Origin of the sequence: Pollutimonas subterranea, assembly GCF_002849655.1 — a bacterium.
In the GTDB taxonomy this organism is placed as follows: Bacteria; Pseudomonadota; Gammaproteobacteria; order Burkholderiales; family Burkholderiaceae_B; genus Pollutimonas; species Pollutimonas subterranea.
Genome location: NZ_PDNW01000008.1, coordinates 1 through 57,671, shown reverse-complemented (window position 1 = coordinate 57,671; position 57,671 = coordinate 1). Strand labels below are relative to the sequence as shown.

Genomic DNA, 57,671 nt, shown 5'->3' with positions numbered 1-57,671 from the left:
CGCTGGCCACTGAAAGCTGTTGACCGCAAACGATGCGGGCAAGCCCTGCGAATCCGGGTTGGCTGATGCGCGGCGAGAAAGGCCCGGCAATATCGTGCACCTGGCACAGTCGCGGGTCGAGCCGCAACAAAGACTGCAATTGCTGCGCCAAAGCTTCTTCGGAAGCAAGGCGATTGTCCGGACGTTTAGCAACCATGGCCGCAGGCACCCGTCATCGCGCGTTACGACGCTTGCGCTGGAGACTTTGCCGGAAGCTTCCAGTCGGGCCGGACGTAATGGCAGGTGTAGCCATTCGGATAGCGCTCCAGATAGTCCTGGTGCTCCGGCTCGGCTTCCCAGAAAGGTCCGGCCGCGGCGACTTCCGTCACCACCTTGCCAGGCCATAAGCCGGATGCATCCACGTCGGCAATCGTTTCGCTTGCAATGCGCTTCTGCTCATCATTGGTGTAGAAAATCGCCGACCGGTAGCTGAGCCCGCGATCGTTACCTTGGCGGTCTTTGGTGCTGGGGTCGTGAATCTGGAAGAAGACCTCCAGAAGGGCCCGGAAGCTGAGCGATTGGGGCTCGAAGATGATCTCTATGGCTTCAGCATGCGTGCCATGATTGCGGTAGGTGGCATTGGGCACGTCGCCGCCCGTGTAGCCGACCCGCGTAGAGATGACACCCGGGTGCCGGCGCAATAAATCCTGCATACCCCAAAAACAACCGCCGGCGAGGACGGCGCGTTCGGTAGAAGCTGACATATCTTTACTCCTGGTTTTGGTATTCGGACAGTTTAACGCCGTATCCGTGCACACCACGAGATGATGGCATCTTGAGTGTAGCGTGCCAGGTATTGAGCCAGCGCTAGTGCCGGCGCCAAATTTCGATCTATGATGCAGTTGTCGTCTTACGATAATCCAGGCAGTGTTCAGGAGGTCACGATGAAAATACTGATGGTGCTTACTTCGCATTCCAGGCTGGGCACTACGGGCCGCCAGACGGGTTTCTGGCTCGAAGAGTTCACAACGCCTTACTACGTGTTCAAGGACGCCGGCGCCGATATTACTTTAGCCTCTCCATTGGGCGGCCAGCCACCCATAGATCCATCCAGCGACGAGCCGGGAGCGCAAACCGACTCTACGCGTCGCTTCAAGGCTGACACCGAAGCGCAAGCTGCATTGGCAAATACCGTCAAGTTGTCGGGCATCGCGGCCTCGGATTACGATGCCGTCTTCTACCCCGGTGGGCACGGACCCTTATGGGACCTGGCCGAGAATGCCTTTTCCATCGGTATTGTTCAATCGACGCTTGCCCACGGCAAGCCCCTGGCAGCCGTTTGCCATGCACCCGGTGTGCTGCGTCACGTAAAGGCGCCCAACGGTAGTTCGTTGGTACAAGGAAAGAACGTAACCGGTTTTACCAATACGGAAGAAGAGGCCGTTGGCTTGACCAAGGTCGTGCCTTTCCTGGTCGAAGATATGTTGAAGGGTAACGGTGCCAATTACTCCAAAGCCGGAGACTGGGAGCCGCATGTGGTGGTGGACGGCCTGCTTGTCACCGGTCAGAATCCCGCTTCGTCCGGGCCGACGGCAGAGGCCTTGCTGGACCTGCTGCGCAAAGGCAGGCAAGCCGCGTAGTCACACGAGGAGTGCGAACATGCCTTATCGATTTCTATCTGGAATGACGTTATGCCTGGTTATGGGCAGTGCCGCGGCGCATCACGGCTGGAATTGGGCCGACGAAGAGCAGACTCAGCTCACCGGTATTGTCAAGGCGGTGCAGCTTGCGCCGCCGCATCCGCGGCTTGACGTCGAAACGACCGATTCAGGCGTCTGGCGTATCGAGCTGGGAAATCCTGGTCAAACGCGGGCGTCCGGCTTTGTCGAAGGCTCCGCGAAGGTGGGCGATCACATCTCGGCAACCGGAAATCGCGCGAAGGATCACAGCGAAAAGCGGATGAAAGCGGTGCAGATAACGGTCGGCGATAAAACCTACGATATTTATCCCGACCGCATCCAGAAGCCGCGCTAAGTACCATGCTGGAATGGCTGGAGGGCGCTCCGCATGCCGTGCTGCTGCAGCGGTCAGGCACGCTCTATTTATTCGTGAATGCCGCCCATATCGCCTGCATGGGCTTGTTGATCGGTGCGATCGTGTCACTGGATCTGCGCATGCTGGGCGGCTTTCGCACTGTGCCATTCCCGGTTATCGGTCCGTTCCTGTCCCGCATGGCCGGCGGCGGCCTGGTGCTGGCCATGTTGACCGGTTTCTGGTTGTTCTCGGTAAAACCGACTGAGTATGCGGCAAATCCGGCGTTTCTGATCAAGCTTGGTGTCATCGGGCTGGGCGTCGTGAATGCGTTGTGGCTGCATGCAGGCCAGCACTGGCCAAAGGCATTGTCCGATACACCAATGCCACGGGCCGCACGGGCGCATGCCGTCGCATCGCTGCTTATCTGGTTGGGTGCCGTATTGGCCGGCAGGTGGATAGGCTTTCTATAGCGCTTGAATACTGGGCGGGAGTTCGCGCCACTGGCCTGGCAACAGGTCATCCAGGGTCCAGGGGCCGACTTGCACCCGAACCAGGCGCAGTGTCGGCAGATCGACCGCGGCGGTCATGCGTCGCACTTGCCGGTTCCTGCCTTCCCGGATGACCAGCTCGAGCCAGGCGGTCGGTATGCTCTTGCGAAAACGCACCGGTGGATCGCGCACCCATAGCTGGGGTGGTTCCAGCAAACGGGCTTGCGCGGGAAGGGTAAGGCCGTCGTTCAATTCGACACCATCGCGCAAGCGTTGCAATTGCTGTGCGTTCGGCTCGCCCTCTACCTGCACCCAATACGTTTTTGCCATATTGTTTTTCGGGTCGGTGATGCGCGCTTGCAGGCGGCCGTCATTGGTCAGCAGCAGCAAGCCTTCGCTATCGCGATCCAGTCGCCCCGCCGGGTAGACGCCAGGCACGTCCACGAAGTCCTTGAGCGTTGCTCGGCCGGCTTCGTCACTGAACTGCGTCAAGACGCCGAATGGCTTGTTGAACACCAGAAGGCGAGGGTCGGCGGGTGGCACGTTGGCCGTCCGCCGCGCTCCCGGCTTGCGGTGATGGTACGAGGCTGCGAAGCGAAATGGAGACGGCATACATGGATTACCGGCGAATAGAGAAAAACAGTGTAACGCGGGGGACGCACGACGCCATCAGGTCTTAGCCCCTTCGCCGTGGAGAGTCCTGTGCTTCCAGCCCCGGCGCCAATGAGAAGCCAGTGCAATGACGATCAGGGCAAGCCCTGTCAGGTTGGACACGGGGCCGGGATAGACCAGTGCAAACCCGGCCACAATCAGCAGCGTTCGCTCGACGGCGGTGGCGCGCACCAGCAGCCATCCCTGGAACCCCACGGCAAGTGCGAAAATGCCCGCCGCGGCCGTAATGGTCACCCGCGCTATATCCCATGGGTTTGCCGCAGCCAGGGCTTCGGTCGACCCCATGAGCAGCAAGCCCTGGCCGCTGGGATCCAGGACGAAGATGAAGGGCACCAGGAAAGCGGGTATGGTGTATTTCCAGCATTGCATGGTCGTCTTGTACGGATCGCCGCCCGTAATGGCCGAGGCGGCAAATGGAGATAGCGCCGTTGGCGGCGACACTTCGGACAAGACCGCATAGTAGAAAATGAACATGTGCGCCGCAAAATCGGGTACGCCCAGCTTGATCAGCGCCGGTGCCGTAATGACGGCGCAAATGATGTAGGACGCCGTCACGGGCACGGCCAAGCCTATGACCCATACCACCAACGCGGTATAGATGGCAGTGAGCAGCAACGACCCCCCGGCATAGTCGATGACAATGCCGCTGAACTTCAGACCCAGTCCGGTCAATGTGACCACGCCCACAATAATGCCTGCGCCGGCGCAGGTAGCACCCACACCCAGCATCCCGACGGAGCCTGCTCTGAGGGCCTGGATCAGCGGCGACTGGAAGAAGTGCTGCGAGATGGACCCTTTGCCCTGGAACAGGTCATAGGAAATCATGGCGGTGTCGCGGCGCAGGAAGCTGGTCAGGAAGGACACGACGGTCGCCCAGAACACCGAGAGCACCGGCGAGAAGCCCCACATCATGAAAACAATGATGGAAATCAGCGACAGGAAGTGGAACCAGTAGTGTCGCGTCAGGTTCCATACCGTATCCACTTTCTTGAATATCGTCTGCCCCATGCCGTATTTGCGCACGTCTATTTCCACCATTAGAAAAAGCGCAAGATAAAACAGGGTGGTCGGAATGACTGCCATCAGCAGGACATCCAGATACGATATCTTCAGGAACTCGGCAATGATGAATGCCGCAGCGCCCATGACCGGAGGGGAAATGATGGCGCCCAGGCCACCGGCGGCCAGCAGCCCTCCGGCGGCGTTGCGTTCGTAGCCCACTTTGGAGAGCATGGGCCAGGCGACTGTGCCCAGCGTAACGGTGGTCGCTACGCCGGAACCGGACGGTCCACCCAGCAGGAACGACGACAGCACAACGGTGCGCCCGGCGCCGGCGGGCTTGCCGCCCATGGCCGAAAAAGAGAAGTCAATGTAAAACTTTCCCGCGCCCGAAAACTGCAGGAAAGCGCCGAAAATGGTGAACAATATGATCAATGACGAGGACACGTCGACCGCCACGCCATATATGCCTTCCAGCGTCATGTACATGAATCCGACCACGCGCCCGATCTCGTAGCCCTTGTGCGTCCAGGGAGCCGGGAGATAGGCACCCAGGAAAGCGTAAAGCAGAAAACAGATCGATATGACAGGCAGGATCCAGCCTATGGTGCGCCGCATTGCTTCGAGCACCAGCAGGATCAGTGCCACGCCGAAGGCAATATCCCAGGAATTGGGCATGGTATTGCGGTCGGTGAAGTCGTCGCCGCCGAGTATCAAGTACACCACGATGGCGATGGACAGCAGCGATGCCAGCCAATCCCACCACATGATGCGATGCCGTAAGCGCCTGCTCGCGGGAAACAGCAAAAATGACAGGAACAGGACAAAGCCTACATGCACCGGGCGCAGTGTTTGGGTCGGCACGATCGCATACGCGGCAAACATGTGGAACAGGGACATCACGACGGCTACCGTCGTCAGGAATACGCCCAGCCAGCCACTGAGGTGGTTGGCCGCGCCTTCTTCTTCCTCGATGTATTGCTCGGCCTTGAGCAAGGCCTCTTTACTTACTGTTGCGTCCCGTTCCGATTGGAGGATATCGCTCATGGTGGAGTCTCATAAATGTAGTCCGGCATCTATGTGCCGTTGCCGTTCGCCTGCGAAAAAAAGCCCCAGCCGATCAATCAGCTGGGGCGCTGCGTTGCGTTAATTGAGCTTGACGCCGCGTTCTTCGAAATACTTGACCGCGCCTGGGTGGAAGGGGATAGGCGAGGCAGCGGCCTTTTGATTTTCAAGTTTGAACTCGGCCGTGTCTTTATGCACGGCGATCAGGTCGTCCCTGCTTTCAAAGATCGTCTTGACAATGTTGTAGGCCGTCTGGTCATCCATTTTCTCGCTGCCGACCAGGATGTTCATGACCGTTGCCTGTTTGTTGTCGGCGTCCATGCCTCGGTAGGTCGCTTGCGGGATCATGTCCTGGATGTACAGATTGCCGTATTTCTGGTTCATGCTCGGCACCAGCTCGGCATTGTCGATAAGCTTGATTTTCGTGCCGGGTGTGTTGGCCAAGTCAGTGACTGCGGCGGTAGGCAAGCCCCCGACCCAGAAGAAGGCATCGATCTTGTTGTCTTTGACGCCGTTGACCGATTCAGCCACGCTGAGGCGTTCGCGTTTTACATCCTTGTCCTTGTCAAGACCGGCCGCTTCGAGCTGACGGAATGCCATGACCTCGGTGGCGCTGCCGGGGGCGCCGGTTGAAATATGCTTGCCCTTGAGATCGGCAAAGCTATTGATACCGCGCCCGTCGACGGTGACCACATGCATGCGGTTTGGATACAGGATCATCAGCGTGCGCAGGGGTACCTTTTGGCCCTTGAACTTGTTTTCGCCCTTATAGGCGTCTTGCGCGGCGTCGGACATGCTAAGGCCGATGTAGGACGCGTCGCCGTCGATAAGCTTAAGATTGTCGACCGAACCGCCCGTTACTTCCGCTGTTGCCTGCATGCCCGGTACTTTCTTGGAAAGCATCGAGGCAATGCCTCCACCGATCGGGTAATAGACGCCACCTGTGCCACCCGTGGCGATAGAAATATTTTCCGCCATGGCGGGCTGCATCGCCGCCAATGGAAAGCACAGCATTAATGCGAACCGTTTTACCGAGATTTTCATTTTGTCTCCTCCTGCGTTAGCTATAGAGATATGGCGCCGTCATGGGCAACACGTTTTTATATGGGCGATCCGGTCAGGCAAGGATGCGCCCGGTTCGGGTGTAACCTGCAAGAACCGTAGACGTCAATTGGCGTTTATAGGTAGCACACAGCGAGGCAACCGGGGTCGTCCCAGTCAAGGCCATAGTTAACTGGCTCATGCGGTCGCAAATCAGCGCCGGCATACTGGTTGCTGTCTGTACTTCAAGGAGATGCCCATGAATCGAAATTTAGCTGTGCCCAAACCAACACGCCAGCGATGGCCGCTACTTATTGCCACCGCCCTTGCGATCGCGGCCTTGTCAGCCTGTGCCAGCAACACGGCAAAGAATCCGCCGCTTCCTACACAGGCGAATGTCGACCTGGAACGCTATGCGGGCGTCTGGTACGAGCAGGCGCGATTGCCCAATCGTTTCCAGAAATCGTGTGCGGGCGACGTGCAGGCCACATATACCGTATTGCCTGACAGCAAGATGCGGGTGGTCAATCAATGCCGGAGCGTAGATGGCGGTACGAAATTGGCTGAAGGCATGGGCCGACTGGCGGGGGATGGGGCAGATGCCGATCCTGCACGACTTGAGGTTCGCTTCGCGCCGGGCTGGCTTTCATGGTTGCCGCCGGTTTGGGGCGATTACTGGATAATCCGGCTGCAAGGCGACTATCAGTATTCGCTGGTGGGCACGCCCGATCGCGAATATCTATGGGTGTTAAGCCGGGATAAAGCGGCAGACGCATCCAAGGTTGACGCGCTGCTCGATCATGCGCGAACCCTGGGATTCCCTGTGGAGCAAGTGATACGAACCACGCAGGACTGAATTCGGCGCCCACCGCCCGCCGCCAACCTTTTGATGCATCCTCGTGTCAGAATGCGGCGGGTTTTGCCACCATCAGGTAGAAGATGGCGACGAACGCGAAAAAGGCGGGGATGCCGAGCGCCACCCACATTCGAAAGTAATGCCAATAGTCGGCCGACAGGCTGGTGCCGTCGCGTACCGCGGCCTGGGCCAGGTCGCGCAACTTCATTTGTATCCAGACAACAGGCAGCCAGCAGGCCACGGCAATGACATATAAAACGATGGACCATTTGAGCCAGCTCGCAGACCACGGGAAGCCGGCCAGTTTGACCAGCCAGTAACCGGTCAAAGGCTGGGCTATGACCGTGGTGGCGGTGAAAAGCCAGTCTGCAATCACCACGATCCGCGCGACGATGGCGACGGCGCGCGGATCGCGTGTAATGCTGGCCATCAGCAGATAGAAGGCGCTGCCTATTCCCGTCCCGAACAGCAAGGTAGAAGCCAGCACATGCAGCCATTTTGTAATCATGTATTCCATGGGCGTTCTTCCATTTCATAGAGTATCCACAGGCCGGCCAGAAACGGCAGATTTTTCAATACCGGTCCATAGGGGTGCAGCCAGAACTCCGGCAGCTTCCAGGAAATGATGACGGTATAAGCGAGTACCAGGGCGGCTTGGCCGGCCCAAAGCCATCGTGATCGCCTGGGCAGCAGCGTTAATATGCCCAGTGCAATATCTAGCGCGGCGGCGCCATACAGAAACAAAGCCATCAGCGCTTCAGGTGTGCCGGTTCGCGCCAGAAGCGCGTAGCTCGACTCGACCGGATACAGGCCTAAGGAAACGATGCCGGTCACCACCCACACCAGGCCTATGCTGATACGCAAGATAGGCAGCAGCCATCGCATCCTTGCCTGAATACCGGTCGGGCGCGCGTAGGCAGCCGGTATGAATTGCTGGGGCGCCCGGGGGGCGCGACCCAGCAAATTGCGGATATCGTCAGGCGGCGCTGTGTTGCCTCGTTCCAGCATATCCAGCGTGTCGTTGTCCAGAAAGCCACTTGGCAATCGGCTCCCGGCGCGAGCTATAACGCGCATTAAGGGCATGGGGATCGGCACGAAGCGCGGACGCCGTGTTATGCCCATCGCCTCGCGCAAGATGCTGTAGAAATCTCTCAGCGTGATCGCTGCAGGACCCACCATGGCAATGCGGCCTGATTCGCCCTGTGCAGACTCGATAAGCGCCTTGAGCGCCTGGACGAGGTCGTCGATGTGCACGGGTTGAATCCGCTGACCCCCACCGCCAGGCAGCATGGTGATCGGACTACTGGCGAACAGTTCGAACAAGGCGGCGCTTGCGCCGCCAGGTCCGTATACCAGCGAAGGCTGCACGACGCTGGTTCTTACGGGTAGTCGAAGCAAGAATTCGTCGGCCGCCTTCTTGCTTAAATGGTAGCCGCTATGTGCATTCTCGTCGGCGCCCAGGGCGGATATTTGCACAATATGCTTCACGCCGGCCTCGGCCGCTGCCGAGAATAACGCCGTGGGGGCCGCCCTATGAATCAGGTCGAAGCTCTGCTCGGGCGTTTCACGCAGAATCCCGACTGCATTGATGACAACGTCCACGCCCTCGAGCGCCATGCTCCAGGCTCCCGGGGTCACCGCTTCGTTGAAGTCTATGCCGATATACGAAACGTTTGCATGACTTGAAGTTTTCGGCGGCGAGCGAAGGGCGCAGACCACAGTATGGCCTGCGGGCAAAAGGGCATTGACGAGATTTCGTCCGATGAATCCGGAGGCGCCAGTCAGTAATATTTTCACGTCGACCTCGTCATGTCGCGTCGAGCATAGTGTGATGCAAGGGTTCGTAAATTGCTATTCTAGGTTGAAGCGTATTGGGCACGGAGGCAAAGATGAAATCATTCGTAAGGCTTTTGAAGCGGGCCCTGGTGTCCGGCTCTTACGCGAGCGTGGTTTCCAGCCTGGCATTGCTGCACGGCGGGGTACGCGATAGCCGCAGCGCCATCGCGCCGGTCAATGCAGTAAGCCATTGGCTATGGAAAGACAAGGCCTTGCGGCAGCATAAGGCGACGTTGCGCTATAGCCTCACCGGCTACGTCATCCATCACATTGCTTCAATATTCTGGGCGACCGCCTACGAAAAATTGGCATTTCGACACGGAACTGCACCAACTAAGCCCCAGGCACTCGCCAGCGCCTTGACGGTTGCAGGGGTGGCATGCGCGGTGGATATGCAGTGCACCCCCGAGCGTCTTACGCCCGGCTTCGAGCACAAGCTAAGCAAAAAATCGCTTCTTGTCGTCTACGTTGCCTTTGGGATCGGCTTGGCGCTGCACACCCTCCTGGATCGAAAAACTGATTAGCGGGTCGGGACCATACCTTGACCCGTGACGATGCCGATGCCGCGGGACCGCAAATTGCTAGGTTCGGAACACGATCCATTTTCGACAGGAGACTTGCATGAACCTACGTACAGCAATCATCAGCACCTTTGCCTCTGGCTCCCTGACCCTATGCGGTGCACTCATGGCGCAGGCTGCGCCCACCACAGCCGCGCCAGCAGGGCAAAACGCAGCCACACAGCTTGATGGCAACGATGAGGACTTTCTGGAAGCTGCGGCACATGCGGGCCATACGGAAATCGAGGGTAGCAAGCTGGCGCAAACCAAGGCCACCAACCCCGACGTAAAGGCCTTCGCCGAGAAAATGATTATGGATCACACCAAGGTGGGACAGGAGCTCCAGACGCTGGCTAAAAGCAAGGGGTACACGCCGCCTGCCGAGCCATCGCTGGTTCAGAAAACCAAGCTGAAAGCCTTGAGCGTCATGGATGACAGTTTCGACAAGCGATACGTCAACCAGATTGGCGTGGCGGCTCATGAGGACGCTGTGGAGTTGTTCCAGGAGGCGTCGGCCGACGCCAAGGATCCAGAAATCAAGGCGTTTGCCGCCGAGAAATTGCCGGCGCTTCAGGAACACCTGGAAATGGCCAAGGCATTGAAGCAGAAAGTGGATCCTGCCAAGTGAGGAATACCCATGACCGACAACACTAACGGTAACGTCGACAGGACGGTTCAGAAGCAGCGCGGCATCCAGGAAGAGCAGGATCGCCGCGATGCCGCCAAGCAGCAGGAAGGTGAACGGCCGGGCAAGGAAAGCGTGCCGCAAGCCGGCGCGCGTGACCATCCGGTGCCGCCATTACCGGCCCAGCACCTGGAGAAGCCCGGCCTTGAAAAGGACCTGGAACTGCAGCCCCAGTTCCAGGCTCCGTCGTACAAGGGTAGTGGCAAACTTGACGGGCTTTCAGCCATTATCACGGGGGGCGATTCAGGTATTGGCCGCGCGGTGGCCGTGCTCTTTGCGCGTGAAGGCGCTGACGTAGCTATTGTTTATCTGAATGAACATGAGGATGCGGAAGAAACCTGCCGCCATGTCGAAGCTGAAGGCAAACGGTGCATCCGGATACCTGGCGACGTAAAGGATTCTGCCTTCTGCCAGGATGCGGTCGAAAAGGCAGTCAGAGAACTTGGCAAGCTGGACATCCTCGTGAATAACGCGGCCTTTCAAGAGCACGCCGATTCCTTGCTCGACATCACGGACGAACGCTTTGATGAAACCATGCGCACCAATGTGTATGGATACTTTCATATGGCACGCGCCGCATTGCCTCATCTCAAGGAAGGCTCGTCCATCATCAATACGGGATCAGTCACGGGCTTGCAGGGCCAAGGGCAGTTGCTGGATTATTCCACGACGAAAGGTGCGATCCATGCATTCACGATGTCGCTGGCCTCCAATCTGGCAAAGAAGGGAATACGGGTCAATGCCGTGGCTCCCGGGCCCGTGTGGACGCCGTTGAATCCCGCCGACAAGCCGGCCGACAAAGTGGCGGAGTTCGGCGCCAAGACGGCATTGGGACGGCCTGCGCAGCCGGAAGAGTTGTCGCCCGCCTATGTGTTCCTGGCATCGCCGGCATGTTCCAGCTACATCACGGGGATCGTGCTGCCTATAACAGGCAGTCCTGGTTCTTGAGTTGTTTCGGTTGTGTCAGTCTGGCGCCGGCCTTGGCGCTGTGCAACAATGAGCTAATCATATGTAGCCAGTCGGCGTCCTGGAAAGGGCGTTGGCTGCAAGATCAAGGCAGCCATGGAAAGCAAAGCAAACATAGCGACAGATGAGCAGATGCTCATCGCTTCCAGTGGCCTAGATTTTCCTGTGGTGGGGCTTGGCGCATCGGCCGGCGGAATTGAATCGCTGTTGCGATTTTTTGAGAACATGCAGGCCGATTGTGGCATGGCATTTGTGGTGATACTGCATTTGTCTCCCCAGCATGAAAGCAGCGTAGACCAGATCATTCAACGCGTCACACGCATGCCGGTCAGGCAGGTCGATGCTCCCGTCGCCATTGAAAAGAACCACATATACGTCATCTCGCCGGCATTGCACCTGGTAATGGCCGACGGCCATCTCCAGGTAAGTGCGGCCGAGCGGCCGCGCGAACGACAGATAGCCATCGACTTGTTCTTTCGCACGCTTGCCGATGCGCACCAAGCCAGGGCGTTTGCCATCGTCTTGTCGGGAACTGGTGCGGATGGCGCCGTTGGCATGGCGCGTATAAAAGAGCGGGGCGGATTGACTATCGCCCAGGCGCCCGGCGATGCGGAATTCGATGGCATGCCGCACAGTGCCATTGAGCAAGGCGTAGTCGATTTCGTACTACCCGCCGTGGACATGCCGCAGAAGCTGCTCGAGCTCTGGGACAATGCCCAGCGCATCGAGCTGCCGTGTGTAGACAAGGTTGCAGACATCTCCCACTTGCCTACCTCCAAAGAGAAGGCCGAGGCAGCGGAAGCCGCCCTGGCCAGGGTGCTGAAACTGCTGGCCCAGCGTACCGGCCACGACTTCCAATACTACAAACGCGCCACGGTACTCAGGCGCATAGAGCGCCGCATGCAGGTCACGGCGGTCAGCGATATGCCCAGCTATGTCGCGCTGCTTGAACAGCAGCACGACGAGACAGCCGCCCTGCTGGGCGACATGCTTATCGGCGTCACCAATTTTTTCCGCGATCGCGAAGCCTTCGAAGCACTGGAGCGCGATGTTGTGCCGCAAATCGTCCAGCACGCCGCCGCCGAGCAATCGGAGGTACGCATCTGGGCGCCAGCCTGCTCGACAGGCGAAGAGGCTTATTCGCTGGCCGTGATCTTTGCCGGCGAAATTCAACGGCAACATGCGGCATCAAAGATCCAGATATTCGCCACGGACGTCGATGACCGCGCAATAGCCGTCGCACGAAAAGGGCTATACCCCGAGACGATCGTCACAGACGTCCCTCCAACTTATCTACGGCAGTATTTCACTAAGGAAGGGTCCCGTTACGGAATTGCAAAAATCATCCGTGACAGCATATTGTTCGCGCCACACAATGTGCTTCGCGACCCACCTTTTTCCCGCCTGCAATTGATAACCTGCCGGAACCTGCTGATCTATCTGGATCGCCACGCGCAACACGAGGTCCTGAAGATTTTTCATTCCGTGCTGAGCCCGGGCGGATACCTGTTCCTCGGGTCATCGGAAACTCCGGACGCCGCCGAAGGCTTGTTTACGGTGGTCGACAAGAAGAATCGAATCTATCGCAGTGCTCCGACTGCCGCATCGGTAAGTCCGACTTTCCTTACCAGAAGGCATGAGCCCGCCGCGCCGGCCTCGCGGCCCACGAACCTGGCACGCCCCATTCACGACAAACGCCAGTCTTATTCGGGTGCACATCAGCGCGCCCTGGATCTATACGGCCCACCCACCATCCTTATCGACCCGTCTTTCCAGATCCTGCATCTGTCACACACGGCGGGACGGTTCCTGCGCCATGTAGGAGGCGATCCGTCGCATAACGCGCTCTCGCTGGTTCACCCCAAATTGCGGGCGGAACTCCGGACCGCTGTGCTTCAAGCGCTCAAGACTCAGCGTCGCACTTGCACTCGCGCGGTGCCGATTCGGCAGGACGAGAAAGATACTTCCGTGAAAGTCGGTGTGCAACCTTTCGAGGACACGGAATGGCGCAAACAATTGGTGCTTCTGGAGTTTGATGAAACCGAAGTTTTAACAGCAGAGGCCGAGGGCCGGTCTGCGGGTGAGCTCCATAATAAGGCGCTGCAGACGCTCGAACACGAGGTGCAGGCGCTCACCGAGCAGCTTCAGCAGACCATCGAGCATTCCGAGACGTCTACGGAAGAATTGAAAGCGTCGAATGAGGAGCTCCAGGCGATGAACGAAGAGCTCCGGTCAGCAACGGAGGAGCTGGAGACGAGCAAGGAAGAACTGCAGTCGATGAATGAAGAGCTCATCACCGTTAACGATGAGCTCAAGACCAAAGTCATCGAAACGGTGAAAATAAACGATGACCTCCAGAACCTCATCTCATCCAACGACATCGCCACCATCTTTGTCGACCGCAACATGCGGATCAAGTGGTTTACGCCGAAGGCGACCACCTTATTCAATCTGATCCTTGCGGATAGTGGCCGATCGCTGATGGATATCACGCATCGGCTCGAGTATTCGGATCTAATGGCCGACGCGGCTCAGGCCTTTGAGTCCTTGCGCCTGGTGGAGCGGGAAGTCCATAGTACCGATGGCCGCAGTTACCTGGCGCGCATACTCCCTTATCGCACGGCCGAAGATCGCATCGATGGTGCTGTCTTGAACTTTGTTGACATTACCCAGCTGCGGTGTGCAGAAGCACGTCTGCGTGACAGCCTGGAGCGCATGCGTCTGCTGATCGAAAGTACGACGGAGTTCGCCTTTATCATGATGGATAAGGCTGGCCGGGTAACGGAATGGAACCGCGCGGCCGAGATCATATTCGGCTACGAAGCGGCGCAGATAGTAGGGCGCCCCATCGACATCATATTCACGCCGGAAGACCGGGCTGCCGGCATCCCGAAACAAGAGCGGGATACGGCGCGCGTGCAGGGGCGGGCTCCCGATGAGCGCTGGCATGTTCGCCAAGATGGTTCCCGTTTTTATTGCAGCGGTGTGGTTTACCCCATGATAGACGGGGAACTGATCGGATACGCAAAGATCGCGCGCGACCTGACCAGCGTACGCATACAGCAAGACGAGCAGCAATCGCACCTGCAGAAAACCGAGGCGTCGAATGTGCTGAAGGACGAGTTCATTGCCATCATGTCCCATGAGCTGCGCCACCCATTGAACTTGATCCAGCTGAATGCCGATCTGCTTTCGCGCTCCCCTGGTGTGCTTGCCACGAAAAACGCCGTGAAGGCAGTCGACTCAATTCGCCGTTCCGTAAGTAGTCAGGCGCAGATCATCGCCGACCTCCTGGACCTGTCTCGCGTCAAAACCGGCAAGCTCACCTTGAATCGCAGCCTAGTCAATCTCGCCGATATTGTCGCGACGGCCGTGGAAGCCATGCAAGCGCAGGCATGCGACAGCCAGGTCGCGCTGCACACTGAAGGGATTGAGCAAAATGCGCCATTGCTGATACAGGGCGATGCGACCCGTATAGAACAAATTGTATGGAACTTGCTGAACAATGCGTTGAAATTTACGCCCGCCCGAGGCGCTATAACGGTCACGCTTGGCTGCGAGGATGACGGCTACGTGCGGCTTGATGTTCAAGATACGGGCATCGGCATTGCTCCTGAGTTCCTCGATAGTATTTTCGACATGTTCAAGCAGGTGAGCCGACAGCATAACGAGCGCGCCAAAAGCGGGTTGGGCATTGGACTTGCTCTTGTAGAGCAACTCGCCAAGGCGCATGAAGGTCGTGTCGCCGCTACCTCGGACGGTGAAGGTTGCGGTTCGGTTTTCAGCCTGTGGCTGCCGTTGGCCAGCCATGTTGCCAATTCAGCCGCAATTGCCGCAGCACCGCTGCGACATAGCCTGGAAGGCATGCGTGTCCTGCTTGTGGACGACTCGGAAGAAATACTGGACGTGCTCAGTGCCCTATGCCAAATGCGGGGCGCGTTCGTAATGACGGCAACCGATGGCGTCAAGGCTCTGGCCCTCTTGCAGAGTAACGATGTTGACGTGCTCGTGTCGGATCTGGGCATGCCCAATATGGACGGATACACCCTGTTGGCCAACCTGCGCAGGAGCGAGCGTAATATGGATGTGCCGGCGATCGCCCTGACTGGCTATGGGCACAGTGAAAAGGCGCGGGCGGTGGGATTTACCGACCAATTGTGCAAACCGGTTCCCATGGATGAGTTGATCTCCAAGCTTAGCGCCATCCACAAGCGAAAATCATGATCCGATACGGCTTAGAGGACATTGACAGTGACTGAATCTCCATCGCAGGACCGGGGTAGTGAATCCCACCTGATGCAGCACGCCTTGCGCGCCGCGGGCGTGGGATGCTGGGATCTCGACCTGGCGACTGGCAGCCTTTGGCGATCGCCTGAGTACGACAGAATATGGGGCACTACGCGCACAGACGCCACGATGCCGCTGAACGCCCTTTTCGCGGGAATCATTCCGGAGGACCGCGAGGCCGTCACACAGGCATTTGAACTGGCTTCGTCTCAAGGAGTTATCGCCGTCGAGAAACGCATACAGCGGGTGGATGATAATTCCATACGCTGGATCCGCTTGACGGGACAGGGCTATTACCACGCCGAGAAGCTTGCCGGCATCGCAGGTGTAGTCGCGGACGTAACACCGGAGCACCTCGCTTGCGAAAAACTTCGCCATACGGAAAAAATGGAATCGCTGGGTTACATGGCTCGTGAAGTGGCGCATGACTTCAATAACCTTCTGATGGTTATTGGCGCCAGTCTTGAAATGCTCAGTGACCAGATTGAAGGTGACCGGGCGAACCGGCTTGTTTCCGCGATGAACAACGGCGTGGAGCGCGGTGTGGCATTGACCCAGAATCTTATGGACTTTTCCCGGCCTGCGGGGGCCGAGATAAAGGTGGTGAACATAGACAGGCTGATAGCGTCCGCCTGGCTTGATCTGATCCGTATCGCCGGCGATACGGTCGTTGTCACGATAACGCCGGGGCCATTGGCGTGGTGCTATTGTGCCGATCCTGACCAATTGACAAAGGCGATGACGAATCTTGCGGAGAACGCACGCGAAGCCATGCCCGATGGTGGGCACCTTGTCGTGTCAACGACGGCTCGTCATGTGGACGGCGCCGGCGCCGCCTCCTTCGGCGTCCGAACCGGCGACTATGTGGGTATATCGTTCAGCGATAATGGGATAGGAATAGCGCGGGACCTTATTGCACGGGTTTTTGAACCGCTATTTTCCACCAAACAAGATAAAAAAGGGCGCGGATTCGGGCTTAGCCAAGTCTACGCCGCAGCCAGCAGTTCCGGTGGATTCGTAACGATCGAAAGCCAGCCGGAACAGGGCGCGACGGTGGTCATTTATCTTCCATTGGCCAGCAGCCCCGCGTCGCACTGAAGCATCCGGTTCGTTGGTTACCCGGATGCTTCCCGCTCCAGCAACTGGCGTTTACGGTCTACCCCCCAGCGATATCCCGACAAGCTTCCGTCGCGGCGCACCACGCGGTGACACGGAATGGCAACCGCCAGCCGGTTTGCCCCGCAGGCGCTTGCCACGGCACGTATGGCCGTCGGCATTCCTATACGTAGGGCTATTTCGGTGTACGTGGCCGTTGTGCCCGCGGGAATCTCGAGCAGGGCCTGCCAGACGCGTTGCTGGAATGCGGTGCCTTGCACGTCCAGCGGCAAATTCAGCCCGATGGAAGGGGACTCCACGAAGCCCACTACTTCTGCAATGAGCCGTTCAAAGTCGGCATCACCCCCCACCAGGGCGGCTCGGGGGAATTGATCCTGCAGATCCCGAACCAATCGATCTGGATCGTCACCCATCAAGATTGCGCAAACGCCTCTTTCGCTTTGCGCAACAAGAATGGATCCCAACGAACATTCGCCGACGGCGAAATGGATCTGTGTGTTGGCACCGCCAGCACGGTAATCTTTTGGCCGCATCCCCAGCATTCGATCTGACGCTTCGTAGAAGCGGCTGTTCGATCCAAAGCCCACATCGTAGATGGCATCAGTGATGGAATTGGTGTGACCGAGCTTTACCCGCATCTTCGCGGCGCGATGAGCGTCGGCATAGGATTTTGGAGTCAAGCCGGTTTCGGCCTTGAAAACGCGATGAAAGTGTGGCGGGCTCATGGCCGCACGAGCGGCCAGCTCCGTCAGTGTTGGCATGCTGGGCGCTGTCTCGATATACCTGCACGCATCGGCCACCAGCGTGGCCCGCCGGGCCGCCATCGCCGTATGATCGGGTGATGCCCGGCGGCTGGGACGGTATCCGGCCGCCTCGGCAGCTTCCGGCGTGTTGAAGAATTCGACATTGCCGGCATGAGGGTGCCGCGATGAGCTGCTGGGATGACAATACACGCCGGTAGTCTTGACCGCATAAACGAAACTGCCGTCGGCGGATGGGTCGCGAGCCAGAACGGCGGCCCAGCGCGGGTCCTGTTCAACGACGTGGGTCGAGCTGCGGGCGGAGTGAAGTTGAACGATCATGGCTATATACCTCTCAAGCTGGTGACGGCTCCACTGTAGTCGCAGCCGTTAACCCATACACTCCGGCTCTTGCGATCAAATTCAGAAAATTTTTTCGAGCGCTACGCCCACGTCAAGAATGTGACGATCATGCATGGCCGGGCCCACGATCATCAAGCCTACGGGGGCGGTGCCGTTGGGATGGCACGGTATGGAAAGCGCGCAGCCGTCCAGGAAGTTGATCAGGGTGGGGTTGCGTAGAATCAGCCCATTCGCCGCGAAATAGGCTTCGTCCGAGGCCTGCAGGGCCTCGATGGCCGGTGCAACGATAGGCGCAGTCGGCATCAGAAGCGCATCATAGGGTTTCATGCGCGACTCCACCGACGCGATCCAGTCTTGGCGCGTCTGGAGCAGCTTGATATAGTCGGCGGCCGACATGTCCTTGCCTCGCCTAATGCGCGAGGCGACGCGGGGATCGTACTGGTCGGCATGCTGCTCTAGCAGTTCCTTATGCCATGCCCATGCCTCGGCACATACGAATCCGCCCATACGGTTGATGTAGGCCAACTGTTCAAATTCCGGCAATTCGATGGTGTCGATTCGTGCGCCATGGCTCTGGATGTTGTGCAAAGCGCGTTCGAATACCTCGCGCACATGATCGTCGGCACCGTCAAGCACGACTGAAGATGGCACAGCGAAGCGAAGTTGCGATAAGTCGGGGGCGGCAGGCGCCGTATATGCCTGACCCGACAGCACGGCATCGAGAATGGCGCAGCATGTTACCGAGGCGGCCAGGGGGCCGATGGAGTCCAGGCTGGCCGACAAAGGGATCGCGCCGTCGGCGGGTACACGGCGCGCGGTGGGCTTGAAGCCCGACAGGCCGCAAAACGCCGAGGGTATGCGAACAGATCCGCCGGTGTCCGTGCCTACCGCGGCCACGCACATGCCGTCTGCCACCGATACGCCGGCGCCTGAAGATGACCCGCCGGGTATGCGCCCCGTGTCGCGATCCCAGGGACTGCTGGGCGTACCGTAGTGTGGATTGATGCCCAGGCCCGAAAAGGCGAATTCGGTCATGTTGGTCTTACCCACGATAACCGCGCCCGCATTGATCAGGCGCTGCACGATAGCGGCGTTGTGCCGGGCGGGGGGCCGGTCTTTGAGCGCAACCGAGCCTGCCAACGTAGTTTTGCCCTGCACGTCGAACAAGTCCTTCACGGAGATGGGCAGTCCGTCGATGGCCGAACGCACTATTCCGGCCGCTCGCAGGGTATCGGAGGCACGCGCCGCAGCAAGGGCTTGCTCGCCATACGTATCGGTAAAGGCGCGGCAGCCTTCGCCTTCAGGTGCCGCAATGCGCTCAAGCGCCGCCTTGGTGAGTTCCTGCGCGCTGGTGGCGCCAGTGGCGAGGAGCTGCTGCAATTCAATGATGGTGGCTGGCATAGGGCCGCTCTTGTGCCTCAATCGAACTTCAGGATATCGAAGGTCAGGCGATCGTGTTCATCGCGCGAGATGCTGTAGCCCAGGCGCTCGTTGATGGAATTGTCCGGATTGAAGGTAAGGATGGCTGGCTTGATGTCTTCAATCTCTTTTTCCGTGACATAGACGGAATTGCAGATAATGACCTCGTCGCCGCGCTGGCATGTGCGGGCGGCGGCGCCGTTCAGTATGCAGCAACGGGATCCGCGCACGCCGTAAATGACGTAAGTGCTGATGCGGGCCCCCGAGTTTTTGTTCCAGATATCCACGAATTCCATGGGCAGAATGCCTGCGGCTTCGCAGTGGTCCGGGTCAAGGGTAATGGAGCCATGATATTCCAGGTCGGCACCGGTGACACGGATACCATGCAGTTTGCCGCGGACAACTTTTCTCACGTTCGTTTCTCTATAAGGGATCAGGCGGATATTGTAGTTATTTTTACGTCATCTGCTCTGTTCGTGCCAGGCGCGCTGGGCGGAGGCGTGAAGGAAGGACCAGGCTACGTAGCGGCTTTTTTTCTGTCCCTGGGCCATTTCCACAGTGCGCACGAACGGGGCGCCGACCTTCTTAAGGACGCGCAAGACCTCTGGAAGGTTGCTCTCTTTGGATACCAGGGTGCTGAACCAGTAGACTTGATCATATACCTCGCGGCTTTCCTGGACGAGCCGCCGTATGAACAGGGCTTCACCGCCTTCACACCAAAGCTCAGTGCCGACTCCGCCGAAATTCAATGTGGGTGACTTGCTGCCAGGCCGCGTTTTACCCAGGCCCCTCCATTTGCGTTCAGAGCTATTCCTGGCTTCATAGCCGGAGGCATGAAAGGGCGGATTGCATACGGTAAGATCGAATCGATCACCGGCATTCACCACGCCAAGCAGTATGTGATCGGCCGACTTCTGGCGACGGAGCTCGATGGCGTCCGCCAGTCCGCCATTGGATTCAATGATGGATTTGGCCGAGGCGAGCGCGACAGGGTCGATATCAGAGCCGAGGAACCGCCAGCCATATTCCGCATGGCCGATAAGCGGGTAGATGGCGTTGGCGCCTATGCCTATGTCCAGTACGCGCACCGCTGGGCCACGGGGTATGGTGCCCCCGTTGCTGTCCGCCAGCAGGTCGGCCAGATAGTGGATATAGTCGGCGCGTCCCGGAATAGGCGGGCATAGATAGCCCTTGGGTATGTCCCAGTGCTCGACCCCATAGTGCGTTTTCAGCAGAGCGCGATTCAACGCCTGGACCGCGGCGGGATTGGCAAAGTCTATGCTGGGCTCGCCATACGGGTTTGCGATGACGAAGGCGGAAAGCTGTGGGCTGTTGGAGGTCAGTGCCTCGAAATCGTAGCGGCCCTGGTGGCGGTTGCGGGGATGTAGCACTAAGGCAGGCTTTGGAATAGGGTTCATGAAAAAGGCCGGTATCAAGTCCTTCGTGTAAATCACGCCGGGCTGTCGTAGGCAGCATCCAGTTTACCGTGAGCCGGCATCGCACGCTTAAGCTCTGTCACCAGGCTGCCGGTGCTCGATCTGCAACCGCGCCCGCGCGGTTGCCTGTAGCAATCGTTCCCCCAATACCGCACGCGGGGGCAAGGTGGTCAGGTATTCGGCAACATGGATGCCCGATTTGTCCAGCTCCAGCAACTCGATCTGCTCACGTTTTTTGCCCGTGCAGAGGATGATCCCCAGCGGAGAACCCTCGTCCGGCTCTCGTTCATGCTTGTCGAGCCAGCGCAGGTAAAGCTCCATCTGTCCTTTGTAGGCTGCTTTGAATTCACCAATCTTCAGTTCCACCGCCACCAGCCGCCGCAACTTGCGGTTGTAGAACAATAGGTCAAGATGGAAATCCTCATCGTCGATCTGGATGCGTTTTTGCCGGGCAAGGAAGGAGAAGCCAGCCCCCAGCTCCAACAGGAAGGCTTCCATTTCGCGAATGATCGCCGCCTCCAAGTCGCCTTCCTGCCAGCAATCCCGCAGGCCCAGGAAGTCTAGAATGTACGGATCGCGCATGATCAATTCCGGCGACATGCGTTGCGCATCGCGCAGGGCCGCCAGCTCTTGCGCAATTGTCTCGTCTGGCCTCTTGGACAATGCCGTGCGCTCGTACAGCATCGAGTCGATGCGCTCGCGTAGTGTTCGCACGCTCCAGCGTTCAGCGCCCGTCATCTGTGCGTAGTAGTCCCGTTGCAATGGTTCCTTGAGAGCCAGCAGCAGGACAAAGTGCGACCAGCTCAATTGTCGCGACAGTGTCGCGACAATTGGCTCGTCGGGAAACGTGACAGCGAACTTGACCATCCGACGCAGATTCTTTTCCCCAAAGCCGCGCCCGTAATCGCGGGCAAGCTGCTTGGCCAAAGTTGGCAGAATTTCCTCTCCGTACCCGGCCCGCTGTCCGGCCAGCACTTCGGTGTGGATGCGATGGCCGATGCGCCAGAACAGCAGTGTCAGTTCCGCATTGACTGCCAAGGCGGCGCGCTGCCGCGACGTCTCGATCAGCGCCTGAATGTCGCCTAACAGCGCCTGGGCTTGTGCCGCATCGACGGCGGACTTGCTGCGTTTGACTTTAACCACGATGACTCCTCGGAAGGCTCAGTTTCCATGAGCTTGATGGGAGCCATGATGAAATAAAAAAAGCCCGCTTAAAAGCGGGCTTTTACCAACCTAGTTATATTTAGATAACTTGGATGTTCTTGGCTTGAGGGCCTTTTTGGCCTTCAGCGGCTTCGTAGGAAACACGTTGGTTTTCTTCGAGCGACTTGTAACCTGTGCCGACGATGTCGGTGTGGTGAGCAAACAAATCTTTGCCACCGGCTTCAGGCGTAATAAAGCCGAAGCCCTTTTCGTTGTTGAACCATTTTACAATACCAGTTTCTGTTGCCATTTCTTGCGATCCCTAAAAAGACGAGCGACATGCTCTGCAAAAGACTGTCAAGGCGTGGAGATATGAGCAAAAAAGTACAGTTTTTCTGGTACTGGTTTGTGCTAACTTCAACGAACTTGAAAACCTAAGCAGGAATGTAATCCCTTCAGAGCATAATGTCTACCCAGAAAAGCTACTTTTCGTTACCGTGTCGTAAAAATTACAACGTTGGTCGGCTTTATTGTTATTTGCTCTATGTGGGCGTAACCCGAAATAGCCCATAAAAGCTGGGCTTCCAGCGATTCTGGCGCCGCCATCACGCCAGTGCCCTCCGGACTTCGTCATCGCTGACTTGGGGAAACTCCTGATACCACAGTCCCACAGCGCGAAATATTTCCGGCGTGGCCAGGCAAACGACGTCGTCCGCCTCTTGCCGGATCATTTCACAGGTTTCGCTGGCCCCGACGGGAACGGCTACCACAACAGCACGCGCCGATCGGCCTTTGACGCTGGCGATGGCGGCGCGCATGGTTGATCCGGTCGCGAGGCCATCGTCCACCAGTATCACGGTGTGGCCTTCAATGGTTTTAGCAGGACCCTTGCGGCGATAGGTCGCTTCCCGTCTGGCGAGCTCTTTTCGTTCTGCCGCCATGACAGCATCGAGCGCGCGCTGGCTGACAGCCATGGTACGCAGCACCTCCTCATCCAGCACGATGACCCCGCCGCTGGCGATGGCTCCCATGGCATATTCCGGTTGTTGCGGCAGGCCGAGCTTGCGAACAAGTAAGACATCAAGGGGCGCACTCAACAAGCTGGCTACCTCATGCGCGACGGGCACGCCGCCACGGGCTAGGCCCAGAACCAGCACATCGTCCCGTTGATCATAACGGTCGAGCAGTGCCAGCCCAAGTTGGCAACCTGCATCTTTGCGGTCTTTGAAGGGTACGTACATAGGTGTACTCCGACTTTGGGCCATGGTGTTTCTGCTTGGGTAGACTTAAAGCATAGCACCGCAGTCCATAGTGAGCGACATGCGCGTGCCGTTCGTGCGCAAGAACGGCTTTAGCCTTTATTAGCTTGCCGTTCGGCGATACGCTGCCGATTGATGGCCATCGCCTCTTCCGTGGGCGTCCAGTCTTCCCATAATTCCACAGGGATGTCGGCATGAGACTCGTGCAGGGAGGCGGTGAAGTTGGGCGTGTATCCGCGACGCTGCATTTCACGAACCAGTTCCGCGTGGCGACGTGCCAGGTAGGCCAGGCGCGTGTAGAAAAACAGGACATGTCCTTTTCCGAGCGTGTAGTGCTCCATACGCCTGATGTCGTTACGCTCAGCGGCCTTCCGGGCGAGCGAGAAGACACGTGGCAACTCGCGGTATTCCGCAACGAGATGTTGTCGGCTCAGTTCTTCCACCGGAACGCAATTGATACGGGTCATGTCGTTCTTCGGGCTTACTGCAGCACGGGGTCCGCGCATCGTCCCCGGCCGACCTTGCTCCACAAACGGTCGTGCAGGGGCAACAGCAGTACATTGCAGATCGGTTCCAGCACCGCAGCCAACCCGCCGGTGGCCAAGGAGCCGGTAAACGCATAAGTAACGCCAAAGGCGACCGACATGTGCAACATGACTTGGCTGGTCTTTTGGGCAACTATCAACATAAATGACTCCACAATCAATCAAGTATTAATGATAATGATTATCGTTAATTAGGCATAGTTGATTATGTGCATCATGTTAATAGTGTTGAGCTATGGTGCCGCTATTTCTGAATGGCTTCGATCTGGACCAGCAAACGCACGCTGTCAGGCACGCCCATATCTATGCCCCAGTTCATTCCCCATTCGCTGCGTTTGATGTCGGTGGAGAAATCCCCGCCGCAGACATGCACCTTCAAGACCGGCTGGTCATAGCAGTTGAAGCTGCTTGCGGTGAGCGTCACCGGGGCCGTCTTGCCGAGCATGGTAAGTTCGCCGGTGACTGATTCAAGCTTGTCGCCGTTATAGCGGAAGTCGGCGCCGACGAACCGGGCCTGGGGAAATGACGAGACATTGAAGAAGTCGGCACTTTTCAAGTGTCCGTCGAAGTCGGGGACTCCCGAGCTGACGGAACCTGTGTCGATATTGATCTCGGCTTTACCCTTGCCTGCCTGGCGATCCAGCTCGACGAAACCGTCGACTTTATCGAAGCGGGCGCGCACGGTAGATGTATTGAAGTGCCTGACTTCGAAATTCACGAAGGTGTGCGTGGGTTCGATGTCATAGCGCACCGGTGTGGCGGATGCCATGCCGGAATGGGTGGCGGCAATGGCTACGGCCATTGCAATAGCGGTCTTCGAAGGGAATGCGTGCATGTCGGTCCTTGGCAAGAAAACAAGTGTCAGGAGTGCGCGTGTTGCAGGTACTGCAGTTTGTCTTTTACAGCAGCCCATCGTTCATGGTCCGGCATCGGCTCCTTGACGCGGGAAATTCGTTTCCACCCGGGGTTTTGGGATAGTTCGCGGTTGATGTCGATGAAGTGCTTTTGATCATCAGCGATTTCGTGATCGCTGACAATGGCATTCACCGGGCATTCGGGCACGCATATCGAGCAGTCGATACACTCGTCGGGATTGATTACCAGGTAGTTTGGGCCTTCCATGAAGCAATCCATAGGGCAAACGCTGACACAATCGGTGTACTTGCACTGTATACACGCCTCGGTAACCACGAACGTCATCTTGTTTCCTATAGGTAGATACCCTAGGATAACATTACTGTGGACCGAGGTTTACCGCGCATACGTGATCAGGTCAGGATGGTCGGCATTAGCCAGGATCGTTCCGACCCGTTCTTGCCAGTCGTTGGCGAACTGCCTGTTTTCATCGGGGCGGGCTTCACCGGCCAGAATTTTTTGCAGCATTGGCATCAAGCCGGGTTCGGCCGGAACCACGCTTGCGTTGAAGTCTACGGCTACCTTGGTTCCTGTATCGCGCCGCTGGAACTGGATTTCGCCGCCGATAGGCGCATTGAAGGACATGAGGTTGCGGCGGTCGTACTTGCCCGCCAAACCTTTGAACCCGCTGTCGGTAGTGGCGCCGGTGATGAAGCCGACGACGTTGGCCATGACGCCCGTGACATGGTGCAGCTGGTCGTCCCGGAATTCGACATTTATGTCGCCGCGTTGCGGGTGGTCGTCGCCGTACAGATGTTTGAGCGCCTTGACGGTCATGAGGTAGGCACCGGCCACGGTCGGGCACGAGTGCCCAGCCAATTTGACGATATCGGTGTAGGTGTATTCGATCAGGCCATTGTCGGCCGCGCCTAATAGTTCGGCGAGGGGGTCGTACATGGTCAGGCTGACCGCGGTCTGGAAGAAATGAGGGTGGCTCATGAGTGCTCCGTAGCATGAAGATTGGGATTGCCGCCCAATATGCGGCGGTTTTCCCCAATATAACGACTATGGCCGCCCGCTTGCTGATTGGCCGGACGAGCGGTGTGGGCAATTGCGGGTTCCATGCAGACTGCGCATGCGATCCTGTTGGTCTTCGGCATTCCTCGTGATAAGGTGAATGCTGGTCCTGCCCCTGTACCGGGCAGACAACTTAACTACAGGAGATTCATCATGGCTAGTGTGAATAGTTTCGGGTCTCGCGGCACGCTTGACGTAAACGGCAAGCCCTACGAAATTTACCGGCTCAATGCCATCGCAGGCCCTGGACTGAATGTGGCTAGCCTGCCGTACAGTCTCAAGATCTTGCTGGAAAACCTGCTGCGTACTGAAAATGGCGGCGACATCACGGCCGACGACATCCGGGCGCTGGCCGCCTGGGATGCCAATGCGGAACCCAATCGGGAAATTGCCTTCACACCGGCGCGCGTCGTCTTGCAAGACTTTACCGGTGTGCCGGCCGTCGTCGACCTGGCCGCGATGCGTGAAGCAATGCATGCACTTGGCGGCGATGCCACCCGGATCAATCCGCTGGCGCCGGTCGAACTCGTCATCGACCATTCGGTAATCGTGGACGCCTTCGGCTCGAAATCAGCATTCGAACAAAACGTGGACATCGAGTATGGACGCAATTTGGAACGCTATCAATTCCTGCGATGGGGGCAAAGCGCGTTCAACGATTTCAAAGTCGTTCCGCCAGGAACCGGCATTGTCCACCAGGTCAATCTGGAACATCTTTCGCGAGTCGTCTTCACGCAGGAAAATGACGGCGTGTCTAGCGCTTACCCCGATACTTGCGTAGGAACCGACTCGCATACACCCATGGTCAATGGCCTTGGTGTCGTGGCGTGGGGCGTGGGCGGAATCGAAGCCGAAGCCGCCATGCTGGGCCAGCCCATTTCCATGCTGATTCCGCGGGTCGTCGGGTTCAAGCTGACTGGCTCGTTGCCGGAAGGATCCACTGCGACCGACCTGGTCTTGACCATTACCGAACGCTTGCGTCAGCATGGGGTGGTGGGAAAATTCGTTGAATTCTACGGCCCAGGCGTGGCGGCGGTGCCCCTGGCCAACCGCGCCACGATAGGAAACATGAGTCCGGAATACGGCTCCACGATTGCCATTTTCCCGATCGACGATGTGACCTTGCGTTATCTCGAACTGACCGGGCGTTCGCCCGAACAGGTCGCCCTTGTCCAGGCATACGCCAAGGAACAAGGCCTTTGGCACGATGCGCAGGCGGAGCCCCGCTATTCCGAACGGCTCGAACTGGATCTATCCACCGTGGTTCCGTCCATCGCCGGTCCCAAGCGGCCCCAGGACCGGATATCGCTGTCGGAATCCCAGCAGGCTTTCCGTGGTGCACTGGCCGCCTTTGTGGGTGAACCCAAGCAAAAGCCGCAGGGATACGACAAAGAGGTTGCAGAGTCCTTTCCCGCTTCCGACACGCCGTCGCGCAGCGAGTCCGACGCTGGGTCACCTCAGCCTACCGACCACGTGCAAGAGGCGCCGGCCAGCGGCCTGCGGGCGCGCGATCCCATCTCGATCACATTGCCCGACGGCTCCCATGGCCAGCTAGACCATGGTTCGGTGGTCATTGCGGCCATCACCTCGTGTACCAATACGTCGAATCCGACGGTCATGCTGGCTGCGGCCTTGCTGGCCAAAAACGCCGTCAATAAAGGCCTCAGTCGCCGCCCGTGGGTCAAGACCAGCCTGGCGCCGGGATCCCGGGTAGTCACCGACTACTACGACCGCGCCGGACTGACGCCCTATCTGGAAGCACTGGGATTCAACCTGGTGGGGTATGGCTGTACGACATGCATCGGCAACTCGGGCCCACTGATTCCGGAAGTCAGCGCAGCGGTGAACGAGCACGATTTGTCTGTCGTGTCGGTGCTCTCGGGTAACCGCAACTTCGAAGGCCGCATCCATGCCGAAGTAAAAATGAATTACCTGATGTCGCCACCGCTGGTGGTGGCATATGCCTTGGCAGGTACCATGGACATCGACCTGTTCAACGATCCCCTGGGTACCGATCAGGATGGCGAAAAAGTCTACCTTAAGGATATCTGGCCGTCGGCGGCCGACGTGGCGGCGGTTGTCGAGTCTTCGATCGTGTCCGATATGTTCAAAAGCGGCTACGCCGATGTCTTTGCCGGCGACGAGCGTTGGCGCCAGCTGCCGACGCCCAAGGGCGATATTTTCGAGTGGGATGCTACGTCGACCTACGTGCGCAAGCCGCCTTATTTCCGCGACATGCCTCGCAATCCGGAGCCGGTGTCCGACATTGCCGGCGCGCGCGTGCTGGCCAAGTTGGGCGATTCGGTAACGACCGATCATATCAGTCCGGCAGGCTCCATCGCCCGCAATTCGCCGGCCGCCAAATACCTGACTGACCATGGCGTGGCGCCGGCCGACTTCAACTCCTACGGGTCGCGTCGGGGCAACCACGAGGTGATGATCCGCGGTACCTTTGCCAACGTCAGATTGCGCAATCAGCTGGCGCCGGGCACGGAAGGCGGCTACACGCGCGATTTTACGCAGCCTGGCGGCCCCGTGGTCACCATTTTCGAGGCCTCCAGCGCCTACCTGGCGGCGGCTACGCCCCTGGTCATTCTGGCGGGCAAGGAGTATGGATCGGGCTCATCCCGCGATTGGGCGGCCAAAGGCACTGTCCTGCTGGGCGTGCGCGCCGTCATCGCCGAATCCTACGAGCGTATTCACCGCAGCAACCTGCTGGGGATGGGCGTGCTGCCGCTGCAGTATGCACCGGGCCAGAACGCACAATCGCTAGGGCTGACTGGTGAAGAGGTGTTCGATATCGTTGGCATAACCGCCCTGAATGAAGGCCGCATACCCACCACGGTTAAAGTCCGGGCGGGTGGCCTCGAGTTCGACGCGATGGTGCGTATCGATACGCCAAGCGAAGCTTCGTATTATCGCCATGGCGGCATCATGCAATACGTGCTGCGCAACTTGCTGGGCAGGTAAGGCCGGGCACGCAGTTCCCTACACTGGACTTGGTCTGGCCAAAAAATAGATCAAGTCCAGCTCGGGGCAGTCGTGGCCATAACGCGTTAATGCCGCGGTGATTTGACCGCGGTGGTGGGTGGCATGGTTGAACACATGAGCCAGCGCCCCCAGCCAGGGACGTGTGGCTTCAGGCCCCGCAGTCGTGGTGTAGCGCAGGTCGCCGGCCATCACATCATCCGGCGTGCGCGCAATAAGCGTAGACCAAAGGCCGCGCCGCTCGGCCAGTGCGCCGACCAGAGGCGCCCTTGCGGATACCAGTTCCAGGTCAAGACGGGCAAAGCGTTCAGGCTTGCCGGCAAACCTTCCATACCACGCCCGGTCGGCAAGCAGAATATGGTTGAGCGTGCCGTGAACTGATTTAAAGAAAAGTCCCGCCGGCGCAAAGTAGTGCTCATCCTGAATGCCCGCGACGTGGCCCGACAGCAGGGTATTGGCCCAGTCATGGTAGTCGGCAAGCGTTTGCAAATGCTGGCGGAGTAGCGATTCGGTGCTCATCATCGGGCCTTTCGGGATATGTTCCTTCCTGGACTATACCTGCACCACGCTTAACGGTGCGCCGGTTAGAATGGCGCGTTCCATGCTGGAGGGCAAAAGTATGAGTATTGAAGAACGCCTTATCGAGATTGAAATCAAGCTGACCGGCCAGGAAGACTTGACGCAGGAACTGAACCGTCTGGTTTATCAGCAGCAAAAGCAGATCGACGAGTTGCGCATGCTCTGCACCGCATTGGTAAAACGCCTGGGCGAGGCGGGCGGTGACCAGGGCGACCCCGACCCCGACACCGGCCTCTACACACAAGAAAAACCACCGCATTACTGAACCGGCGAAAGCCCTGGATCGTCCGGCCGCTACACGAGTCATTTCGCTTCTATGCAAACAAAACAGGCAGCATCCTGGTCTGAACTACTGTGGGGCCGCAACGGTTTGCGGTCGCTGGCGTTGGCAGGCGGCGTAGCGTTGCATGCCGTCAATGTCTACATTGTCACTACAATCCTGCCCTCTGTCGTCCAGGATATTGGCGGCCTGGAATACTATGCATGGAATACAACGCTGTTCGTAGTGGCATCCATCCTGGGTTCAGCATTGTCACCCAAGGCGATGGATCTGTTCGGCCCCCGGCGGGCGTTTCAGTTGGCCATTCTCATGTTTGCCATCGGCACAGCCGGATGCGCGTCGGCGCCGTCCATGCCCTGGATGCTGCTGGGCCGCAGCGCCCAGGGCATGGGCGGTGGTCTTCTGCTGGGATTGAGCTATTCGTCGGTACGCCTGGTTTTCGAAGAGCGCCTTTGGTCGCGCGCCATGGTGCTGGTGTCCAGTATGTGGGGCGTGGCGACGCTGTCGGGACCGGCCATCGGGGGAATCTTCGCCCAGACAGGGCACTGGCGCCTGGCGTTCTGGGTGGTGTTGCCCATTGCGGCATTGCTGGGTTGGCTGGTTTCTACGCAAGTTGCGGCGCATGCGCCGGCCAAGGGCAAGCCAGTCCAGGCGCCGCTGGGCAAGATCGCTATGCTGGCCGTATCGGTGCTGATGGTGTCTGTCGCCAGTCTCTCGTCCACGCCTGGCTGGAATGCAGCTGGAATTGTGGCGGGCTTGCTGATGACTGTCCTGATTGCATGGGCCGACAGGCGCGCTCGGGTTCGGCTTTTTCCAACCGGAACATATTCCATGCATTCGGCATTGGGCAGCCTCTATGCATGTATCTGCCTGCTGAGCGTGGGCGTCACCACCGAAATTTATATTCCCTATTTTTTGCAGGTAATACACGACAAGACGCCGCTGATCGCGGGCTACTGGACGGCCTTGATGTCGGCGGGGTGGACGCTGGGCTCATTCATCAGTTCCAGCAGGTCCACGGCGACGGCAAATCGACTGATTCTGGTCGGTCCTGTTGTATCGGCGTTATCCCTGTTCACCCTTGCCTTTGTAATGCCGTCGGACACCCTGTCACTGGGCAGATACGGTTCCACCTGGCTGATTCCGCCGTTATTGGGTGTGGGGCTGGGGGTAGGGCTTTGCTGGCCCAATCTGTTGACGCGGGTGTTCAAGTCGGCGCCGCCGGGTCAGGAAAACATTGCCTCTTCAGCCATTACTACCTTGCAGCTGTACGCCATGGCGATGGGAGCCAGTTTAGCGGGCATGGTAACCAATGCAGCCGGGTTCATAGACCCTGGCGGTGTGCAAGGCGCACAGCGCGCGGCTTTCGCGTTGTTCGTCGTATTCGGATGTGCGCCCGGGCTGGCCGCGTTGTTCAGCCGAGGCGCGCGCCGGGCGGCAAGCGGATAGCGTTCGCTTGCTTGCCCGCACAACTGCATCGGATCAGGCCTGCGGCAGGCGAAAGAGTTCCGGGTCGGGGCCTTCGCGGCCGTCAGGCCTGTCGAGGGTTGCGATGGCTGCCATGTCGTCGTCATCGAGGGTGAAATCGAATATCCGCCAGTTTTCTTCCAGGCGGCCGGCGTTGACCGACTTTGGAATGACCATATTTCCAAGTTGTGTATGCCAGCGCAGCATTACCTGCGCCACCGAACGCTGATGCTTGCGCGCGATGCCGTTCAGGATGGGGTCGTCCCACATGCGGCCACGGCCCAGGGGACTCCAAGCTTCGGTGATGATGTCGTGTTCCGCATGAAATTCGCGTAGCTCGGCCTGTTGGAAGTGGGGGTGCAATTCGATCTGATTCACCACAGGCAATACGCCGGTTTGGTCCAGCAGTTGCTCCAGGTGATTGACGTTGAAATTGCAGACACCTATGGACTTGGCTCGCCCTTCATCGCGAAGCTGGATCATGCATTCCCAGGCCTCGACAAACAGGCCGACCTTGGGTACCGGCCAATGGATGAGATAGAGATCGACATAGTCCAATCCCAGCTTTTCCAGGCTCTCATTGAAGGCGGCTTTGGTGCTATCGTGGCCATGGCGATCATTCCAAAGCTTGGTGGCGATAAAAAGGTCTTCACGCTTGACCGATGATTCGGCAATGCCGCGGCCTACGCCTGCTTCGTTGCCATAAATGGCTGCTGTATCAATGGAACGGTAGCCGATGTCGATGGCGGTTTTTACGATTGAGTGGGCAATATCGTTTTCGACTTGCCATACGCCCATTCCCAGCTGAGGGGCACTGCGCCCGTCGTGAAACGATACGGTGGTCGGGCTGCTAAGCATGTTAACTCTCCATGGTTGCTTGCGAAGCATGGCGCTGTAATCGCGACGAAGGCGCGATGCCATGCTTTACGGACAGGTCGGACTGGCCAGCCGGCGATTTGTTCTTTAGTTGATTCTGATCGATTATACGGTGCTTATCTTGCGGCAAACCCTCCGGGTCTTATCGCTTTTAGTGTTTCAATTTCAGGGAGTAAAAAATGAGTGTGCATAGTCAGGCGCGGCGTATCAGCGTGCCCCAGCTTATGGCATATAAAGGCCAGAAAAAGATTGCGGCACTTACCGCCTATATGGCGCCTTTCGCGCGTTTGCTCGACGACGCGCTGGACATGATCCTGATAGGCGATTCGACGGCCATGGTGGGATATGGTTTGCCCAATACGCTGTCGATCACGGCAGACCAGCTGGCGGCGCATGCGGCGGCGGTTGTCCGGTCGACAAGCCATGCCTGCATTATTGTGGATATGCCCTTTGGCAGCTATCAAGAGTCGCCGCAGCAGGCATTTTCAAACGCCGCAAGAGTGCTGGCGGCCAGCGGCGCCGACGGTATCAAGATGGAAGGCGGCGCCGCCCTTGCCGACACCACACGTTTCCTCGTCGACCGCGGAATCCCGGTGTTGGCGCACGTAGGCCTGATGCCCCAGTATGTGAACACCATGGGCGGATTCAAGGCGCAAGGCATGAACGATGAGTCGGCCGACCTCATCATGCAGGATGCCTTGGCGCACGAGAAAGCAGGGGCATTCGGGGTGGTGCTTGAAGGCGTCGCCGAGGCACTGGGACGGCGCATTACGGAAGGTCTCGGTATTCCTGTCATTGGGATCGGCGCGTCGCCTGCCTGCGATGGCCAGATATTGGTCACGGAAGACATCCTGGGCTTGAGCGGCTCGCGCATCCCCAAATTCGCGCGACAGTATTCCGATGTGGGTTCAGTCATACGGTCGGCGGTGGAACAGTATGCGGCCGATGTTCGGGGTGGCACGTTTCCTGCTATGGAAAATTGCTTCGGCGTTAAGAAAATGTAGCGCATATAACCACTTAGAGCTTGTGGGTATTTTGTAAAGTAAACATAACAAAGGTTTCAAAAAGTATAATATACGTTTATCGCAACCCGCAATTACCCTTCCCCGACTACTCGCCTTATGGAAATTCGCCAACTCGAGGCATTCGCCGCCGTCTATTCCGCCGGTAGCGTAACGTCGGCCGCGCGCTTGCTCGATCGCTCGCAACCTGTCGTCAGCCGGCAGCTACAAGATCTGGAACACGAACTGGGTTTCGTGTTGTTTACACGTACTCGTCCCCAAGTCACGCTCACCGACCAAGGGCGCGAGTTCTACGAAGAAGTGCGCAATGTGCTGGCAGGCCTGCAGCAGCTCGACAGCCGGACGCGTGAAATTGCACGGGGACGGCCACGACCACTGCGCGTGGCTGCCAATATGTCTCTGTGCACCTCCCTGGTGGCGGAGGTTTTAGGTCGGCTCGAGCGCAGCAAGCCGATCTTCGCGGACAAGATGCAAATCGAGATAGCGCACCCCGGCGAAGCCGCGGGCCTGGTGGAAGACGGCTTGGTGGACATCGGCATTTCCAGTCTTCCAATAGATCTCGGTCGTTGCCATTTGCATTGGTCGGGGCAGGCACCTTGCCTGATTGCACTGCCCGCCGATCATCCCCTGGCCGGGAATGAAATTATCAGGCTGGCCGACCTGGCGACCTACACCGTCATCACCATGTCCAACGTTTCCGGCCTGCGTCATCGCCTGTCGACGGCCCTGTTGCAAAACACTGAAACCAGTCCGCGCCGGCATATTGAAACGTCGTCATATATGAATGCTCTGGCATTGGTTCGCGCCGGCGTAGGAATAGCGCTTATAGATCCATTCACCGCGGCGGCTTTTGCGCCGGTGGGTGTGGTGTACCGGCCCTTCGATGCGCACATTCCCTACATGATAGGTGTCATCACGCATCGCGACCGCGTTTTGCCGGACGAAGGCAAGCGCCTTATCCAGGCCATGTGGGACTACGCCAATGAGCAGATCCCCCACTTTACACCCGGCGATCTCAGTGGTCTTCCCACGATCCCGCAACCGTTCGCTGTGTCTTCCGGGCAGGTTAGTGATACGCTTTAGGCCGTAACAGCACTATCGCCTTCTCATGACCAGCCTTATCTCATCAAGCCCAGACGGCTTGCTCGCCCTGGAACAACGCCTGGCTCAGGATCTCGCCTGGCTCGACCTGCCGGCCAAGGCCTGGGTGCCACCGGGTACCGTAAACGGTCAGCGCCTGCTTGATGTGGCCATTGTCGGTGCCGGCATGGCAGGCCTGGCCGCCGCGGCCGCGCTGGCCAACATGGGTATGGTTGCGCGCGTATTCGACAGCGCTCCCGAAGGCTTTGAAGGGCCGTGGGCCACCACTGCGCGCATGGAAACTCTGCGCTCTCCCAAACAGCTGGTCGGCCCGGCGCTTGGCCTGGCATCGTTGACGTTTCGCGCCTGGTTCGAGGCGCAATTCGGTACGGTAGCCTGGAATGACCTGGACAAGATTCCGCGTCTTCAATGGATGGAGTATTTGCGCTGGTACCGCCGTGCCATGAAGGTCGATGTCCGCAACGACCATGTGGTGACCAACATTGTGCCGCATGCCGACTACGTCGAGCTGCATATGCAGACGCCGTCAGCAAAACAGTATGTCTATGCGCGCCGCGTGGTGCTTGCTACAGGCCGTGCAGGGCTGGGCGGTGCAAGCATTCCGGATTTTGTTCAGGCGGTCTCGCGTGACCGCTGGGCGCATTCATCCGATCCGCTGGATTATTCCACGCTGCGCGGTCGACGTGTTGGCGTCGTGGGCGCGGGCGCTTCCGCCATGGACAGCGCGGGTACGGCGCTGGAACATGGTGCGGCACGTGTCGACGTGCTGATACGCCGTAGCGATATCCCGCGTATCAACAAGGCCAAGGGAGCGGGGAACCCCGGTTTTATCCAAGGGTATGTCGACCTTCCCGATGATTGGAAATGGCGCATACGCCATTACATCAATATTCAACAGGTACCGCCTCCGCGCGCAAGCGTGTTGCGTGTGTCGCAGCACGCCAACGCTCATTTTCATCTGGGTTCACCTGTGCTGCGAGTCATTGACCAGGGGCGGGCCCTGCGCGTCGAAACGCCTCGACAGGCCTTCGAGCTGGATTTCCTCATTCTGTCCACCGGCTTCATGATCGACTGGCATAGCCGGCCCGAATACGCAACCATTGCACCACATCTACGAGTTTGGGCCGACCGCTACACACCCACAGAGGGCGTCAACGACAGAGAATTGCTCGATTCACCTGATCTGGGCCCCAGTTTCGAGTTTCAAGAAAAGCGCGAGGGTGATCTGCCCGGCTTATCGCGAATACATTGTTTCTGCTACCCGGCAACGCTGACCCACGGCACGGTATCGGGCGATATCCCGGCCATCAGCGATGGCGCCGTACGCTTGTCCCAAGGCATAGCCAGCTTGCTTTATGGCGAGAATATCCAGGAACACTATGCGCAGCTGCTGGCCTTCGACGAACCGGAAGTGTTTGGAGACGAATGGCATGTTGCCGGATAAGCTGGTACTTTTTTGTTTTTCGCAGCAGCAAGGAAGGCCATGAACAATGCCAACGCATCGCCCGGCGGCGATTTGATAGACCAAGTGGTGGGACTGACACCTGACGACACCCTGTATGCAACGCGCCGTGCGCGTGAAAAGGTGGCGACTGCCACACAAGGCAGTTACGAGCTTTTCTTTGATCCCGCTGCGGCTGGCCTGACCATGCTGGAAAGGCTGTTGGTGGCGTACTACGCATGCGTTCTTTCAACGTCTCCCCACCTGGAGAGTCATTACCAGGGCTTGCTTCGACAGAATGACGTCGATGCCGCCACCCTGGAAGCGGTCGGTCGAAACCGGCTGGAGCTCATAGAGCCAGGCAGGCTGACCGCGCTGCTGGCATTTACCGCCAAGCTCATCCTGAAGCCGATCGAGGGTGACCAGGCAGCGGCCCGGGCGCTTCAAACCGCCGGCATTGCCACGCCCGATATCATCACGCTGGCCCAATTGATTGCCTTCCTGTCTTACCAGATCCGGCTGGTGGCGGGTTTGCAGGCCATGAAGGCACTGGAGTCGCAATCATGAACGACGTAATCAAAGTCCAGGGATTTACCAATGAAACGCTGGACTGGAAAGCCTGGCTGGACGTGGTCAAGGTAGACACTGCAACGCCGCAACAAATCGAGGTGCTCGAAATGAGTCACCCGAAGGCCAAGGAATCTGACTATTACCTGCTGCTGGCGCATCAGCCGGCCATACTGAAGCAGCGTTCCGAGGCCTACAACGCCATCATGTACGCGCCCGGTGGATTGGCTCGCGCCGACCGTGAGTTGGGCGCGTTGACGGTATCGCGGATTAACGGTTGCGTGTATTGCGCATCGGTACATGCGCAGCGTTTCGAGCAGCTGGCCAAGGAGAGTGTAACGGTCACTCAGGTATTCGAGGATCCGCACACGGCCGGCACCAGCGAACGCCAGAAGGCGATCGTGCAATTTTCCATACGACTTACCCAAGAACCCGGGCAGATCGGGCCTGCCGATATCCAGGTGCTGAAAGATGTTGGCATGACCGATGCCGAGGTACTGGACCTGCTGCATGCCAGCGCTATTTTTGCGTGGGCCAATCGCCTTATGCTGAACCTGGGCGAACCGGTGCCGCCCGCGCAGTAGGACGCCGGTCTATTTGTCCAGCTGGCTTAGCATCTGTACCCCGGCATGCGGGCCAAAACGCTCGCATGCTTGATTCAGGCTTTGGACGGCGAACTTCAGGAACAGTGAAGGTTGTTGCTGATGTTCGGCCTCGGCCTGTGCCAAACGCAAGTCCTTGCGAAGCATGCCCAGGGTAAAGGTGATGTCGCCACTGCCCTGCATCATGCGTTCGGCGTAGGCGTTGAACAGCATTCCCGAGGCCGTGCCCTTGCTCAGGGCGTCAGTCAACAGGCCGACGTCAAAGTTGCTGGCACGGGCCAGGGAGATGCCTTCCGCCAGCCCCAGGAAGGTGCCGGCGATTATCGTTTGATTGACGAGCTTCATGCGATAGCCGGAACCCGCCGGGCCGCAATGGATGGCGCGTTGCCCCAGGTGGTCCAGCAAAGGCTTGCTTTGTTCAAGGACGGTGTCGTCGCCACCAATAAAAAGCGTCAAGGCACCGTTGACTGCGCCGGCAACGCCTCCGGTCACGGGTGCATCCATGAATCGGGCGTTCCTTCCCGACACCAAATCAGTGAGCGTCATGGCCGTTTTTGGTGCCACGGTAGTCATGTCAATGAATACCGAGTCGGGCTGCATGCCGGGCAGCAGTCCCTGGTAAACAGTTTCGACATCGCGCGTATCGCCGAGTATCGTGAATACGGTCTGGCATCGCTGCGCAAGCTCGCGCAGGTCGGTTGCCACTTTGGCACCCTCCCTGCGCAGGTTGAGCGTCTGCTCGGGATTGCGCGCCCACACATACATGGGATGGCCTGCCTGCAGTAGACGTCTGGCCATGGGCACACCCATTTTGCCCAGTCCCACCCATCCTATCGTTCCAGACATGGCAGTCTCCCAGTTTGATCGGATTACTGAATTTGAATGTCGGCGTCCGTAATGACTTTATTCCACTTCTTCAGCTCGTACGCGAGCAGATTGTCGAGATCGTGAGGTGTGCCGCCCAACGTCGCCGCGCCCATGTTGGCGAGTTTTTGCTTGACCTCGGGGTCCTGCAGGATTTCATTCAGCGCCTTATTGGTACGCTCGATGATGTCGGCCGGCGTGCCCTTGGGCGCCAGCAGCGCGAACCAGGTCGCGGACAATAGTTCTGGATGGCCTTGTTCTTCCATGGTCGGTACATCAGGCAAGGTGCTGGAACGCTCGGTTGCCATGATGCCCAGTGCCTTTACATTGCCCGCCTTGAGCTGGCCCACGATGCCGGGGATGAGCTGGAACATCGACTGGATTTCACCCGAGATCAGATTGGTCGTGGCCTGGCCCGGAGCGCTATACGGCACATGCACCATGTTTGTGTTGGTCGCCGCCATGTAGAGCTCTCCAGCCAAATGCATGGAGCTCCCGTTACCCGTTGAGCCGAAATTCACGATCCCGGGGTGTTTCTTGACGTAATCGGTGAACTCGGCCAGATTATTGACGGGCAAATCGTTATTCACCACCAGGATATTGGGTACGTGCGCAACGAGGCCGATGGCGTCGAAGCTTTTCTGCGGATCGAATGGCAGTTTCCTGTACAGGCTCGGGCTGACCGCCAAGGTTCCGGCCCACGAAAACAGGAGTCGCGTACCGTCATTAGGTGCTTCGGCGGCAATGCCCGCGCCTATGTTGCCGTTGGCGCCAGCATGGTTTTCAACGATAAAGTTGCCGTCAAGCTTTTGACTGAGCTGGTCTGCTATGAGACGGGCAATGGTATCGCCTGTTCCGCCGCCGCCCGGACTGGGGACGATGATCTGGACCGGTTTGTTGGCAGGTGGCCACTCTGCTGAAACGGCAGCGGTGGAAAAAGTGGTGGTCAGCGCAATTACGCTGGCCAATCCTGCAAAGAGTGTGCGCATGATGTAATCCAGAAGTTGCGTGTGCTTACTCAGCGATATTGATTGGCGTCAACGCCAATGCTCACTTTAATGTAAGAAGCTACTAATTTATCATGTCAATGAGCTATATAAAGAGCGTTCCTTATATGTACCCGAAATGAACATATATATATTCGCTATGACGTCATACCTTTGCCCGACTGCAATGCCGCTTATTTCAACGAGGATGTGTTTGTGAATTACTTTACCCCGGAAATCATCATGGTGCTGTGGGTCGCCGGTGCTGCGTTACTGGGTTTCATCCTTGCCGTTTTGATCGAGCGGCGGGGGTTGCATGCTGTTCGCGATGCCTTGGCGCGGGCGCAAGGGGAAATCGCCCACATTGACCGCCAATTGGCGAGCAGCGAATCGACGGTGGCAGGTCTGCGGGAACGCCTTGACGATGCACGAACCGACATTGCGATGAAAGACGCGGAGCTGCAAAAACTGCATCAGCGCCTGATCCAGCTAAGTAACGAGATGACGGAGTTGCAAGCGGTGCACACCGAGAAATTGGCCAGTTTTCAGGAAATGAAGGCGTCGTTCGAAACCTCAAAGGTGCAGATGAAAACGGAGTTCCAGAATCTTGCCAATCAAATTCTCGAGGAAAAAGGCAAAACATTTGCCGAGAACAGTCAGAACTCGCTGGATGGCATGCTCAAGCCGTTTCGTGACCAGATCGACGGCTTCCAGAAGCGCGTGAACCAAGTCCACGATGAGGCCCTGCGTGGCAATGTCTCGCTGGGGTCTGAAATAAAGCGCGTGCTCGAGGTGGGCCTGAAAATCGGTTCCGAAGCCAATGCCCTGGCCAGCGCATTGAAGGGCGACAAAAAAACCACGGGCAACTGGGGCGAAGTGCAGCTCGAGCGCACGCTACAGCTGGCCGGGCTTGTACCCGGCGACCATTACCAGGCGCAGGCGCGCTTCAAGGATGATCTGGGCAATAATCGTCACCCCGATTTTGTCATCAAGCTGCCCGATCTCAAGCATATGGTGATCGACAGTAAGGTATCGCTGGTCGACTATGAACGCGCTGTCTCTGCGTCCTCCGACGCCGAGATGCAAGTCGCACTGGATGCGCACGTCAAGGCGGTGCGCAATCACATCGACGATCTAAGCAAGAAAGATTACAGCAATCTGGTCGGCATGCGCAGCCCAAGTTTTGTCCTGATGTTCATGCCTATCGAACCTGCCTACATCGAAGCCATGAAGCACAACAGGGACCTCTTCGATTACGGCTACCGGCGCAATGTAATCATGGTCTCCCACACGACGCTTATGCCCATACTCAAGACCGTTGCCAACCTGTGGATGGTGGCGCGAAGCAATGAGCAGGCGCACGAACTGAGCGCCCGGGCCGGCGAAATCTATAACCAGGTCGTCGTGGTGGCGGAGCGCTTGAAGAAACTTGGCACCAACCTCGATACCGTGAGCAGGCAGTACAACGAAACCGTAAAGGCGGTGGCCGGACAGCAGGGTCTATACGGAAAGACCTCGCGCTTCAACGAGTTGTCATCCAAGGCAAACAAGACCATGCCGGTATTGGAGCCGCTGCATGCCGATTTTGAAAACGAAAGACTGGAGCTTATCGCTGCGGGCGGAGCGACGGACCCGGTCGATACGTTGCAGGCCGAGCAAAATATCGCACGCTGATTGACCGTAGCGCCGGATATCCGCAGCCGATATACTCAATACTTCTTTTGCGTCTGGGTGATACAGCGATGCCGGAATCCTTCACAACACGGCCGGAACTGTGCGGCACTTTCGGCGTGGTCTCATCCACGCATTGGCTGGCATCCCAGGTGGCAATGGGTGTGCTGGAGCGTGGCGGCAACGCGTTTGACGCCGCCGTCGCAGGCGGTTTCATGCTTCAGCTGGTCGAACCGCACCTGAACGGTCCGGGCGGTGAGGTGCCGATCATGATCTGGAGCGAAGAAGAACGCCGCATGCGCGTTATTTGCGGGCAAGGGCCGGCGCCTGCCCTGGCTACGCCTTCCTACTTTCGCGACAAAGGACTCGATCTGGTGCCCGGCACCGGCCTGCTTCCGGCAACGGTGCCCGGCGCCTTCGGGGCCTGGCTGACGATGCTGCGTGATTACGGCTCCTGGGAACTTGAAGATGTACTGGCGCCGGTCATCGACTATGCGAAGGGCGGATTTCCCTTGGTGCCGCGCATCGTGCAGGCCATCATTGCCGTCGAGAGCTTGTTTCGCCAGGAATGGAAAAGTTCGGCCGAGGTTTGGCTGCCGGGTGGCCGTATCCCATCTTTGGATGGCCTATTTCGCAATCCCGCGCTGGCCTCGACCTATACGCGCGTCGTCACAGAAGCCAACGCGACGGGAACCGACCGGAAATCGAGGATAGACGCGGCGCTGGCCCTTTGGTACCGCGGTTTCGTCGCGCAAGCGATTGATGACTTTTACACGAATGAGCCGCTGTGCGATTGCACCGGTGACCGGCACACCGGTTTGCTTCGGCTTTCCGATATGGCTGATTGGCGGGCTACCTACGAAGAGCCGCTATTCGCGGATTTCGGTCGCTATACCGTTGCCAAATGCGGACCATGGTCGCAAGGCCCGGTATTCCTGCAACAACTGTCCATGTTGCGGCACATGGATATGGGTTCTTGCGCGGCCGATTCAGCGGACTTCCTCCATCGCACTGCAGAAGTGGCCAAGCTTGCAATGGCGGACCGTCTGGCGTGGTATGGCGACCCCGATCATGTTGACGTCCCCATATCCGCCTTATTGTCCGACGAGTATGCCCTCGAACGGATAAAAGCAATCGGGGCGAAAGCGTCCACATCGATAAACCCGGGGCACCCGCTGGGCCGCGTACCCGTCATGCCCGACCTTAAGGCGGCCGAACGTGCATTGGCCGGCTCCGATGGCCGTTACGGCCTCGGCGAGCCCACTTTTGCCGCCTTGCCGCCGGTCAGCACGTGGGCTGAACGCGAAATATTCGTTGGCGATACCTGTCATCTGGATGTCATCGACAAACACGGAAACATGGTCGCCGCAACGCCATCCGGAGGCTGGTTGTCCTCCAGTCCTGTTGTCCCCGGGCTGGGCTTTTCTCTCAGCACCCGCCTGCAAATGACGTGGCTGGATGAAGGCACGCCGGGCTATCTGCAGCCTGGGAAACGCCCCAATACCACGCTGTCGCCGGGGATGGCACTGCGTGACGGTGAACCGTACATGGCGTTTGGCACGCCCGGCGGTGACCAGCAGGACCAGTGGACACTGTCATTCTTTTTACGCCATTGCGCGCTGGGCATGGGCCTGCAGCAAGCCATTGACGCCCCATCCTCGCATATCGAGCATTATCCGGGGTCGTTCTGGCCTCGCGCGGTCAAGGTGAATCGTTTAGTCGTCGAGTCGCGCTTTCCGGCCGAGACATTGCAGCAACTGCGAACAGCCGGCCACGACGTCGTGGTGGGGGGAGCGTGGTCCGAAGGCCGGATCAGTGCGTGTACCCGTGTAACGGCGCAGGGCGGCGGGCTGCTTTTGCGCGCTGGCGCCAGTCCGCGGGGAATGCAGGGATATGCGGTGGGGCGCTGAACTCGTTTATGCTTGATGCTCTTTATATTTCGACTTTCGTCCTAGCTTCATGACTGACATCGCCTTTGCTTCCATCCCCATCAATAATCCATTTCTGGAACGGCTCGGCATTCAGCTTACCGAGTGGTCGCCCGGCTACGCCGAGATGCGCCTGGATACCTCTCCCGACTTGGGTAATCGTACGGGCCGCATTCATGGCGGCGTAATTTGTACCTTGCTCGATTCGGTCTGTGGCTATTGCGGACTTTATTCCGCGCCGGGCGAGCCCGTGCTGCGCAGCCTGACGCTTTCGCTCACCACCAACTTCGTGAGCAGCGGCGAGGGCACGACGCTGGTGGCGAAAGGCTATATCGTACGCAAGGGGCGCAGCGTCTTCTTTGCGCGAGCCGAAGTCTGGCTTGACGATATCGAGTTGTTGGCCACCGCTGTAGGGACTTTCAAATACGTGCGCGCCTGATTTCCTAGGCGGCCTTCTTGTTGTCCAGCCAGTCGCTGATTGCCATGGGACGCGAGAAGAGAAACCCTTGCATGGCATCGCAGTGGTTCTGGGTCAGAAATGCGGCCTGGGCATGGGTCTCTACGCCTTCCGCCACGACCTTCAGGTTCAGTTGTCGGGCCATGGCAAGAATCAGCTTCACGATCGCGGCATCGTCGCTGTTTGCCGGTGTGTCGCGTATAAAGCATTCATCTATCTTCAGTTCATACAGGGGCAATCGTTTCAGGTAGGCAAGGCTGCAATAACCCGTGCCGAAGTCATCGATTGAAAATCTTAGGCCCAGCGCATTGAGTTCGGTCATGCGGTCTATCGAACCGTTTTCATCGTCGATCAGCACGCCTTCGGTCACTTCGAAGATAAGTTGATCGGCGGGAGCCCCGGACTGCTGAATGATTTGCTGTACGCGCTTTACGAAATCAGCCTGTCTGAACTGGCGTGGACTTACATTAATGGACAAGGGGTAAAGCTTGCCGGTTTGCTTGATTTTCAGCAGCATCGCACAGGTTTCCTGCAAGGCCCAATCCCCCAGCCGCACGATCATTCCACTTTCTTCCGCAATGGGAATGAATACGTCCGGCGAAATGCGGCCGCGTTCAGGGTGGTCCCATCGCATCAGGAGTTCCGCGCCTACGACGCGGCCGGCGCTGTCCCATTGCGTTTGAATCTGCAGTTTGAATTGCGTAGTGCCTATTGCGTGGCTCATGTCATGTTCGAGCGCCAGGCGATCCTCGACTTCCTGGTGCATGCTGCTTTCATAGAACGCAATGCGATTTCGGCCGTCCGCCTTGGCCCGGTACATCGCGGTATCGGCTTCGCGCAGCACGTCGGCTGTCGATTTGCTGTCTGCGGTCAACAATGTCGCGCCTATACTGCCTTGCACCAGATATTCATGGTTTTGGATGACAATGGGGCGTCCAAGGACCGCGCGCACCGTCTCAGCCGCCGCGAAGGCTTCGGTTTTTCCCTCTTCGGGAGTCTGGCTGGCGAAATCCAGCAGCATAACGAACTCGTCACCGCCAATGCGGGCCACGACATGGTCGCCATGGAATGCGTTTTTCATCCGTTGCGCTACATCGCACAGCACGGCGTCTCCGACATCATGTCCACGCGCGTCATTGATGCGCTTGAAGTGATCGAGGTCTATGAACAGCAATGCGCCAGTGTGGGCGTGTTGTCGTGCGTCAGCAAGGACGCGGTCTATGCATTCCAGCAGCAGCCGGCGATTGGGAAGTCCGGTAAGCGGATCGTAGAAGGCCAGCTGATGGACCGCCTTCTGGCTGGTGCGTAGTTCGGTAATGTCGGTTGAAATACCGCAGAGTGCTTCTATCTTGCCCTCGGGGCTGCGCAGCGGAACCTTGATCGAAAGAATCGTTTCGGTCGTCTTGCCTTTGACCCTCATGTCATTTTCTTCGCATACCACCCGCTCGCCCTGTTCGATGACCCGTAGATCGTTCTGGCGTAGCAACGAGTATGAGTTCCGGTCAAAGAAATCGCCATCGGCGGCGCCGATCAGCTCTTGCGGTGTGACCCCGAACAGCTCACAGAGTCTACGGTTGCCATAGACATAGCGCAAGTTGCAGTCTTTGATATAAATATGAGCATCCACGCTGTCGAGTATGGTGTTGAGCCGCGCTTCGTTGGCCTCGAAATTGCGAGTTTGACGCGCCATGCGGGTCTTCAGTAAAAATGCGGCTGTCAGGGCGGTGGACAACAAACCGATAAGCACCGCTATCGCCCACCAGAATGCCTGCGGAATGGCGGTCGACGATGGCGCGGTGGCGCTCCATTGCTGAAGTGTTTGATAGTAGATGGACCCGGGACTGCGTTGCCATTGTTGCAGGTGCTGGTCGATGGTCGCCAGGATGTCCGCATTGCGGCCTTTCCCCGTGGCATAGAAGAGATCGGAGGGACGGACGGTGATGGGAGTCTCGATCAGGCCATGCTTGGCGGCGTGCTGATCGCCGGTGTGATCCCGCGATACAACCGCATCGGCTTGTCCTTTGGCCACCATGGAAAACGCTTTGTCCAGTGTTTCGACGTCCACCACATTGACGTTTACGCCAAAGCCTGACGTCAATACCAATAGCTGGTCGTATTGAACGGACTCGGGTAGAACGGCAATACGTTTGTCGACGAGATCGCGCATCGATTGAATTGATGCGTCGCGGCGTGCGTAAATTCGCGATCTGCTGCGCACAGCCGGCACCTGGCTGAAATCGTAGCGGTTCTTCCGTGCCTCCGATGGGGCCATATCGCTTAGAACGTCTATCTTTCCGCTATTGAGTGCGGCAAGACATACGTGCCACCTGCAAGGTACTGCTTCCAGCGACCAATTTTCTTGCTGCGCTATGGCGGTCAGCAAGTCGCCAAGTATGCTTACCGGCGGCTCCTGATCGGAGAGAGGTGCCATCGTGGCATTGTGGTGGATGACGCCCACACGCACCAGGCGCGTGGGCAGCGAAGCCCAGGCGACATTCAGACAAGCCACAAGTAGCAGGGCAGCCGCTGCGATAATTGCCCAACACTTGTTGTGCTGCATAGGAAAGTTCGTTCCGAGGTTGTCCGTTTAATCGTTATGATTTGTTAATTTTCGTTGCATAGTAGATTCCACTGGTCGCGCCGTCAAGTACGAAAAAGGCTGCGGCGAATGCGGGGTGTCACCTATCGGTTTTCCATTATCCTCAAGGGTAATCCCTAGCTTTTTCATGCGTGGAACACTAGCCAACAGGGGTAGCATGTGCCTTTTATCCCTGGCCGCACAATTTCCTGCTGCCATCGGTAAACGAATGCGGGTCGGAAGTTGTTCCAACCAAATCATAAAGTCCAACAGGAGAAGAAAATGGGGTCGTTTTTTACTGTCTCTTTCAGCAAACGGCTGGCATTGACTGCCAGTGCTGCCGCCATGTTTGCAGCCTTGGCGGCGCCGTTGCCCGCTGCCGCCCAACAGAAGTTCGTCAGCATTGGCACCGGTGGCGTAACGGGTGTCTATTACGCTGCCGGCGGCGCAATCTGCAGGCTGGTCAATAAAGATCGCAAGGAAAACGGTACACGTTGCTCTGTGGAGTCCACGGGTGGCTCGGTATTCAACATCAATACCATCAAGGCCGGCGAGCTCGACCTCGGCGTGGTGCAGTCCGATGTCGGCTATAACGCCTACAAGGGCGAAGGACAGTTCAAGGACGCGGGCGCCTTCGAGAAATTGCGCTCGGTATTCTCGATCCACCCCGAACCGTTTACGGTCGTGGCGCGCAAAGAAGCCAATATCAAGTCTTTCGACGATTTCAAGGGCAAACGCTTCAACGTTGGCAATCCTGGTTCGGGAACCCGGGCCTCCATGGAGCAATTCCTGAAAGCCAAGGGCGTAGACCTGAGCTTTTTCTCGCTGGCATCGGAATTGCGTCCCGATGAGCACGGTCCAGCGTTGTGCGACGGCAAGATCGACGGCTTCATGTACGGAGTCGGCCATCCATCGGCCAACATCCAGGACCCCACCACCACGTGTGGCGCACAACTGGTTTCCTTGACCGGCCCGGTGGTCGACAAGCTGGTCGCCGACTTCCCTTACTACGCGAAGGCGACAATTCCAGCGGGTTTGTATCCCAACAATCCGCAGGAAACGAACACTTACGGCGTGCTGGCCACATTCGTCACGTCGGCCGATGTGCCTGAAGAGACCGTTTACCTTGTCGTGAAAGCCGTATTCGAGAACTTCGAAGACTTCAAGAAACTGCATCCTGCGCTCGCGAATCTGAACGCCAAGGACATGGCAAAGAATGGCTTGTCGGCTCCACTGCACCCCGGTGCTGAAAAGTACTTCAAGGAAAAAGGATTGCTGTAAGATTTACAGCGCGTACTTTTAGATAGAAAAGGGCGCCCACTTGGGCGCCCTTATGGCTACACCCGACGGAATAACAGCATGACTAGCATAGCCACACCGGACCCCGATCAAACGAATGCGAAACTCGAGCAGTTAGTTGCCGATGTTGACCGCGGCGGACGTACGGTGGGCGGATTTACCGGCGCAGTAATTTTTATCGGCGCTGTCTTGTGGTCCTTGTTCCAGCTCTGGTATGCGTCACCGCTGCCTTTCGCCTTTAATTTCGGCATTCTCAATGATACCGAGGCACGTGCCCTGCATTTGGGCATCGCCATGTTCCTGGGCTACCTGGCTTATCCGGCGCGCAAAAGCTCGCCGCGCGACCATATGCCCTGGTACGACTGGGTTCTTGCCCTGGTCGCCGGATTCTGCGGCGCCTATCTTTTCTTTTTCTATAGAGAGCTCGCAACGAGACCCGGTATTCCCACCACAATGGATATTACGGTCGCCGCCATCGGGCTGGTACTGCTGCTGGAAGTCACGCGGCGTTCATTGGGTGCGCCCATGGCAGTACTGGGCGCCATCTTCATTCTTTATGTCTTCCTCGGTCCGTGGCTGCCCGATGCCTTGTCGCACCGCGGTGCATCGCTGGAGCGCATGGTGTCGCACATGTGGCTCACCACCGAAGGCGTCTACGGCGTTGCCCTGGGCGTATCGGTTTCATATATTTTTATTTTTGTATTGCTGGGCTCCTTGCTGGATCGTTGTGGGGCCGGCAACTACATGATGCAGGTTTCCTTTGCGATGTTGGGCCATTTGCGCGGCGGGCCGGCAAAGGTCGCGGTGGTGTCCTCGGCTGTCAACGGACTGGTATCCGCCTCGTCGGTGGCCAACGTGGTGACAGGCGGGATCTTTACCATTCCACTCATGAAAAAGGCAGGTTATGGTGGGGTCCGTGCGGGCGCCATCGAAACGGCGTCGTCGGTGAATGGACAGATCATGCCTCCCGTGATGGGTGCGGCGGCGTTCCTGATGATCGAGTATGTGGGCATTCCCTATACCGATATCATCCGCCACGCCTTGCTGCCCGCAAGTATTTCCTACATTGCCCTGTTCTATATCGTTCATCTTGAGGCGTTGGCACTCGGCCTCAAGCCCATGATGTCGGCGGGCAAGCCGCGCACCTTGCTGCAGAAGCTTGCCGGGTGGGGCATGGGCATTGCCGGTTCCTTGATCGTCATGGGATTGGTGTACTGGATAGGCGTGGGCGTCCAGGCGGTTGCCGGCGACGCCGCCATGGGAATACTGACCGCTCTGTTAATCGCATTGTATGTATGGTTGCTGCGGATTGCCGCCAGCCATCCCGACCTTCCCACCGAGATCAACATTACCAACCCGATCAAGCCGGAAACCTGGCCTACGGTACGGGCGGGCCTGTATTTCCTGATACCTATCGGTATTCTGGTCTGGTGCCTGTCGGTGGAACAATTGTCCGCGGGCCTTTCGGCATTCTGGGCGGTCGTGTCCATGGTGCTGCAAATGCTGACGCAGCGGCCATTGATCGCCTGGTTCCGCAAGCAGGCCGTCGCACCGGCAATCAGCGTGGGCGTGTCTGACACGGTAAATGGACTCCAGGATGGTGCGCGCAATATGGTTGGTATCGCCATTGCCTGCGGTACGGCAGGTCTTATTGTCGGCGCCATCACACTGACCGGCCTGGGCTTGCGTATGACAGCCTTCGTCGAGATGGTGTCGATGGGCAATGTGCTGGTGATGCTCATCTTTACCGCAGCAGTATGTCTGGTTTTGGGCTTGGGCATGCCCACGACGGCCAACTATATCCTGATGGCAAGCCTGATGGCGCCGGTGGTGGTCGAGCTCGGCGCACAAAGCGGCATCGTGATTCCGCTGATTGCCGTGCACATGTTCGTTTTTTATTATGGGATCATGGCGGACATTACGCCGCCGGTCGGGCTGGCGACCTTTGCCGCCGCGGCCATATCGGGCGAAGATCCGCTCAAGACCGGCATCCAGGGGGTCAAGTATGCCATGCGCACGGCTGTACTGCCGTTCATGTTCATCTTTAACCCTCTGCTGCTGTTGATTGATGTAGAAGGCTGGTTCGAGCTGGTGCTGGTCGTAGGCGGCGCCACGCTTGCGTCACTCGTTTTCGCCGCCGCCACCATGAGGTGGATGCGCGTCAAATGCAGTTGGGTGGAAGTGGTGTTGCTGCTCGTGGTCACCTTCGCGCTGTTCAGGCCGGGCTGGTTCATGGACTACGTATCGCCCAAGTACGAGACGCGCCCGGCAAGCGAGTTGCTTCAGGTTGCTGCCGCCATGCCGGACAAAGGTAGGCTGATTGCGGTGATCGAAGGCATGACGCTTGAGGGCGACGACTTGCAGAAGACCGTTGCCGTGCCGTTGCCGGCATTGCCCGAAGGCAGCACGGCCCAGGGTAACGCAGCCGGCATGCAGAGGCTTACTGCGGCGGGCCTGACGGTAATGGCGCTGGGAGACCAGGCGCAAATCGCGTCTGTACGATTTGGTAGCCAGGCGCGTCGTGCGGGCTGGGAGCAGGGTTGGAACATTAGCGAGATCAAGATTCCCAACCCGTCCAGGCCCTCCGAATTCTGGTTCTATATTCCCGCCCTCCTGATTCTTGCCTTCATCTGGGTCGCGCAGGGTCGCAGGTCACGCAGCCAAGTCACCCGGGGGCCTGTCGCCACTTAGTGAAAGTCTTTACAGGAACACCTATGTCCGATTCCTTTCTCGATCATGTGCAGCGGCAGATTACGCAACTGCGCGCCGACGGCTTCTACAAAGCCGAACGCATCATGGCAAGTCCGCAATCGGCTCAGGTGCAACTTGCCGACGGTCCGCAGGTGCTGAATTTCTGCGCCAATAACTATCTGGGCCTCGCCGATGACAAGCGCCTTATTCAGGCCGCCAAGCAGGGCTTGGACGCAGCGGGTTTCGGGCTGGCGTCAGTGCGATTCATATGCGGCACCCAAACCGGCCACAAGCAACTAGAAGAGGCGCTGGCGGGTTTCCTTCGGATGGGCGACGCAATACTGTATTCCAGTTGCTTCGACGCCAACGGCGGGCTGTTCGAGGTGCTGCTGGATGAAAACGATGCGGTCATCAGCGACGCCTTGAATCATGCAAGCATCATCGATGGCGTTCGCTTGTGCAAGGCAAAGCGTTATCGCTACGCGAACAACGACATGGCCGATCTGCGCGCCCAACTGCAGGCTGCCGATGCAGCGGGCGCGCGTCATAAGCTGATCGCCACGGATGGCGTATTTTCCATGGACGGGGTCATTGCCGACCTGAGGTCCATCTGCGACCTGGCTGACGAATTCGGCGCACAGGTCATGGTCGACGATTCGCACGCCGTAGGTTTCATTGGCGAGCATGGCAGGGGCACACCGGAATATTGCGGTGTTGAAGGGCGGGTGCATATTCTTACCGGTACCTTGGGCAAAGCCCTGGGTGGCGCATCCGGCGGCTATGTTGCGGCTCACCGGTCGGTTGTCGAGCTATTGCGGCAGCGCTCGCGGCCTTATCTGTTCTCGAACACGCTCGCGCCGGCGATCGTGGAAGCATCCCTGTGCGTGCTGGAACTGCTGCAAAGCGATGAGGGCCGCGACTTGCGTCATAGCGTTCGTGAAAATGGGCAGCGGTTTCGCGCGGCGATGTCCGCGGCGGGCTTCGACCTGGTGCCGGGCGAGCATCCGATTATCCCGGTAATGTTGGGCGATGCCGCCCTGGCAAGCCGAATGGCCGACGAGCTTTTGCTCGAGGGCGTCTATGTCATCGGGTTCTCGTATCCCGTCGTGCCCAAGGGACAGGCGCGTATCCGCACCCAGATGAGTGCGGCCCACACCACGGAACAAATCGATAAAGCGGTGGAGGCGTTCCAGCGCGTCGGCCGCCGCCTTGGTGTCATAGCTTGACAGGCAGTACCTGAGGGCGGTCAACATTTATATGTCGATCGGTGTGGCGGGCTTTTATAATCGAGCCTTACGCCTACCTGGAGCACGCCATGCGAGCACTCGCTAAACTGGAACCTGCCGTCGGCTTGACGCTTACCGACGTTCAGCGGCCTGTCGTTGGGCATAACGATGTCCTGATAAAGATACGCAAAACGGCGATCTGCGGTACCGACATCCACATCTGGAAATGGGACGACTGGGCGAGCAAGACCATACCGGTTCCCATGCATGTCGGCCACGAATACGTGGGCGAAATCGTGGAGATCGGGCAGGAGGTTCAGGGCTTCGCCATCGGCGACCGGGTATCGGGCGAAGGACACATCACTTGCGGCTTCTGCCGTAATTGCCGCGCCGGCAGGCGGCACCTGTGTCGCAACACATCCGGAGTCGGGGTCGACAGGCCAGGCGCTTTTGCCGACTACCTGGCCATTCCGGCGTTCAACGCATTCAAGATACCGGACGATGTTTCCGACGAACTCGCCGCTATTTTTGACCCCTTCGGCAATGCCGCGCATACCGCCCTGGCCTTCAATCTGGTGGGCGAAGATGTGCTCATTACCGGCGCAGGGCCCATCGGCGCCATGGCCGCAGCCATTGCTCGCCATGTAGGCGCGCGCAATGTGGTCATCACCGACGTCAATGATTATCGGCTTGATCTTGCCCGCAAAATGGGCGCCACGCGCACGGTGAATGTCGCCAAGGAAAGCCTGCCGGACGTCATGGCCGAGCTGCATATGGCGGAAGGGTTCGACGTCGGCATGGAGATGTCCGGCGTACCCAGCGCCTTCAGTTCCATGCTGGATCAAATGAATCACGGCGGCAAGATTGCAATGCTCGGGATATTGCCCGCGGGATTCGGCATAGACTGGAACAAAGTCATCTTCAAGGGTCTGGAGATCAAGGGTATATATGGCCGTGAGATGTTCGAGACCTGGTACAAGATGGTGGCCATGTTGCAAAGCGGACTGGACCTATCCCCGGTCATCACGCATCACTTTTCCGTCACCGATTACCGCGCCGGGTTCGACACCATGCTTTCAGGCCAGAGCGGCAAGGTCATCCTCGACTGGGCCGCGTAGAACTTGAAAAAAACCCAGCGTAGTGAAATGACGCGCAATGCGCCTTTGCCGGTACGCCGGGGCGTTGCGCCCAGCCGCGTGCACCTGCCGGCGGGGACCTGGCCGACGTTGCTGGACTTTATGCTGGAACGCTTCAAGCACATTCCTGCGGACATCCTGCGCAAGCGTCTGGAACGCGGCGACATCGTGGACCAGGATGGCGTGGTCCAGACACTCGCCAGCCCCTATCGCCCGTTGCGCTGGCTTTGGTATTACCGTGAAGTGCCGCAAGAAGAGTCCGTGCCGTTCGACCTTCCGGTGTTGTTCCGCGATGATCACTTGGTGGTGGCCGACAAGCCGCATTTCCTCGCCAGTACGCCAGGCGGCCGTTATCTGCGGGAGACGGCGCTCATACGCCTGCGCAGCCAGCTCGATCTGCCTTTGCTGAGCCCACTGCACCGCTTGGACAGGGATACCGCCGGAATCCTGCTGTTTTGTGTCGATCCACAATATCGGGGCGCCTATCAGTCGCTGTTCCAGGACCGCGAGGTGCAAAAAGAATATGAAGCAGTAGCCCCGCTGCGTGGGGATCTGAACCTGCCGAAGGTGTACCGCAGCCGGCTGGAACCGCGTACCGGTCACTTCACGATGCATGAGGCGCCTGGCACCGCCAATAGTGAAACCCAGATCGAATTGATCGGGAAGATTTCGCATCGGGAAGGGCTGGGGCATTATCGGCTAAGGCCTCATACGGGACGCAAGCATCAGTTGCGGGTGCACTTGAGCGCACTGGGCATTCCGATTTGCAATGATGGCTTCTATCCCGATCTCCTGGCCTACGCCGACACGGACGACTATAGCCGTCCGTTGCAGCTACTTGCGCGTGCCATCGAGTTCCGGGATCCCTACAGTGGCGGCTTGCGGCGCTTTGAAAGCATGCGCCGCCTGGCCTTCGTGGACGACCCGGGCCCTCTATAGCATGCAGGGCCTACGGCATGGCCGCAGACCCGCCGGACGATCAGTACTGATCAAAATAAGACTGGATTGTTTTCGGGTCGCGCGTCTTGCCCAATGCCAGCATCAACAATATCCGGGCCTTTTGGGGATTCAGGGAGTTGCCCGATACCAGTCGCAGTTTGTCATCCGCATCGCTCTCAGAGACGACACCCGCGCCAACACGCGAGGATCGCACGCACACCACATTGCTCCTGGCGGCCAGCCGCGCCCCTTTTTTTACCGTCGTGGAGACGCTTCCGTTGCCCGTGGCCGCAATGACGATACCTTGCGCACCCGCCTTGATCGATGCTTCATAAAGATGCACGCCGGCGTCTTGATGATCGTAGATGATGTCCACCCATGGAAGCGATTTGACGCCGGCCACGTCGAAGTCGCTTTGGGTCGTATGCCGGGTCGTCGGTGTCTGGAAGATATGGATCTTGCCGTTATGGACCTGCCCGAGGTAGCCCTGATCGGGGGAACGGAAGGTATCAAGCTGGGTGCTATGGGTTTTGCTGGTGTAGCGTGCGGCGGAAATTCGGTCGTTCAGCATGACAAGAACGCCGTGTCCTTGAGCCTGCTTGCTGGCAGCCAGCAAGACGGCATTGAACAGGTTCAGCGGCCCGTCCGCGCTGATCGCCGAGCCCGGACGCATGGCGCCCACCACGACCACCGGTTTACGGCTTTTGATGGTGAGGTTCAGGAAATAAGCCGTCTCTTCCAGTGTGTCCGTTCCGTGTGTGATCACCACGCCGTCGACGGCGGGATCAGACAATTCCTTGTTGACTCTGCCCGCGAGTTTCAGCAGCATCTTGTTGGTGATTGCATGGCTTTCGACATTGAAGACCTGGCTGCATCGCAGCCTCGCCAGCGCGTTGATTTCCGGTACGGCAGTCAGGAGCGAATCGATGCCTTGTGTGACGGTGTAGTCGGTCAGTGTGGTCGTGCCAGGTGCCGTGGCGGCAATGGTGCCGCCCGTTCCCAGCAGCACGATACCCGGAAGAGAAGGCATGGTCATTTTTCATACGCGTCGGCAAAGTTGCCGCATTATCCCGCAGCATCGGTGTCATGGCAATGCTGGACGGGATGGGGCGGCGTGCCCTAGGGCTGGGGATAACTTGGCCGGCGACGCAGATCGGCAGGCGGGCATTTTATCTGGGCGCGGTACTTCGATACCGTGCGCCGTGCCACCACTACGCCTTCGCGCGCCAGTTTACGCGCCAGGACCACGTCCGATAATGGCTCCTTGGGGTCTTCGGCATCGATCATTTCCTGAATCAGGGCCCGCACGGCAACGGCCGAGCAGGTACCGCCCGATTGCGTGGCGAGCTCGCGCGAGAAGAAGGATTTGAACTCATAGATGCCGCGCGGAGAAGCCAGATACTTGTTGCTGGTGGCGCGGGAAATCGTCGACTCGTGCATGCCCAGTTCGTCCGCGATTTCGCTCAGCATCATGGGACGCAGTGCAATTTCGCCATAGTCGAAAAATGTCTGCTGGCGAGCCACGATGGCCTGTGCGACGAGTTGTATGGTGCTCTTGCGCTGCTCCAGGCTGCGCATTAGCCAGCGTGCTTCTTGCAGCGCCTGGGCCATCAGCGAGCGGTCGCCGTAGCGGCTCTGGCGAAAGAGCTGCGCATAGGCACTGTTCAGGCGGGCACGCGGCGTCGCCTCTTCATTCGACGTGGCAACCCAGAGGCGGCCTACCTTGCGTACGATGGCATCCGGTATCACGTAGCACGACGGATCCACCGCCGAGTACTGGCCGCCGGGGCGCGGCGAGAGCGTCCGTATCAGCACGCAGGCTTCCTGGATGTTCTCTTCAGTGCAGGAAAGTGCCTTGGCCAGGCCCGCATAGTCGCAGCGACCCAGTCTCTCGATGGCGTCGGCCACAATGCGCAAGGCGATTGCCTTGCCCGGCGCATGGTCCGGCAGGGCCTTTAATTGCAGGGTGAGGCACTCCGAAAGGTTGCGAGCCGCCAGGCCGGGCTGGCCCAGCTGCTGCACGAGGCGCAGGGCGATCTCCCATTCCTCGTCGCTGGCAGGGTGCGAGAATTCCTGAGCACTGGCCAACTCGGAAAAAGGCACGCGCAAATAGCCGTCATCGTCGAGGGCTTCGATGATGTACTCGGTCAAATAGCGTTCCCGCTCGTTCAGCTGGTAGCTGCACAGATCGGCACGCAGCGATTCCTGAAGGCTGCCGGTGCTGCGCGCCCATTGGCCTACATCGCTGTCTGGCTGATCGGAGTTGCGCTGAGTGGGATAGTCGCCGGAGTAGGCCGGTGCGTCAGCCAGGCTGCTTGCAAGATATTCCGTTTCCGGCGCAGCCGCCTCGCTTCCAGCATCCGTGTCGACATACTGCTCCATGGCGGGCGCGGCCTCGTTATCAGCAAACGCTGGTGCGTCGTCAAAGCCATGTTCTGCCTTTCCGGATTTTTCTTCGGAACCGGATTCTTCAGGCTCTTCAAGAAACGGGTTGTTCGCAATCGCCTCCGCCACTTCGCGGCTGAAATCCAGTGTGGACATCTGCAGGAGCTTGACGGACTGTTGCAGTCGGGGAGTGAGGCTGGTCTGCTGGCGCGCTTGCAGCTCGTAGGTGATCTGGGTCAATTGACGTCTCCTTCATTAGTTGGAACCTTTTGAGCTATCCAGATGAATACACGCAATGGTCGTGCCAGGTCGTGTAAGCAGAAAATTCAGTACGTATCGATGTTGTAAAGGTCCGGCGATCATTGTTAAACGGGCCTTTCGCCCTAGCGTTGGGAAGCCCGAATTTGAATGTTCGACGGGTGTCGATCCGTTTCAGTTGCCGGCCGGCCGTCCAAATTACCGATACGTGTAAGAACTTCCCGGCCCGCTGACTCGCAATAGACGCGCATGCTCGTCCCGCGGCACACAGTTTGCTGTCATGGATCGCTATCGACGCTTGTGCTAGCAAACGTATTTCCAATATGTGTAAGGAGTCTGTGATGACGAACGACGATCGACGAAACCGGCAACCCTCCAAGGGTCGAGAGAGCGATTGGCAAGGGCCTGGATCCGGCGACGAGAGACACGGTACACGACGAAGCGCGGGCGTGCATGCCACGGAACAGGGCGAGCAGCTGCGCAGTCGCAGCGCTGATCCGGGACAAAGCAGCTATGGCGGGTTTGCGAACGAGGATCCGCGCTTTCAGCGTCAGCAGATTGAGCATTTCGAAGGCGGACGCGGGTACGGTGGAAACCACCAAGGTTCGCAGGGCGGCCAGCAACAGGGCTGGCGCAACGAGCGTCAGCAACATGTTTACGGACGCCAGCGTATTCAACCTAAAGGCTATACGCGTTCCGACGAGCGTATCCGCGAAGACGTATGCGAAAGGCTGAGTCATAGCGGTCTCGATGTATCCGAGGTGTCGGTGAATGTGGCGGAGGCCAAAGTGACGCTCGAAGGCACGGTAAAGGACCGGCGCATCAAGCATTCCATCGAGGACTGCGCCGAGGATTGCACAGGCGTCGTTGATGTCGATAACCGCATTACCGTACAGCGCGATGAGACGGGCGGCTACGTGCGTTGACATAACAATAATGGAGAGCATCATGCGAAGAGTTGCGATTGTCAGCGAGCATGCGTCGCCAATTGCGCAGGCTGGAAGCGTGGATAGCGGTGGACAGAACGTTTATGTAGCCCAAGTGGCGCGCCAACTGGCCGCACAGGGGTATGCCGTTGATGTCTTCACCCGGTTGGATAATGCGCAGCTGCCGCGCGAACTGGAGTGGGGCAAGGGATTGAGAATAATTCATGTCCCTGCCGGACCAGCGCGCTACCTTCCCAAGGAAGACATGTTGCCTTACATGGATCAGTTTGGTGAGTTCATGCTTGGTTATTTTGGCAAATGCAGCCATTCGTACGATCTGATCCATGCCAACTTCTTTATGTCGGCCATGGCCGCGCTGCCGGTGGCGCGCCAATTCGGAATTCCTTTGGCCGTCACCTTCCATGCCTTGGGACGCGTGCGCCGCCAGCATCAGGCCGAAGCCGACAAATTCCCTGATTCCCGCTTTGAGATCGAAGATGGAATCGTTCGTTCGGCTGACCGGATCATTGCCGAGTGCCCACAAGACCGGCGTGATCTTATCGAGCTGTACGGCGCGGATCCGGACCATATCAGCATGGTTCCTTGCGGATTTGATCCGCAGGAAATGTGGCCCATGGAGCGGGAACCTGTTCGCGCCTCATTGGGATGGGACCCGAACGCCTTCTACATTTTGCAGCTCGGGCGCATGGTGCCCAGAAAAGGCGTCGATAACGTCATTCGCGGCCTGAGCCGACTGCGCAAGCAATACTCGGTGGATGCCCGCCTGTGCATCGTGGGGGGCAACACCACGGCACCCTCGGAGGAATCGACGCCGGAACTGGCGCGCCTTAAATCCATCGCACGGGAAGAGGGCGTTTTGGATTTCGTGGAATTCACCGGACGGCGCGGCCGCAGTCAGCTGCGCCGCTACTACTGCGCCAGCGATGTGTTTGCGACAACACCCTGGTATGAGCCGTTTGGCATTACCCCCGTCGAAGCAATGGCGTGCGCGCGGCCCGTGGTGGGGTCCGACACGGGTGGCATCCGCTATACCGTCGTAGATGGTGTGACTGGTTTCCTGGTCCCGCCCAAAGATCCCGATGCGCTGGCGGAACGCCTGGCGCGCCTGGCGCTCGATCGCGGCCTGTCGGCTCGTATGGGCAAGGCCGGAGCTCAACGTGCCGATCAGCTATTTAGCTGGCGCTGCGTGGGTACACAGTTGGCGAACGTGTTTGAAGGCTTGTACGAAAGCTCGATGGCGCCAGTGCCCGCACGGCACTGGGGCGCTGAAACCCGCCTCACCGCCTGACACCAAACCACAGATGAAACTCGAATAACAACCCGATAGAGGAAGCACATGGATGCCTATGATTACCAGACCGTGGCTGGACGCTCCGTCCTGGTCACCGGAGCGGGACGCGGCCTAGGTGCAGCAATATGCGAAACGCTGGCGGCTGAAGGGGCGCATATTGTTGTAACGGATATCAATGAGTCGTCGGCGAAGGCGGTTGCTGAGCGCATCAATGCGGCGTCAGGCAGGGCTTGCGCTTTCCAGCTTGATGTCGGTGACGAAGACCAGGTTCGCCGGGTGCTGGATGGCGGCGTTACTTTGTTCGGCCGTCTGGACGCTATTGTGAATAACGCCGGGATCGATGTAACGCTAAGCATACGTGAGCTGGCGACGTCGGACTGGGATCGGGTCATGCGCACGAACCTGACGGGTCCGTTTTTGTTGGCCAAATATGGGCTCGAACATCTGGCGCCGGGCGGGCACATCATCAATATTGCGTCGACGGCCGCGCGTCGGGCCTGGCCCAACGCCAGCGTTTATCACGCCAGCAAGTGGGGCCTAATGGGAATGGCACTTACTTAGGCCGCTGCGGGCGCCCGTAGCGAATGATGTCGTCGCGCGCGAGGTCACGCGGCTTCTTCAGCCATGGGTAGGATTTTGGCCTTCGTTTTCGCTGTCGCGGCTCGATGCGG

The 57,671-nt window shown here is 58.4% G+C and carries 54 protein-coding genes (1 of these 54 running past the window's edge); 28 read left to right on the top strand and 26 right to left on the bottom strand.

From position 1 onward, the window contains the following. Together CR159_RS10860 and msrA are read right to left on the bottom strand one after the other, a co-directional pair. Positions 1-196: the start of a DNA-3-methyladenine glycosylase family protein gene (locus CR159_RS10860; protein ID WP_102074095.1), read on the bottom strand. Its footprint begins 470 nt before the window's first position; 196 of the gene's 666 nt are visible here — the first part of the coding sequence; its start codon is at positions 194-196; the stop codon falls past the left edge of the window. A 25-nt stretch (positions 197-221) separates the two neighbouring features. After that, positions 222-743 carry a peptide-methionine (S)-S-oxide reductase MsrA gene (gene msrA, locus CR159_RS10855; RefSeq protein ID WP_102073977.1) on the bottom strand — a complete coding sequence of 174 codons (522 nt, stop codon included), beginning with the start codon at positions 741-743 and terminating at the stop codon, positions 222-224. 180 nt (positions 744-923) lie between these two features. Between msrA and CR159_RS10850 the strand changes: the two genes are divergently transcribed. From CR159_RS10850 to CR159_RS10840, 3 genes are read left to right on the top strand one after another with little or no spacing between them, the layout of a single operon-like run. After that, positions 924-1,619: a type 1 glutamine amidotransferase domain-containing protein gene (locus tag CR159_RS10850; RefSeq protein ID WP_102073976.1), complete on the top strand. Its 696-nt coding sequence runs from the start codon at positions 924-926 to the stop codon at positions 1,617-1,619. A gap of 19 nt (positions 1,620-1,638) precedes the next feature. Next, positions 1,639-2,013 carry a DUF6152 family protein gene (locus CR159_RS10845; protein WP_102073975.1) on the top strand — a complete coding sequence of 125 codons (375 nt, stop codon included), beginning with the start codon at positions 1,639-1,641 and terminating at the stop codon, positions 2,011-2,013. Between the two features lie 5 nt (positions 2,014-2,018). Then, the gene (locus tag CR159_RS10840; RefSeq protein WP_102073974.1) at positions 2,019-2,483 is read left to right on the top strand and encodes a DUF6644 family protein; all 465 of its coding nucleotides are present in this window, start codon (positions 2,019-2,021) and stop codon (positions 2,481-2,483) included. Here CR159_RS10840 and CR159_RS10835 read toward each other — a convergent pair. The 3 genes from CR159_RS10835 to CR159_RS10825 form a co-directional block, all read right to left on the bottom strand. Further along, complete coding sequence (locus CR159_RS10835) at positions 2,478-3,113, bottom strand: pseudouridine synthase (protein WP_102073973.1); 636 nt, start codon at positions 3,111-3,113, stop codon at positions 2,478-2,480. The genes CR159_RS10840 and CR159_RS10835 overlap by 6 nt on opposite strands. A gap of 57 nt (positions 3,114-3,170) precedes the next feature. Further along, positions 3,171-5,219 carry a TRAP transporter permease gene (locus CR159_RS10830; RefSeq protein WP_102073972.1) on the bottom strand — a complete coding sequence of 683 codons (2,049 nt, stop codon included), beginning with the start codon at positions 5,217-5,219 and terminating at the stop codon, positions 3,171-3,173. 99 nt (positions 5,220-5,318) lie between these two features. After that, positions 5,319-6,281: a TAXI family TRAP transporter solute-binding subunit gene (locus CR159_RS10825; protein WP_102073971.1), complete on the bottom strand. Its 963-nt coding sequence runs from the start codon at positions 6,279-6,281 to the stop codon at positions 5,319-5,321. 256 nt (positions 6,282-6,537) lie between these two features. Between CR159_RS10825 and CR159_RS10820 the strand changes: the two genes are divergently transcribed. After that, a complete protein-coding gene (locus tag CR159_RS10820) occupies positions 6,538-7,134 on the top strand; it encodes a lipocalin family protein (RefSeq protein ID WP_102073970.1) in 597 nt (198 codons plus the stop codon). A 46-nt stretch (positions 7,135-7,180) separates the two neighbouring features. Here the strand turns inward: CR159_RS10820 and CR159_RS10815 are convergent, their stop codons facing one another. Next, positions 7,181-7,651, bottom strand: coding sequence for a DUF2269 family protein (locus CR159_RS10815; RefSeq protein ID WP_102073969.1), 471 nt, complete (start codon positions 7,649-7,651; stop codon positions 7,181-7,183). Continuing rightward, a complete protein-coding gene (locus CR159_RS10810) occupies positions 7,639-8,931 on the bottom strand; it encodes an NAD(P)H-binding protein (protein WP_102073968.1) in 1,293 nt (430 codons plus the stop codon). Before CR159_RS10810 ends, CR159_RS10815 begins: the two co-directional genes overlap by 13 nt. Before the next feature lie 92 nt (positions 8,932-9,023). Here CR159_RS10810 and CR159_RS10805 point away from each other — a divergent pair, with 92 nt between their 5' ends. The 5 genes from CR159_RS10805 (at position 9,024) to CR159_RS10785 (ending at position 16,566) form a co-directional block, all read left to right on the top strand. Then, entirely contained in the window at positions 9,024-9,494 is a 471-nt protein-coding gene (locus tag CR159_RS10805) for a hypothetical protein (protein WP_102073967.1), read from the top strand. Between the two features lie 97 nt (positions 9,495-9,591). Next, positions 9,592-10,158, top strand: a complete 567-nt coding sequence (locus tag CR159_RS10800; RefSeq protein WP_102073966.1) for a DUF4142 domain-containing protein — start codon at positions 9,592-9,594, stop codon at positions 10,156-10,158. A 9-nt stretch (positions 10,159-10,167) separates the two neighbouring features. Beyond that, positions 10,168-11,163: an SDR family oxidoreductase gene (locus CR159_RS10795; protein WP_102073965.1), complete on the top strand. Its 996-nt coding sequence runs from the start codon at positions 10,168-10,170 to the stop codon at positions 11,161-11,163. A 114-nt stretch (positions 11,164-11,277) separates the two neighbouring features. Then, a complete protein-coding gene (locus CR159_RS10790; protein WP_102073964.1) occupies positions 11,278-15,405 on the top strand; it encodes a CheR family methyltransferase in 4,128 nt (1,375 codons plus the stop codon). A 27-nt stretch (positions 15,406-15,432) separates the two neighbouring features. Continuing rightward, positions 15,433-16,566, top strand: a complete 1,134-nt coding sequence (locus CR159_RS10785; RefSeq protein ID WP_143705457.1) for a two-component system sensor histidine kinase NtrB — start codon at positions 15,433-15,435, stop codon at positions 16,564-16,566. A 17-nt stretch (positions 16,567-16,583) separates the two neighbouring features. Here CR159_RS10785 and ada read toward each other — a convergent pair whose 3' ends face one another. The 12 genes from ada to CR159_RS10725 all read right to left on the bottom strand — a co-directional run bounded on the left by ada (position 16,584) and on the right by CR159_RS10725 (position 25,343). Continuing rightward, the gene (ada, locus tag CR159_RS10780) at positions 16,584-17,666 is read right to left on the bottom strand and encodes a bifunctional DNA-binding transcriptional regulator/O6-methylguanine-DNA methyltransferase Ada (RefSeq protein WP_102073962.1); all 1,083 of its coding nucleotides are present in this window, start codon (positions 17,664-17,666) and stop codon (positions 16,584-16,586) included. 81 nt (positions 17,667-17,747) lie between these two features. Then, positions 17,748-19,088, bottom strand: a complete 1,341-nt coding sequence (locus CR159_RS10775; protein WP_102073961.1) for an amidase — start codon at positions 19,086-19,088, stop codon at positions 17,748-17,750. 17 nt (positions 19,089-19,105) lie between these two features. Beyond that, on the bottom strand, positions 19,106-19,519 hold the full coding sequence (panD, locus tag CR159_RS10770; protein ID WP_102073960.1) for an aspartate 1-decarboxylase: 414 nt from the start codon (positions 19,517-19,519) through the stop codon (positions 19,106-19,108). A gap of 48 nt (positions 19,520-19,567) precedes the next feature. Beyond that, positions 19,568-20,524, bottom strand: a complete 957-nt coding sequence (gene rlmF / locus CR159_RS10765; RefSeq protein ID WP_102074094.1) for a 23S rRNA (adenine(1618)-N(6))-methyltransferase RlmF — start codon at positions 20,522-20,524, stop codon at positions 19,568-19,570. Between the two features lie 87 nt (positions 20,525-20,611). Continuing rightward, complete coding sequence (locus CR159_RS10760) at positions 20,612-21,685, bottom strand: PDDEXK nuclease domain-containing protein (RefSeq protein WP_102073959.1); 1,074 nt, start codon at positions 21,683-21,685, stop codon at positions 20,612-20,614. 100 nt (positions 21,686-21,785) lie between these two features. Next, positions 21,786-21,995, bottom strand: coding sequence for a cold-shock protein (locus CR159_RS10755; protein ID WP_073102334.1), 210 nt, complete (start codon positions 21,993-21,995; stop codon positions 21,786-21,788). 295 nt (positions 21,996-22,290) lie between these two features. Continuing rightward, complete coding sequence (locus tag CR159_RS10750) at positions 22,291-22,926, bottom strand: phosphoribosyltransferase (RefSeq protein WP_102073958.1); 636 nt, start codon at positions 22,924-22,926, stop codon at positions 22,291-22,293. A gap of 110 nt (positions 22,927-23,036) precedes the next feature. After that, positions 23,037-23,411 (bottom strand): pyrimidine dimer DNA glycosylase/endonuclease V, encoded by a 375-nt coding sequence (locus CR159_RS10745; protein ID WP_102073957.1) that lies wholly within the window; start codon positions 23,409-23,411, stop codon positions 23,037-23,039. Positions 23,412-23,425: 14 nt separating this feature from the next. Further along, entirely contained in the window at positions 23,426-23,632 is a 207-nt protein-coding gene (locus CR159_RS10740) for a DUF2061 domain-containing protein (protein ID WP_102073956.1), read from the bottom strand. A 101-nt stretch (positions 23,633-23,733) separates the two neighbouring features. Beyond that, entirely contained in the window at positions 23,734-24,324 is a 591-nt protein-coding gene (locus CR159_RS10735) for a YceI family protein (RefSeq protein ID WP_233208264.1), read from the bottom strand. A 26-nt stretch (positions 24,325-24,350) separates the two neighbouring features. Next, positions 24,351-24,689, bottom strand: coding sequence for a ferredoxin FdxA (gene fdxA, locus CR159_RS10730; RefSeq protein WP_102073955.1), 339 nt, complete (start codon positions 24,687-24,689; stop codon positions 24,351-24,353). 51 nt (positions 24,690-24,740) lie between these two features. Further along, positions 24,741-25,343, bottom strand: a complete 603-nt coding sequence (locus tag CR159_RS10725) for an FmdE family protein (RefSeq protein WP_102073954.1) — start codon at positions 25,341-25,343, stop codon at positions 24,741-24,743. Between the two features lie 231 nt (positions 25,344-25,574). Between CR159_RS10725 and CR159_RS10720 the strand changes: the two genes are divergently transcribed. Further along, positions 25,575-28,391, top strand: a complete 2,817-nt coding sequence (locus CR159_RS10720; protein WP_102073953.1) for an aconitate hydratase — start codon at positions 25,575-25,577, stop codon at positions 28,389-28,391. 18 nt (positions 28,392-28,409) lie between these two features. On the opposite strand, the gene CR159_RS10715 is transcribed toward CR159_RS10720, so the two are convergent. Further along, a complete protein-coding gene (locus CR159_RS10715) occupies positions 28,410-28,931 on the bottom strand; it encodes a DinB family protein (protein ID WP_102073952.1) in 522 nt (173 codons plus the stop codon). A 97-nt stretch (positions 28,932-29,028) separates the two neighbouring features. Here CR159_RS10715 and CR159_RS10710 point away from each other — a divergent pair, with 97 nt between their 5' ends. Then, positions 29,029-29,253, top strand: coding sequence for a SlyX family protein (locus CR159_RS10710; protein ID WP_102074092.1), 225 nt, complete (start codon positions 29,029-29,031; stop codon positions 29,251-29,253). Positions 29,254-29,304: 51 nt separating this feature from the next. Continuing rightward, the gene (locus CR159_RS10705) at positions 29,305-30,717 is read left to right on the top strand and encodes an MFS transporter (protein ID WP_102073951.1); all 1,413 of its coding nucleotides are present in this window, start codon (positions 29,305-29,307) and stop codon (positions 30,715-30,717) included. 33 nt (positions 30,718-30,750) lie between these two features. Here the strand turns inward: CR159_RS10705 and CR159_RS10700 are convergent, their stop codons facing one another. Next, entirely contained in the window at positions 30,751-31,593 is an 843-nt protein-coding gene (locus tag CR159_RS10700; RefSeq protein WP_102073950.1) for an aldo/keto reductase, read from the bottom strand. A 197-nt stretch (positions 31,594-31,790) separates the two neighbouring features. On the opposite strand from CR159_RS10700, the gene panB reads away from it, so the two are divergent. The 5 genes from panB (at position 31,791) to CR159_RS10675 (ending at position 36,326) form a co-directional block, all read left to right on the top strand. After that, positions 31,791-32,615 (top strand): 3-methyl-2-oxobutanoate hydroxymethyltransferase, encoded by an 825-nt coding sequence (panB, locus tag CR159_RS10695; protein WP_102073949.1) that lies wholly within the window; start codon positions 31,791-31,793, stop codon positions 32,613-32,615. Between the two features lie 117 nt (positions 32,616-32,732). Further along, positions 32,733-33,716 carry a LysR family transcriptional regulator gene (locus CR159_RS10690; protein WP_102073948.1) on the top strand — a complete coding sequence of 328 codons (984 nt, stop codon included), beginning with the start codon at positions 32,733-32,735 and terminating at the stop codon, positions 33,714-33,716. A gap of 25 nt (positions 33,717-33,741) precedes the next feature. After that, entirely contained in the window at positions 33,742-35,178 is a 1,437-nt protein-coding gene (locus CR159_RS10685; protein ID WP_102073947.1) for an NAD(P)-binding domain-containing protein, read from the top strand. Positions 35,179-35,217: 39 nt separating this feature from the next. Continuing rightward, on the top strand, positions 35,218-35,742 hold the full coding sequence (locus tag CR159_RS10680; RefSeq protein WP_102073946.1) for a CMD domain-containing protein: 525 nt from the start codon (positions 35,218-35,220) through the stop codon (positions 35,740-35,742). Beyond that, entirely contained in the window at positions 35,739-36,326 is a 588-nt protein-coding gene (locus CR159_RS10675; protein ID WP_102073945.1) for a peroxidase-related enzyme, read from the top strand. The genes CR159_RS10680 and CR159_RS10675 overlap by 4 nt, the downstream gene beginning before the upstream one ends. Before the next feature lie 9 nt (positions 36,327-36,335). Here CR159_RS10675 and CR159_RS10670 read toward each other — a convergent pair whose 3' ends face one another. Both CR159_RS10670 and CR159_RS10665 read right to left on the bottom strand, forming a co-directional pair. Then, entirely contained in the window at positions 36,336-37,190 is an 855-nt protein-coding gene (locus CR159_RS10670; protein WP_102073944.1) for an NAD(P)-dependent oxidoreductase, read from the bottom strand. A gap of 23 nt (positions 37,191-37,213) precedes the next feature. Beyond that, positions 37,214-38,197: a Bug family tripartite tricarboxylate transporter substrate binding protein gene (locus CR159_RS10665; RefSeq protein WP_102073943.1), complete on the bottom strand. Its 984-nt coding sequence runs from the start codon at positions 38,195-38,197 to the stop codon at positions 37,214-37,216. Positions 38,198-38,410: 213 nt separating this feature from the next. Here CR159_RS10665 and CR159_RS10660 point away from each other — a divergent pair, with 213 nt between their 5' ends. From CR159_RS10660 to CR159_RS10650, 3 genes are all read left to right on the top strand, one after another. Continuing rightward, positions 38,411-39,868 (top strand): DNA recombination protein RmuC, encoded by a 1,458-nt coding sequence (locus CR159_RS10660; protein WP_233208263.1) that lies wholly within the window; start codon positions 38,411-38,413, stop codon positions 39,866-39,868. 68 nt (positions 39,869-39,936) lie between these two features. Beyond that, a complete protein-coding gene (locus CR159_RS10655; RefSeq protein ID WP_102073942.1) occupies positions 39,937-41,775 on the top strand; it encodes a gamma-glutamyltransferase family protein in 1,839 nt (612 codons plus the stop codon). Positions 41,776-41,824: 49 nt separating this feature from the next. Beyond that, positions 41,825-42,232 carry a PaaI family thioesterase gene (locus CR159_RS10650; protein ID WP_102073941.1) on the top strand — a complete coding sequence of 136 codons (408 nt, stop codon included), beginning with the start codon at positions 41,825-41,827 and terminating at the stop codon, positions 42,230-42,232. Positions 42,233-42,236: 4 nt separating this feature from the next. Here the strand turns inward: CR159_RS10650 and CR159_RS10645 are convergent, their stop codons facing one another. Further along, positions 42,237-44,810, bottom strand: coding sequence for an EAL domain-containing protein (locus CR159_RS10645; protein WP_102073940.1), 2,574 nt, complete (start codon positions 44,808-44,810; stop codon positions 42,237-42,239). A 300-nt stretch (positions 44,811-45,110) separates the two neighbouring features. Between CR159_RS10645 and CR159_RS10640 the strand changes: the two genes are divergently transcribed. From CR159_RS10640 to CR159_RS10620, 5 genes are all read left to right on the top strand, one after another. Further along, complete coding sequence (locus tag CR159_RS10640) at positions 45,111-46,109, top strand: TAXI family TRAP transporter solute-binding subunit (protein WP_102073939.1); 999 nt, start codon at positions 45,111-45,113, stop codon at positions 46,107-46,109. 78 nt (positions 46,110-46,187) lie between these two features. Beyond that, a complete protein-coding gene (locus CR159_RS10635; RefSeq protein ID WP_102073938.1) occupies positions 46,188-48,818 on the top strand; it encodes a TRAP transporter permease in 2,631 nt (876 codons plus the stop codon). Positions 48,819-48,841: 23 nt separating this feature from the next. Continuing rightward, complete coding sequence (locus tag CR159_RS10630) at positions 48,842-50,044, top strand: glycine C-acetyltransferase (RefSeq protein ID WP_102073937.1); 1,203 nt, start codon at positions 48,842-48,844, stop codon at positions 50,042-50,044. 89 nt (positions 50,045-50,133) lie between these two features. Beyond that, complete coding sequence (gene tdh, locus CR159_RS10625) at positions 50,134-51,162, top strand: L-threonine 3-dehydrogenase (RefSeq protein ID WP_102073936.1); 1,029 nt, start codon at positions 50,134-50,136, stop codon at positions 51,160-51,162. A 3-nt stretch (positions 51,163-51,165) separates the two neighbouring features. Further along, on the top strand, positions 51,166-52,119 hold the full coding sequence (locus CR159_RS10620; protein WP_233208262.1) for a pseudouridine synthase: 954 nt from the start codon (positions 51,166-51,168) through the stop codon (positions 52,117-52,119). 40 nt (positions 52,120-52,159) lie between these two features. Here the strand turns inward: CR159_RS10620 and CR159_RS10615 are convergent, their stop codons facing one another. After that, on the bottom strand, positions 52,160-53,149 hold the full coding sequence (locus tag CR159_RS10615) for a type II asparaginase (protein ID WP_199173290.1): 990 nt from the start codon (positions 53,147-53,149) through the stop codon (positions 52,160-52,162). 89 nt (positions 53,150-53,238) lie between these two features. After that, entirely contained in the window at positions 53,239-54,744 is a 1,506-nt protein-coding gene (locus CR159_RS10610; protein ID WP_102073933.1) for an RNA polymerase factor sigma-54, read from the bottom strand. A gap of 359 nt (positions 54,745-55,103) precedes the next feature. Between CR159_RS10610 and CR159_RS10605 the strand changes: the two genes are divergently transcribed. Genes CR159_RS10605 through CR159_RS10595 form a run of 3 tightly spaced genes read left to right on the top strand, consistent with a single transcriptional unit; the run spans position 55,104 to position 57,561 of the window. Next, complete coding sequence (locus CR159_RS10605; protein WP_233208261.1) at positions 55,104-55,688, top strand: BON domain-containing protein; 585 nt, start codon at positions 55,104-55,106, stop codon at positions 55,686-55,688. A gap of 22 nt (positions 55,689-55,710) precedes the next feature. Continuing rightward, positions 55,711-56,997, top strand: coding sequence for a glycosyltransferase family 4 protein (locus tag CR159_RS10600; RefSeq protein ID WP_102073931.1), 1,287 nt, complete (start codon positions 55,711-55,713; stop codon positions 56,995-56,997). Between the two features lie 48 nt (positions 56,998-57,045). Continuing rightward, on the top strand, positions 57,046-57,561 hold the full coding sequence (locus CR159_RS10595) for an SDR family NAD(P)-dependent oxidoreductase (RefSeq protein ID WP_102073930.1): 516 nt from the start codon (positions 57,046-57,048) through the stop codon (positions 57,559-57,561). The last annotated feature ends 110 nt before the right edge of the window (positions 57,562-57,671 follow it).

What these genes read in the sequence shown, in the direction of transcription:
- msrA (WP_102073977.1), bottom strand. Translation starts at nt 743, where the DNA reads ATGTCAGCTTCTACCGAACGCGCCGTCCTCGCCGGCGGTTGTTTTTGG.
- CR159_RS10850 (WP_102073976.1), top strand. Translation starts at nt 924, where the DNA reads ATGAAAATACTGATGGTGCTTACTTCGCATTCCAGGCTGGGCACTACG.
- CR159_RS10845 (WP_102073975.1), top strand. Translation starts at nt 1,639, where the DNA reads ATGCCTTATCGATTTCTATCTGGAATGACGTTATGCCTGGTTATGGGC.
- CR159_RS10840 (WP_102073974.1), top strand. Translation starts at nt 2,019, where the DNA reads ATGCTGGAATGGCTGGAGGGCGCTCCGCATGCCGTGCTGCTGCAGCGG.
- CR159_RS10835 (WP_102073973.1), bottom strand. Translation starts at nt 3,113, where the DNA reads ATGCCGTCTCCATTTCGCTTCGCAGCCTCGTACCATCACCGCAAGCCG.
- CR159_RS10830 (WP_102073972.1), bottom strand. Translation starts at nt 5,219, where the DNA reads ATGAGCGATATCCTCCAATCGGAACGGGACGCAACAGTAAGTAAAGAG.
- CR159_RS10825 (WP_102073971.1), bottom strand. Translation starts at nt 6,281, where the DNA reads ATGAAAATCTCGGTAAAACGGTTCGCATTAATGCTGTGCTTTCCATTG.
- CR159_RS10820 (WP_102073970.1), top strand. Translation starts at nt 6,538, where the DNA reads ATGAATCGAAATTTAGCTGTGCCCAAACCAACACGCCAGCGATGGCCG.
- CR159_RS10815 (WP_102073969.1), bottom strand. Translation starts at nt 7,651, where the DNA reads ATGGAATACATGATTACAAAATGGCTGCATGTGCTGGCTTCTACCTTG.
- CR159_RS10805 (WP_102073967.1), top strand. Translation starts at nt 9,024, where the DNA reads ATGAAATCATTCGTAAGGCTTTTGAAGCGGGCCCTGGTGTCCGGCTCT.
- CR159_RS10800 (WP_102073966.1), top strand. Translation starts at nt 9,592, where the DNA reads ATGAACCTACGTACAGCAATCATCAGCACCTTTGCCTCTGGCTCCCTG.
- CR159_RS10795 (WP_102073965.1), top strand. Translation starts at nt 10,168, where the DNA reads ATGACCGACAACACTAACGGTAACGTCGACAGGACGGTTCAGAAGCAG.
- CR159_RS10790 (WP_102073964.1), top strand. Translation starts at nt 11,278, where the DNA reads ATGGAAAGCAAAGCAAACATAGCGACAGATGAGCAGATGCTCATCGCT.
- ada (WP_102073962.1), bottom strand. Translation starts at nt 17,666, where the DNA reads ATGATCGTTCAACTTCACTCCGCCCGCAGCTCGACCCACGTCGTTGAA.
- CR159_RS10775 (WP_102073961.1), bottom strand. Translation starts at nt 19,088, where the DNA reads ATGCCAGCCACCATCATTGAATTGCAGCAGCTCCTCGCCACTGGCGCC.
- rlmF (WP_102074094.1), bottom strand. Translation starts at nt 20,524, where the DNA reads ATGAACCCTATTCCAAAGCCTGCCTTAGTGCTACATCCCCGCAACCGC.
- CR159_RS10755 (WP_073102334.1), bottom strand. Translation starts at nt 21,995, where the DNA reads ATGGCAACAGAAACTGGTATTGTAAAATGGTTCAACAACGAAAAGGGC.
- CR159_RS10750 (WP_102073958.1), bottom strand. Translation starts at nt 22,926, where the DNA reads ATGTACGTACCCTTCAAAGACCGCAAAGATGCAGGTTGCCAACTTGGG.
- CR159_RS10745 (WP_102073957.1), bottom strand. Translation starts at nt 23,411, where the DNA reads ATGACCCGTATCAATTGCGTTCCGGTGGAAGAACTGAGCCGACAACAT.
- CR159_RS10740 (WP_102073956.1), bottom strand. Translation starts at nt 23,632, where the DNA reads ATGTTGATAGTTGCCCAAAAGACCAGCCAAGTCATGTTGCACATGTCG.
- CR159_RS10735 (WP_233208264.1), bottom strand. Translation starts at nt 24,324, where the DNA reads ATGCACGCATTCCCTTCGAAGACCGCTATTGCAATGGCCGTAGCCATT.
- fdxA (WP_102073955.1), bottom strand. Translation starts at nt 24,689, where the DNA reads ATGACGTTCGTGGTTACCGAGGCGTGTATACAGTGCAAGTACACCGAT.
- CR159_RS10725 (WP_102073954.1), bottom strand. Translation starts at nt 25,343, where the DNA reads ATGAGCCACCCTCATTTCTTCCAGACCGCGGTCAGCCTGACCATGTAC.
- CR159_RS10720 (WP_102073953.1), top strand. Translation starts at nt 25,575, where the DNA reads ATGGCTAGTGTGAATAGTTTCGGGTCTCGCGGCACGCTTGACGTAAAC.
- CR159_RS10715 (WP_102073952.1), bottom strand. Translation starts at nt 28,931, where the DNA reads ATGATGAGCACCGAATCGCTACTCCGCCAGCATTTGCAAACGCTTGCC.
- CR159_RS10710 (WP_102074092.1), top strand. Translation starts at nt 29,029, where the DNA reads ATGAGTATTGAAGAACGCCTTATCGAGATTGAAATCAAGCTGACCGGC.
- CR159_RS10705 (WP_102073951.1), top strand. Translation starts at nt 29,305, where the DNA reads ATGCAAACAAAACAGGCAGCATCCTGGTCTGAACTACTGTGGGGCCGC.
- CR159_RS10700 (WP_102073950.1), bottom strand. Translation starts at nt 31,593, where the DNA reads ATGCTTAGCAGCCCGACCACCGTATCGTTTCACGACGGGCGCAGTGCC.
- panB (WP_102073949.1), top strand. Translation starts at nt 31,791, where the DNA reads ATGAGTGTGCATAGTCAGGCGCGGCGTATCAGCGTGCCCCAGCTTATG.
- CR159_RS10690 (WP_102073948.1), top strand. Translation starts at nt 32,733, where the DNA reads ATGGAAATTCGCCAACTCGAGGCATTCGCCGCCGTCTATTCCGCCGGT.
- CR159_RS10685 (WP_102073947.1), top strand. Translation starts at nt 33,742, where the DNA reads ATGACCAGCCTTATCTCATCAAGCCCAGACGGCTTGCTCGCCCTGGAA.
- CR159_RS10680 (WP_102073946.1), top strand. Translation starts at nt 35,218, where the DNA reads ATGAACAATGCCAACGCATCGCCCGGCGGCGATTTGATAGACCAAGTG.
- CR159_RS10675 (WP_102073945.1), top strand. Translation starts at nt 35,739, where the DNA reads ATGAACGACGTAATCAAAGTCCAGGGATTTACCAATGAAACGCTGGAC.
- CR159_RS10670 (WP_102073944.1), bottom strand. Translation starts at nt 37,190, where the DNA reads ATGTCTGGAACGATAGGATGGGTGGGACTGGGCAAAATGGGTGTGCCC.
- CR159_RS10665 (WP_102073943.1), bottom strand. Translation starts at nt 38,197, where the DNA reads ATGCGCACACTCTTTGCAGGATTGGCCAGCGTAATTGCGCTGACCACC.
- CR159_RS10655 (WP_102073942.1), top strand. Translation starts at nt 39,937, where the DNA reads ATGCCGGAATCCTTCACAACACGGCCGGAACTGTGCGGCACTTTCGGC.
- CR159_RS10650 (WP_102073941.1), top strand. Translation starts at nt 41,825, where the DNA reads ATGACTGACATCGCCTTTGCTTCCATCCCCATCAATAATCCATTTCTG.
- CR159_RS10645 (WP_102073940.1), bottom strand. Translation starts at nt 44,810, where the DNA reads ATGCAGCACAACAAGTGTTGGGCAATTATCGCAGCGGCTGCCCTGCTA.
- CR159_RS10640 (WP_102073939.1), top strand. Translation starts at nt 45,111, where the DNA reads ATGGGGTCGTTTTTTACTGTCTCTTTCAGCAAACGGCTGGCATTGACT.
- CR159_RS10635 (WP_102073938.1), top strand. Translation starts at nt 46,188, where the DNA reads ATGACTAGCATAGCCACACCGGACCCCGATCAAACGAATGCGAAACTC.
- CR159_RS10630 (WP_102073937.1), top strand. Translation starts at nt 48,842, where the DNA reads ATGTCCGATTCCTTTCTCGATCATGTGCAGCGGCAGATTACGCAACTG.
- tdh (WP_102073936.1), top strand. Translation starts at nt 50,134, where the DNA reads ATGCGAGCACTCGCTAAACTGGAACCTGCCGTCGGCTTGACGCTTACC.
- CR159_RS10615 (WP_199173290.1), bottom strand. Translation starts at nt 53,149, where the DNA reads ATGCCTTCTCTTCCGGGTATCGTGCTGCTGGGAACGGGCGGCACCATT.
- CR159_RS10605 (WP_233208261.1), top strand. Translation starts at nt 55,104, where the DNA reads ATGACGAACGACGATCGACGAAACCGGCAACCCTCCAAGGGTCGAGAG.
- CR159_RS10600 (WP_102073931.1), top strand. Translation starts at nt 55,711, where the DNA reads ATGCGAAGAGTTGCGATTGTCAGCGAGCATGCGTCGCCAATTGCGCAG.
- CR159_RS10595 (WP_102073930.1), top strand. Translation starts at nt 57,046, where the DNA reads ATGGATGCCTATGATTACCAGACCGTGGCTGGACGCTCCGTCCTGGTC.